48 protein-coding genes, 4 tRNA genes, 1 pseudogene and 1 riboswitch (1 of these 54 running past the window's edge) are annotated in these 57,065 nt (G+C 59.1%); of the genes and pseudogenes, 28 read left to right on the top strand and 25 right to left on the bottom strand.

All coding sequences use genetic code 11. The annotated features are described in order from the left end of the window. Window positions 1-37: 37 nt before the first annotated feature. The 9 genes from ptsP to HMPREF1255_RS05885 all read right to left on the bottom strand — a co-directional run bounded on the left by ptsP (window position 38) and on the right by HMPREF1255_RS05885 (window position 10,837). Window positions 38-2,422, bottom strand: coding sequence for a phosphoenolpyruvate--protein phosphotransferase (gene ptsP, locus HMPREF1255_RS05925; RefSeq protein WP_024111153.1), 2,385 nt, complete (start codon window positions 2,420-2,422; stop codon window positions 38-40). 10 nt (window positions 2,423-2,432) lie between these two features. Next, window positions 2,433-3,044 carry a dihydroxyacetone kinase subunit DhaL gene (dhaL, locus tag HMPREF1255_RS05920; protein ID WP_024111084.1) on the bottom strand — a complete coding sequence of 204 codons (612 nt, stop codon included), beginning with the start codon at window positions 3,042-3,044 and terminating at the stop codon, window positions 2,433-2,435. Between the two features lie 10 nt (window positions 3,045-3,054). Next, window positions 3,055-4,041: a dihydroxyacetone kinase subunit DhaK gene (dhaK, locus tag HMPREF1255_RS05915; RefSeq protein ID WP_016455048.1), complete on the bottom strand. Its 987-nt coding sequence runs from the start codon at window positions 4,039-4,041 to the stop codon at window positions 3,055-3,057. A 233-nt stretch (window positions 4,042-4,274) separates the two neighbouring features. Continuing rightward, window positions 4,275-5,030 (bottom strand): trans-aconitate 2-methyltransferase, encoded by a 756-nt coding sequence (locus HMPREF1255_RS05910; protein ID WP_016455049.1) that lies wholly within the window; start codon window positions 5,028-5,030, stop codon window positions 4,275-4,277. Beyond that, window positions 5,031-5,798, bottom strand: a complete 768-nt coding sequence (locus tag HMPREF1255_RS05905; RefSeq protein ID WP_016455050.1) for an ABC transporter ATP-binding protein — start codon at window positions 5,796-5,798, stop codon at window positions 5,031-5,033. Next, window positions 5,799-6,782, bottom strand: a complete 984-nt coding sequence (locus HMPREF1255_RS05900) for an ABC transporter substrate-binding protein (RefSeq protein WP_024111116.1) — start codon at window positions 6,780-6,782, stop codon at window positions 5,799-5,801. 32 nt (window positions 6,783-6,814) lie between these two features. Then, complete coding sequence (locus HMPREF1255_RS05895; protein ID WP_197016984.1) at window positions 6,815-7,801, bottom strand: iron ABC transporter permease; 987 nt, start codon at window positions 7,799-7,801, stop codon at window positions 6,815-6,817. 101 nt (window positions 7,802-7,902) lie between these two features. Next, window positions 7,903-8,032, bottom strand: a riboswitch (cobalamin riboswitch). Window positions 8,033-8,112: 80 nt separating this feature from the next. Next, a complete protein-coding gene (gene argG, locus HMPREF1255_RS05890; RefSeq protein ID WP_016455053.1) occupies window positions 8,113-9,531 on the bottom strand; it encodes an argininosuccinate synthase in 1,419 nt (472 codons plus the stop codon). A gap of 325 nt (window positions 9,532-9,856) precedes the next feature. After that, the gene (locus HMPREF1255_RS05885) at window positions 9,857-10,837 is read right to left on the bottom strand and encodes an NAD(P)H-quinone oxidoreductase (protein WP_036917255.1); all 981 of its coding nucleotides are present in this window, start codon (window positions 10,835-10,837) and stop codon (window positions 9,857-9,859) included. Window positions 10,838-10,910: 73 nt separating this feature from the next. On the opposite strand from HMPREF1255_RS05885, the gene HMPREF1255_RS05880 reads away from it, so the two are divergent. After that, window positions 10,911-10,993: transfer RNA gene (locus tag HMPREF1255_RS05880), tRNA-Ser, on the top strand. A gap of 31 nt (window positions 10,994-11,024) precedes the next feature. Beyond that, window positions 11,025-11,447, top strand: a complete 423-nt coding sequence (locus HMPREF1255_RS05875; protein ID WP_024111265.1) for a hypothetical protein — start codon at window positions 11,025-11,027, stop codon at window positions 11,445-11,447. A gap of 30 nt (window positions 11,448-11,477) precedes the next feature. On the opposite strand, the gene HMPREF1255_RS05870 is transcribed toward HMPREF1255_RS05875, so the two are convergent. Further along, window positions 11,478-12,065 (bottom strand): LytR C-terminal domain-containing protein, encoded by a 588-nt coding sequence (locus tag HMPREF1255_RS05870; protein ID WP_016455056.1) that lies wholly within the window; start codon window positions 12,063-12,065, stop codon window positions 11,478-11,480. 127 nt (window positions 12,066-12,192) lie between these two features. Here HMPREF1255_RS05870 and HMPREF1255_RS05865 point away from each other — a divergent pair, with 127 nt between their 5' ends. From HMPREF1255_RS05865 to HMPREF1255_RS05855, 3 genes are all read left to right on the top strand, one after another. Beyond that, entirely contained in the window at window positions 12,193-13,518 is a 1,326-nt protein-coding gene (locus tag HMPREF1255_RS05865; RefSeq protein WP_016455057.1) for an LCP family protein, read from the top strand. Between the two features lie 138 nt (window positions 13,519-13,656). After that, a tRNA-Ser gene (locus tag HMPREF1255_RS05860) sits at window positions 13,657-13,746 on the top strand. Window positions 13,747-13,818: 72 nt separating this feature from the next. Continuing rightward, window positions 13,819-13,894, top strand: a tRNA-Arg gene (locus tag HMPREF1255_RS05855). A gap of 98 nt (window positions 13,895-13,992) precedes the next feature. Here HMPREF1255_RS05855 and HMPREF1255_RS05850 read toward each other — a convergent pair. Continuing rightward, entirely contained in the window at window positions 13,993-14,175 is a 183-nt protein-coding gene (locus HMPREF1255_RS05850) for a hypothetical protein (protein ID WP_036917252.1), read from the bottom strand. Window positions 14,176-14,346: 171 nt separating this feature from the next. On the opposite strand from HMPREF1255_RS05850, the gene HMPREF1255_RS05845 reads away from it, so the two are divergent. Together HMPREF1255_RS05845 and HMPREF1255_RS05840 are read left to right on the top strand one after the other, a co-directional pair. Then, window positions 14,347-14,775, top strand: a complete 429-nt coding sequence (locus tag HMPREF1255_RS05845; protein ID WP_155948496.1) for a hypothetical protein — start codon at window positions 14,347-14,349, stop codon at window positions 14,773-14,775. A 51-nt stretch (window positions 14,776-14,826) separates the two neighbouring features. After that, the gene (locus tag HMPREF1255_RS05840) at window positions 14,827-15,960 is read left to right on the top strand and encodes an InlB B-repeat-containing protein (protein WP_024111235.1); all 1,134 of its coding nucleotides are present in this window, start codon (window positions 14,827-14,829) and stop codon (window positions 15,958-15,960) included. Between the two features lie 236 nt (window positions 15,961-16,196). On the opposite strand, the gene HMPREF1255_RS05835 is transcribed toward HMPREF1255_RS05840, so the two are convergent. Continuing rightward, window positions 16,197-17,054, bottom strand: a complete 858-nt coding sequence (locus HMPREF1255_RS05835) for a shikimate dehydrogenase (protein ID WP_024111164.1) — start codon at window positions 17,052-17,054, stop codon at window positions 16,197-16,199. Window positions 17,055-17,077: 23 nt separating this feature from the next. Here HMPREF1255_RS05835 and HMPREF1255_RS05830 point away from each other — a divergent pair, with 23 nt between their 5' ends. Further along, complete coding sequence (locus HMPREF1255_RS05830; protein ID WP_024111126.1) at window positions 17,078-17,995, top strand: 1,4-dihydroxy-2-naphthoyl-CoA synthase; 918 nt, start codon at window positions 17,078-17,080, stop codon at window positions 17,993-17,995. 82 nt (window positions 17,996-18,077) lie between these two features. Here HMPREF1255_RS05830 and upp read toward each other — a convergent pair whose 3' ends face one another. Continuing rightward, window positions 18,078-18,719, bottom strand: coding sequence for a uracil phosphoribosyltransferase (gene upp / locus HMPREF1255_RS05825; RefSeq protein ID WP_016455091.1), 642 nt, complete (start codon window positions 18,717-18,719; stop codon window positions 18,078-18,080). 127 nt (window positions 18,720-18,846) lie between these two features. Between upp and HMPREF1255_RS05820 the strand changes: the two genes are divergently transcribed. From HMPREF1255_RS05820 to HMPREF1255_RS05805, 4 genes are all read left to right on the top strand, one after another. Then, window positions 18,847-19,524 carry a tRNA adenosine deaminase-associated protein gene (locus HMPREF1255_RS05820; protein ID WP_016455092.1) on the top strand — a complete coding sequence of 226 codons (678 nt, stop codon included), beginning with the start codon at window positions 18,847-18,849 and terminating at the stop codon, window positions 19,522-19,524. 17 nt (window positions 19,525-19,541) lie between these two features. After that, window positions 19,542-19,973 carry a nucleoside deaminase gene (locus tag HMPREF1255_RS05815; RefSeq protein ID WP_024111101.1) on the top strand — a complete coding sequence of 144 codons (432 nt, stop codon included), beginning with the start codon at window positions 19,542-19,544 and terminating at the stop codon, window positions 19,971-19,973. Between the two features lie 52 nt (window positions 19,974-20,025). Continuing rightward, a tRNA-Ser gene (locus HMPREF1255_RS05810) sits at window positions 20,026-20,113 on the top strand. 327 nt (window positions 20,114-20,440) lie between these two features. Continuing rightward, window positions 20,441-20,971 carry a Dps family protein gene (locus HMPREF1255_RS05805; protein WP_024111083.1) on the top strand — a complete coding sequence of 177 codons (531 nt, stop codon included), beginning with the start codon at window positions 20,441-20,443 and terminating at the stop codon, window positions 20,969-20,971. A 74-nt stretch (window positions 20,972-21,045) separates the two neighbouring features. Here the strand turns inward: HMPREF1255_RS05805 and HMPREF1255_RS05800 are convergent, their stop codons facing one another. Continuing rightward, window positions 21,046-23,526, bottom strand: coding sequence for an ABC transporter permease (locus HMPREF1255_RS05800; protein ID WP_024111150.1), 2,481 nt, complete (start codon window positions 23,524-23,526; stop codon window positions 21,046-21,048). Continuing rightward, window positions 23,526-24,230 (bottom strand): annotated as a pseudogene (locus tag HMPREF1255_RS05795) (ABC transporter ATP-binding protein); the annotation flags it as partial. The gene HMPREF1255_RS05800 and the pseudogene HMPREF1255_RS05795, both read right to left, overlap by 1 nt. A gap of 159 nt (window positions 24,231-24,389) precedes the next feature. On the opposite strand from HMPREF1255_RS05795, the gene HMPREF1255_RS05790 reads away from it, so the two are divergent. Together HMPREF1255_RS05790 and HMPREF1255_RS05785 are read left to right on the top strand one after the other, a co-directional pair. Then, window positions 24,390-24,683, top strand: a complete 294-nt coding sequence (locus HMPREF1255_RS05790; protein ID WP_016455097.1) for a type II toxin-antitoxin system VapB family antitoxin — start codon at window positions 24,390-24,392, stop codon at window positions 24,681-24,683. A 77-nt stretch (window positions 24,684-24,760) separates the two neighbouring features. Continuing rightward, complete coding sequence (locus HMPREF1255_RS05785) at window positions 24,761-25,270, top strand: LytR C-terminal domain-containing protein (protein ID WP_024111069.1); 510 nt, start codon at window positions 24,761-24,763, stop codon at window positions 25,268-25,270. On the opposite strand, the gene HMPREF1255_RS05780 is transcribed toward HMPREF1255_RS05785, so the two are convergent. After that, window positions 25,267-26,586 carry an aromatic acid exporter family protein gene (locus HMPREF1255_RS05780; protein ID WP_024111146.1) on the bottom strand — a complete coding sequence of 440 codons (1,320 nt, stop codon included), beginning with the start codon at window positions 26,584-26,586 and terminating at the stop codon, window positions 25,267-25,269. The genes HMPREF1255_RS05785 and HMPREF1255_RS05780 overlap by 4 nt on opposite strands. A 96-nt stretch (window positions 26,587-26,682) precedes the next feature. Here HMPREF1255_RS05780 and HMPREF1255_RS05775 point away from each other — a divergent pair, with 96 nt between their 5' ends. The 5 genes from HMPREF1255_RS05775 to HMPREF1255_RS05760 all read left to right on the top strand — a co-directional run bounded on the left by HMPREF1255_RS05775 (window position 26,683) and on the right by HMPREF1255_RS05760 (window position 30,515). Continuing rightward, window positions 26,683-27,081 (top strand): hypothetical protein, encoded by a 399-nt coding sequence (locus HMPREF1255_RS05775; protein WP_024111029.1) that lies wholly within the window; start codon window positions 26,683-26,685, stop codon window positions 27,079-27,081. Window positions 27,082-27,182: 101 nt separating this feature from the next. Continuing rightward, entirely contained in the window at window positions 27,183-28,472 is a 1,290-nt protein-coding gene (locus HMPREF1255_RS05770; RefSeq protein WP_024110989.1) for a serine/threonine-protein kinase, read from the top strand. Window positions 28,473-28,600: 128 nt separating this feature from the next. Next, window positions 28,601-29,935, top strand: coding sequence for an NADP-specific glutamate dehydrogenase (gdhA, locus tag HMPREF1255_RS05765; RefSeq protein ID WP_016455102.1), 1,335 nt, complete (start codon window positions 28,601-28,603; stop codon window positions 29,933-29,935). Between the two features lie 80 nt (window positions 29,936-30,015). Continuing rightward, entirely contained in the window at window positions 30,016-30,273 is a 258-nt protein-coding gene (locus HMPREF1255_RS10060; RefSeq protein ID WP_155948494.1) for a toxin, read from the top strand. Continuing rightward, window positions 30,270-30,515 (top strand): hypothetical protein, encoded by a 246-nt coding sequence (locus HMPREF1255_RS05760; protein ID WP_016455104.1) that lies wholly within the window; start codon window positions 30,270-30,272, stop codon window positions 30,513-30,515. The genes HMPREF1255_RS10060 and HMPREF1255_RS05760 overlap by 4 nt, the downstream gene beginning before the upstream one ends. Before the next feature lie 157 nt (window positions 30,516-30,672). Here the strand turns inward: HMPREF1255_RS05760 and HMPREF1255_RS05755 are convergent, their stop codons facing one another. Both HMPREF1255_RS05755 and HMPREF1255_RS05750 read right to left on the bottom strand, forming a co-directional pair. Beyond that, complete coding sequence (locus HMPREF1255_RS05755) at window positions 30,673-32,625, bottom strand: ABC transporter ATP-binding protein (RefSeq protein WP_024111221.1); 1,953 nt, start codon at window positions 32,623-32,625, stop codon at window positions 30,673-30,675. Further along, window positions 32,622-34,361: an ABC transporter ATP-binding protein gene (locus tag HMPREF1255_RS05750; protein ID WP_024111058.1), complete on the bottom strand. Its 1,740-nt coding sequence runs from the start codon at window positions 34,359-34,361 to the stop codon at window positions 32,622-32,624. The genes HMPREF1255_RS05755 and HMPREF1255_RS05750 overlap by 4 nt, the downstream gene beginning before the upstream one ends. A 131-nt stretch (window positions 34,362-34,492) precedes the next feature. Between HMPREF1255_RS05750 and lysS the strand changes: the two genes are divergently transcribed. The 3 genes from lysS to HMPREF1255_RS05740 all read left to right on the top strand — a co-directional run bounded on the left by lysS (window position 34,493) and on the right by HMPREF1255_RS05740 (window position 36,941). Next, window positions 34,493-35,995 (top strand): lysine--tRNA ligase, encoded by a 1,503-nt coding sequence (gene lysS, locus HMPREF1255_RS05745; protein ID WP_036917240.1) that lies wholly within the window; start codon window positions 34,493-34,495, stop codon window positions 35,993-35,995. Between the two features lie 242 nt (window positions 35,996-36,237). Then, window positions 36,238-36,393 carry a hypothetical protein gene (locus HMPREF1255_RS09950; protein ID WP_016455108.1) on the top strand — a complete coding sequence of 52 codons (156 nt, stop codon included), beginning with the start codon at window positions 36,238-36,240 and terminating at the stop codon, window positions 36,391-36,393. Window positions 36,394-36,395: 2 nt separating this feature from the next. Beyond that, window positions 36,396-36,941, top strand: coding sequence for a PH domain-containing protein (locus HMPREF1255_RS05740; RefSeq protein ID WP_016455109.1), 546 nt, complete (start codon window positions 36,396-36,398; stop codon window positions 36,939-36,941). Between the two features lie 233 nt (window positions 36,942-37,174). Here HMPREF1255_RS05740 and HMPREF1255_RS09425 read toward each other — a convergent pair whose 3' ends face one another. Together HMPREF1255_RS09425 and HMPREF1255_RS05725 are read right to left on the bottom strand one after the other, a co-directional pair. Beyond that, window positions 37,175-38,545 (bottom strand): S1C family serine protease, encoded by a 1,371-nt coding sequence (locus HMPREF1255_RS09425; RefSeq protein ID WP_016455110.1) that lies wholly within the window; start codon window positions 38,543-38,545, stop codon window positions 37,175-37,177. Between the two features lie 651 nt (window positions 38,546-39,196). Further along, a complete protein-coding gene (locus tag HMPREF1255_RS05725; protein ID WP_024111030.1) occupies window positions 39,197-39,784 on the bottom strand; it encodes a TetR/AcrR family transcriptional regulator in 588 nt (195 codons plus the stop codon). 218 nt (window positions 39,785-40,002) lie between these two features. Between HMPREF1255_RS05725 and HMPREF1255_RS05720 the strand changes: the two genes are divergently transcribed. The 5 genes from HMPREF1255_RS05720 to dcd all read left to right on the top strand — a co-directional run bounded on the left by HMPREF1255_RS05720 (window position 40,003) and on the right by dcd (window position 48,300). Then, window positions 40,003-44,481: a 2-hydroxyacyl-CoA dehydratase gene (locus HMPREF1255_RS05720; RefSeq protein ID WP_024111127.1), complete on the top strand. Its 4,479-nt coding sequence runs from the start codon at window positions 40,003-40,005 to the stop codon at window positions 44,479-44,481. A gap of 71 nt (window positions 44,482-44,552) precedes the next feature. Further along, window positions 44,553-45,278: a response regulator transcription factor gene (locus HMPREF1255_RS05715; protein WP_016455114.1), complete on the top strand. Its 726-nt coding sequence runs from the start codon at window positions 44,553-44,555 to the stop codon at window positions 45,276-45,278. Beyond that, complete coding sequence (locus HMPREF1255_RS05710; protein WP_024111215.1) at window positions 45,259-46,713, top strand: cell wall metabolism sensor histidine kinase WalK; 1,455 nt, start codon at window positions 45,259-45,261, stop codon at window positions 46,711-46,713. Before HMPREF1255_RS05715 ends, HMPREF1255_RS05710 begins: the two co-directional genes overlap by 20 nt. An 81-nt stretch (window positions 46,714-46,794) precedes the next feature. Then, entirely contained in the window at window positions 46,795-47,247 is a 453-nt protein-coding gene (locus tag HMPREF1255_RS05705) for a SpaA isopeptide-forming pilin-related protein (RefSeq protein WP_081636623.1), read from the top strand. A gap of 465 nt (window positions 47,248-47,712) precedes the next feature. Beyond that, window positions 47,713-48,300: a dCTP deaminase gene (gene dcd, locus HMPREF1255_RS05700; protein WP_024111137.1), complete on the top strand. Its 588-nt coding sequence runs from the start codon at window positions 47,713-47,715 to the stop codon at window positions 48,298-48,300. 230 nt (window positions 48,301-48,530) lie between these two features. On the opposite strand, the gene HMPREF1255_RS05695 is transcribed toward dcd, so the two are convergent. The 4 genes from HMPREF1255_RS05695 to HMPREF1255_RS05680 all read right to left on the bottom strand — a co-directional run bounded on the left by HMPREF1255_RS05695 (window position 48,531) and on the right by HMPREF1255_RS05680 (window position 55,132). Continuing rightward, complete coding sequence (locus HMPREF1255_RS05695; RefSeq protein ID WP_016455118.1) at window positions 48,531-49,784, bottom strand: ATP-binding protein; 1,254 nt, start codon at window positions 49,782-49,784, stop codon at window positions 48,531-48,533. A gap of 440 nt (window positions 49,785-50,224) precedes the next feature. After that, window positions 50,225-51,364 carry an FHA domain-containing protein gene (locus HMPREF1255_RS05690; protein ID WP_024111017.1) on the bottom strand — a complete coding sequence of 380 codons (1,140 nt, stop codon included), beginning with the start codon at window positions 51,362-51,364 and terminating at the stop codon, window positions 50,225-50,227. Between the two features lie 84 nt (window positions 51,365-51,448). Further along, window positions 51,449-54,052 (bottom strand): pyruvate, phosphate dikinase, encoded by a 2,604-nt coding sequence (ppdK, locus tag HMPREF1255_RS05685; protein ID WP_051395005.1) that lies wholly within the window; start codon window positions 54,050-54,052, stop codon window positions 51,449-51,451. 183 nt (window positions 54,053-54,235) lie between these two features. Next, a complete protein-coding gene (locus HMPREF1255_RS05680) occupies window positions 54,236-55,132 on the bottom strand; it encodes a pyruvate, water dikinase regulatory protein (RefSeq protein ID WP_024111028.1) in 897 nt (298 codons plus the stop codon). A 77-nt stretch (window positions 55,133-55,209) separates the two neighbouring features. Between HMPREF1255_RS05680 and HMPREF1255_RS05675 the strand changes: the two genes are divergently transcribed. Further along, a complete protein-coding gene (locus tag HMPREF1255_RS05675; RefSeq protein WP_024111254.1) occupies window positions 55,210-56,247 on the top strand; it encodes a class I SAM-dependent methyltransferase in 1,038 nt (345 codons plus the stop codon). Between the two features lie 3 nt (window positions 56,248-56,250). On the opposite strand, the gene HMPREF1255_RS05670 is transcribed toward HMPREF1255_RS05675, so the two are convergent. Beyond that, window positions 56,251-57,065 carry the 3' portion of an ATP-binding protein gene (locus HMPREF1255_RS05670; RefSeq protein ID WP_024111076.1) on the bottom strand. 439 nt of this gene lie beyond the right edge of the window, so 815 of the gene's 1,254 nt are visible here — the last part of the coding sequence; the start codon falls outside the window, past its right edge; its stop codon occupies window positions 56,251-56,253.

Below are 57,065 nucleotides of genomic sequence, written 5' to 3'. Positions count from 1 at the left end.
GGGTGTCTAATCTAACAATTGTTCTTGTGGGTTCGGTCTAGGCCTGTAACGCAATCTCAGCTGCAGCCTTGGCTGCATCCGGAGCCGACGTCGCCAGTGCTAGCTGAGCGGCCTTCCGGCAAGACTCAAGGGAATACTTGGCTAGAGCCGTGCCCACCCTGCCGATCGCCTGGGGTGCCATCGATAGCGACGTGACGCCCAACCCAACCAGCACACCCGCCAGAAGCGGATCCGAGGCGGCCTCTCCGCACACACCCACGGACTTGCCTGTTCGTGAGCCAGCCTTGCCGATCATCGCGATTAGCTTCAACACTGCGGGCTGCCAAGGCGTGCCCAGATGAGCCAGCTCGCCGGAGTGTCGGTCGGCGGCCATGGTGTACTGCGTCAGGTCGTTGGTGCCGATTGAGACGAAATCCACCACCTCGAACAGCTCGTCGGCGCACAGCGCGGCAGCCGGCGTTTCGACCATCACGCCGACCGTCTTCAAGCCGTATGAACGAGCGAGCTTGGCGAATTCGTCAGCCTCCTCGACGGTGGCGATCATCGGCGCCATCACCCACGGAGAGTTGCCGGTCTGGGCGGCTGCATTCGCGATCGCCCTCAACTGATCTTCAAGAATCTGCGGCGAACGCCAAGATGTGCGGTAGCCGCGCACGCCCAAAGCGGGGTTCTCCTCGCCAGGAATCGTGACGAAGGGCAGCGGCTTGTCGGAGCCCGCGTCAAGCGTACGAATGACCACCTTCTTGTCCTCGAAACCGCGAAGAACCTGCGCGTATTGGGCCTCCTGCTCGGAGACGCCAGGGGCGTCCGAGCGGTTTAGGAAACAAAATTCCGTCCTGAACAGTCCGGAGCCCTCAGCGTTGTTAGCCAACGCCACTGGCACGTCCTGCGGCCAGCCGATGTTTGCGGCAAGAGTGATAGGGATGCCGTCCGCGGTGGCGCCGGGGCCGGAAAAATCTACAGAAGCGGACGTCTCGGGCGCTGTGCGGGCGCCTTCGGCTTGTTCATCGGTTGGCTCAACCACCAGATCGCCCGTCGAGCCGTCGATGAGGACACGCTGGCCGTCGTGTAGCTCGGCGTAGCCACTGTTCATGACGGCAGGAATGCCGAGAGCGCGAGCAAGAATGGCGGTGTGGGAGGTTGGCCCGCACTCGCCTAGGACAAGGCCTAGGCAGGTTTTCGGGTCGATCTGCGCGGCGTCGGCGGGTGCTAAATCGCGTGCCACCAGGATGAACGGCTTGTCGCTTGTCGGAATTCCGGCTAGCTCCCGTCCCTCCAAACGGGCGACTACGCGCGCCCGGATATCGCGGACGTCACAGGCCCGCTCTGCGAGCTTGCCGCCAGCAGAATCGAAGCGAATGACGACCTCACTGAACGCGTCCCAGACCGCTTGCTCGGCGGTCGCGCCGGAATCGTTGATCAGTTGGGACACGCGAGATCGGACGGCACCGTCACAGACCAACTGGGCGGTTGCCTGCAGGATGTCCTTAGCGGTGGGGTCGGCGGTTTTCGCCTGCTGATTCAGCTGCTCGGCGGTCTGTTCGAGCGAGTCCAACGCCCTCTGCAGCTCGCCCTGGCGTTGGGCTTCGGGAACTTTTTCCCCTTGGGCGGGCGGCTTGTTCGTGACTGCCATCGTCGCGACTGGGCCGACAACCCTTCCTGCGCTGATGCCGGCAGTCTGGGGAGCGTTGGTTTCACTTTCGGACGCAGGCTCGGCGACCTCTCCGAAACCGGATGCTAAAAGTTCGCGCACCCGCTCGACGTCGGCGGCCGCGTCCTCTCCGAAACCCTCGATGGAGATCTCGTCGCCGCCCACTGTGCCGAGCCCGGCAATGGATAGCGGGCTATCCGTGTCGGCGCTGCGTCCCGTGGCGGTGGAGATTTTGATGTAGGAACCCAGATCGTTGACGAGCCTAGCCAGCGCGGCGGCGGGCCGCGCGTGCAGACCCATCAGATTTATTAGCTTCACGCTAGTGCGTGCGTCGGCCTCCTCTGCCTTCTCCGCCGGTTTTTGCTCCGCAGGTTCATCGGCCAACTGCTCGATCTTGCCGTTGAGCGCGGAGCGGGCGGCGGAAACAACCTCGTCCAGACTCTTGCCACCCGAAGCAGCCACCGCTGCGGCGAGCAGGCCCTCAACGAACGGTGCAGCCACCACCCGAACCTCGACGTCGAAAACGAACTCGCACGCCATTTCGGCGGAGAGCACCGCCGAACCTATATCGGAAATTATCACCACGCCCTCGCCGGAATCGGCGGCCCCGATGGATTCGGCGACGGCCATGGCGTCCGTGCCGAACTCGCCGGAGGCAGTGCCGGCTGCCAACTGAATATTCGGCGGGTTCTGGCCCGTCATCTGCAAAGCCAGTTCCTTGGCTGCCTCGGCCAGCTTCGGCGAATGCGAAACGGCGACAATTCCGATCATGGTTCCTCGCTTATGCGGAAGCTAGGGCCGAGACGAGCATCGTGGCGGACGCCGAGCCCGGGTCGATAGTTCCTGCGGAACGCTCGCCCAGGTACGACGCGCGACCCTTGTGCGCAACCATCGGCTCGGTGGCGTCGCGGCCGGCTTGCGCGGCCTCCTTTGCCTTCTTCAGCGCAGAATCTAGGTCGCTTCCGGCATCTAGCGCTTCGGCCGCGGGGAACAAGGCGTCGAGCATGGTCTTGTCGCCCGCCTGCGCCTTACCTCTGGCCACCACGCCCTCGACGCCGGCACGGAATGCCTTAGCGAAACCTGCCAGGTCGAGTTCTTCGGCGTTGCCCCCGGCCGCACCGAAACGCAGGAAAAACGTTCCGTAAAGCGGCCCGGAAGCGCCACCCACGCTAGAGACCAGACCCATCCCAACCGTTTTGCCGAATTCCGCGTAGGTCTTCGGCTCGGCGGCCTCCAGTTTCTCGAGCGCTGCCTTAGTGCCCCTCGCCATGTTGGAGCCGTGATCGCCGTCACCGATTTTTGCGTCCAGATCGGTCAAGTGTTCGCGATTCTTTCCGATCTCCTCGGTGAAGGCCTTGAAAGCAGATACTAGATTTTCAACGCTAAATGCCATCAGATTCTCCTTAACGAACCAGCCCCGGGGTTCTCACCGGTGCGTCCCAGTAGGCCAGCATGTCCTCGTCGGCCCTTAGCAAAGTCAGCGAGCAGCCGGCCATGTCCAGTGACGTGATGTAGTCGCCAACCAGGCTGCGCTCGATCTTCACGCTGCGGGCCTCGAGCGCCTGCTCCATTTCGCCGTAGAGCAAGTAAAGCTCCATCAGCGGGGTGGCGCCCATGCCGTTAACCATCGCTATGACCGGGCCAGAAGTGAAATCGAGATCGTCGCAGATCGCGTCGACGACGGTCTTAGAGATCTCCTTGGCCGACGCCATCTTGACGCGCTCTCGGCCGGGCTCGCCGTGAATACCCACGCCCATTTCGATCTCGTCCTCTGGCAGATCGAACATCGGGTGTCCGACGCTCGGCACGGTGCAGCTGGTCAGCGCGACACCGAACGAACGGCCGTTGGCGACGACGTCCTCGGCCAGCTTCTTAAGCTCCTCCAGTGACTTGCCCTCCTCAGCGGCGGCGCCCACGATCTTCTCCACCAGCACCGTTAGGCCGACGCCTCGGCGTCCTGCCGTGAACGACGAATCCTCAACCGCCACGTCATCGTTGATGACGACGGACTCCACATTGATGTCCTCCATCGCGGCCAGTTCGCCGGCCATCTCGAAGTTCATGACGTCGCCGGTGTAGTTCTTGATGAGCAGCAGCACGCCCTCGCCGGAATCGACGTTCTTGATTGCCTCGGCAACCTGGTCGGGAGTGGGGGAGGTGAAAACTTCGCCGCAGACCGCAGCGTCCAACATGCCCTTGCCGACGAACCCGCCGTGCAGCGGCTCGTGGCCGGAACCGCCACCTGAGACGATGGCAACCTTGCCCTGCTTCTTCTCAGCTCGGTAAACGATGTGGTGTTCCAGGTCTATCTTCAGCTCGGGATGAGCCAGGGCCATCCCCTTCAGAGATTCAGCGACCACAGCGTCCGGATCGTTGATAAATTTCTTCATTTTTCAACCCCTAACTCGGGCAACACTGCCCGTTATTGATCGTATGACCTACGGTATCGGCAAACTCCGACAAAAATGGCCGATTAGGAGCCAAATACGACCGTGGTCTTGGAACTTTTTTACAATTTTGCGCGGGCACAAAAACCGCCCCCGAACTTGCAAAAAAACAGCTCGGGGGCGGCCTTGTCTAGCCACGATTGGCGAGGCGTGAAAACTGCAGCGGGCAGCAAAAATTAGGCGCTGATGCGGCCAAAGATGATGCGGTCGTCAAACCACTGGTAGATCTGTGCGGTCTCCACAAAGCCAGCGGCTTGCAGCGCGCTTAGATGGAAATCCACATTAACCTTGATTGACGGCCTATCGTCGGCCCAGCGCTCGTGCCACAGCTTTGCCTCTTCTTGCCAGTCAGGCATTTCTAGGGCAGTCTTCCACCAGGCATCCCAGGTTAGTGCGCCTTCTGCAAGGAATTCGTTTTGGAAACTATTGCGGATGTCTTCTGCAGTTTTGCGCAGATAAGGCTGAGTGACGGCATCGTAAAACAGATGGTCGCAGTTCATGAATACTGCACCCGGGTTCATCATTTTCCCAAGGCGCAGATAGAGGGCTGCTAGCTGATCGGGATTCAGCCAGTGCAGTGCCGTTGCGCTGATCACACCGTCAAAATCCGTGCCCACCGAGTCAGGCAGATTCGGGGAAGCAATATCTTCGTCGATGAACTGCATCTTGTCGAACTTATTGGTTTCGCGGCCCAACCGCAGCAGCACTGGGTCTCGGTCTACCGCGACGACACTCGAATCGGGAATCGCCTGCATGACAGCAGTGCCCAGGCTGCCTGGCCCGCAAGCCAAGTCCAGCACCTTGATAGGTGCGCCCTTTTCAGCACGAACGTTGCGCAGCACATCGATCATGGTGCGGGTGCGCAGGTCACGGAATTCGATGAATGCTTTCTGCTGGTCGTGCCAGGCTGCTAGTAGTTCTTCGGGACCCACTTAATTTTGCCCTTCTCTTCGAGAAAAAATGAGGTGCGGTAGGCCATAGTGCGTTATGACGTCGACATCGATGCTGTAGACGGGGGTAATTATTTCTTTAGTCAAGACTTCACATGGGGGTCCGCTTGCCACGATCTTCCCATCGCACAGCATCAAAATCTCGTCACAGCACTGCGCGGCCAGATTTAGGTCGTGCAACACGATGATCGTCGTGCAGTCCAGCGATTTCACTAGGTCGAGTAGCTCGAACTGGTAGTGCAAATCCAGGTGGTTGGTTGGCTCGTCTAAGAGAAGATAGTCGGATTTCTGAGCGATTGCTCGCGCAATGGCGACGCGTTGGCGCTCGCCTCCAGAAAGTTGCGTCACCATTCGCTGACTCAACTCGGTGATCGAAACCCTAGAAAGCGCCCTGGCCACGATTTCTTGATCGGCGTTATTGCCGTAGCTCGGCAGCGACGAGCCAGCCAGTCGGCCAAGCATTACGTAGTCGTAAACCGAAAGCGCGAGCGTATCCTCGCGCTCTTGGGCCACCACCGAAATTTTTTCGGCGATCTGGCGACGCTTCATTTTCGCGATGTCGTCGCCGTCCACCTCGACGCGACCACCGGCAAGTTCCAGCGCGCGAAACAGCGAAAACAACATGCTGGACTTGCCCGAGCCGTTTGGCCCGACAATGCCGAGCACCTTGCCTGCCGAGGCGCTCAGGTTGACGCCATCGACGACCACCCGATCGCCCCGACAGACACGGATATCAGTTGCTTTAAGCATTTATTTTTGCAGCCTGTTGGCCAGTTCGACGGCGCCGTCAACCGAAAGGGTGGATGGCGGATCGGTCAGAGCGAATGGCAGGAACACTACCTGACCTTCTTGACTTGCTTTCAGGTCTTCTGAACCCGGGAAACTGGCGAACGTGTTTAACGCTTCATTTTCGTCGGGATTCAGTGACAAGACGACAATGTAATCAGGATTTTTGGCAAGTAGATCCTCCATTGAAATTGGGAATACCCTCTTCGGGCCATCGGCGTAAGCGTTTTCGATGCCATTAGCTTCGAAGATCGGCTGCACCATCGAAGATGAATTGAAAGCCGATAACTTATCTGACCCTGGCGTAACGAAGACAGCGACGGCCTTAGCCCCTTTAACTTCCGAGGAAGGTTTGATTTTTTGGATCTGGGCTTCAGAATTTTTCTTAACTTCCTCAGCCTTTTTCTCTACTTGGAATATCTTTCCCATCTTTTCGATTTCGTTATCTACAAGGCCAAAATCTGCGTGATCTAGCTTGTAATTGGGGCAGTAGGAATCTGGTGAATAGAGCGGGACACCTGCTTCTGCCAAGGCCTTTCTGTCGACAGCTTTGTCGTAGCCAATAACCAGATCGACGTTCATGTCCAGGACGGTTTCAGTTGCTACCGTAGAACCACCGGTACCGAGTTTCCCGGACTCAGCTGATTCGATCTTATCCAGCTTTTTCTTAAGCTCTGGGCGAACGTTTTTAATGCGGTCATCACCAGCGCGGAAAACTACTTTATCTAGCACGCCTAGCTCATCGAGGATCGATGAGTTGACGTCTGAGATCATTAACACGCGCTCGGGAGCCTTGTCTAAGGTCAGGGTTTCGTCGCAGCTTTTGACCTGGATTTTTTCGGGTGCCGACGAACTTTCTGCAGCTTTCTTGTCTGCGGCTGACTGTCCGCAAGAAGCTAGCGGGACGGCTAAGGCCAATGCGGCCAGTGCACAAACGAACTTCTTCATTCGTTTACTCCTTTTCTTTTTGTTGTCGCTGGTTACTTCATTCGCCTAACCAGCAAGACGATGAATGGCACGCCAACCATGCCGGTGATTACCCCGATCGGCATTTCAATCGGGGCGAAAGCTATGCGCGCGAACGTGTCGGCGATAACCAAGAAGAATGCTCCCGCAAGGGCGCAGCCAAGCGTCAAAACTCTGTGCGAAGAGCCGACGATCGAGCGCATCACGTGCGGAATAATTAGGCCGACGAAACCTATCGCGCCCGATGATGCCACAGCGATGCCGATTACGGCAGAGACGGGAATCAGGATCGCCAGCCTCGCCTTGGTTGGCTCGATGCCAACCGATTGGGCCGTGCGATCTCCGCTGGACAGGGCGTCGAGAACTGGGCCGAAAAGCGCCACGACAACTGAGAAAATGAGGGCCGTAACAATCAGTGGAACCGCCTGCGACCAGTTAGCGCGGGCAAGCGAGCCAAGCATCCAGAACATGACGGCTTGAGTTGCCTCCGGCGTGCCCGAAGAGAAGATGATGAAGTTGGTTAGAGCCTGGAAGCCGAAGTTGGCCGCTAGGCCGGCGAGAATCAATCGCAGAGACGATCCGGAATTTCCCGTCACCAGAAGCAGAAACAGCGTTGCCGCCAGCGCGCCCGCGAATGCGGCCAAGCCAACCGACCAAGAAGCGATAGACCCGAACAGAATTATCATTGCAGCAGCGCCCGTCGAGGCACCCGAGCTGACGCCTAACACGTACGGTTCGGCCAGGGGGTTGCGCACCACAGCCTGCATCACGGCACCTGCAATGCCCAGGATCGCACCAATAGCCAAGCCCGAGATGATTCTAGGTAGACGGGTCTTCCAGACGATTGCATCCACGTTCTGGCTCCACGTGATGTCGACGTCCAGACTTGGGATGTGACTTTTGATGACGCCGATGACGTCGCCGACGGACACGGCGGCCGGGCCAATAGCGATCGTAACCAATGGCAAAACGAGGACTGCAGCCAGCAAAGCGAAGAGAATCAGCCGTTGGCGGCGCCTCGTCTTGCCGTAAAGCTCGAGTGTCTTTGCGGTGGCTGTATCGCTCACGAATCTTCTTTCTGTTCAAGCCGTCTTGCGCGGCGTACAAAAATATTCGACAGCCCAGGTTTTCGGACTTGTTCGCTAAGCGACTTCACCGTTGCGCGACAGTTCTGGATACAAACCAGAATTCCCCTGTGGCTAACTACATAGAACCTATCAGCAATATGTGAAAATGGACATCCGTATTAAAAATTGCAAAGAAAATCCCGCAGGCATTAGGCGTCTGCGGGATTTTCTTAGTTTATGTGCCGTTAGTCGTGGCCAGAGTCCATCGCGGCGCGGTCGAGAACCTCGCCCTCGGTGGAATCGATGCCGCGGTTCGCGATCTCGCCTGCGCGTCCAGGCTGCAGCTCGCCGAGCAGATCCTGAGTCGCGCCAGCGGTGATCTGACCCTGCGAAGCGTAGGTTTCCAGCTTGCTGCGCGAATCCGCGATGTCCAGGTTGCGCATGGTGAGCTGGCCGATGCGGTCCGTCGGGCCGAAGGCGGCGTCCTCAACGCGTTCCATCGACAGACGATCCGGGTGATAGCTGAAACCCGGGCCGCGGGTGTCCATGATGGAGTAGTCCCAGCCGCGCCGCAGCCTGATGACCACCTCGCCGGTGACGACTGCAGCAACCCAGCGGGCGATGGAATCGCGCGTCATCAGCGACTGCGGATCCATCCAGCGGCCCTCGTAAAGCTTGCGCCCGAGCTTCTGGCCCTCAGCGTGGTAGTTGGCCAGCGTGTCCTCGTTGTGAATCGCATTAATCAGGCGCTCGTAGGCGATCCACAGCAGCGCCATGCCCGGTGCCTCGTAGATGCCGCGGCTCTTCGCCTCGATGATGCGGTTCTCGATCTGGTCGCTCATGCCCAGGCCATGGCGGCCGCCGATCTCGTTTGCCTTAAGCACCAGGTCAACGCGCGAATCGAAGTGCTCGCCGTTGATGGCAACAGGGAAGCCCTCGACAAACTCGATGGTGACGTCCTCGGTGTCGATCTGGACGTCCGGATCCCAGAATTTGACGCCCATGATCGGTTCGACGTCCTCCAGGGATGCATCCAGCAGCTCGAGGGTCTTGGCCTCGTGGGTCGCGCCCCAAATGTTTGCGTCGGTGGAGTAGGCCTTCTCCTTCGAGTCGCGGTAGGGCAGATCGCGCTTGGTCAGCCAAACGCTCATCTCGTCGCGGCCGCCAAGCTCGGAGACGAAGTCCTCGTCCAGCCAAGGCTTGTAGATGCGCAGCTGCGGGTTAGCGAGTAGGCCGTAGCGGTAGAAACGCTCGATGTCGTTGCCTTTGTAGGTGGAGCCGTCGCCCCAAATGTTTACGTCGTCTTCGGCCATGGCGCGAACCAGCAGCGTTCCGGTGACTGCGCGGCCGATTGGAGTGGTGTTGAAGTACGGGCGGCCGGCGCTGGTGACGTTGAACGCGCCACACTGCAGAGCCATCAGGCCCTGATCGACCAGCGATTCCTTGCAGTCGACCAGGCGCGAAAGCTCGGCGCCGTACTGCAGGGCACGGCCGGGAACCGACTCGATATCTGGCTCGTCGTACTGGCCGATGTCTGCAGTGTAAGTGCAGGGAATTGCGCCCTTTTCACGCATCCAAGCCACTGCTACCGACGTATCGAGGCCACCTGAGAAGGCGATGCCAACGCGCTCGCCTGCGGGCAAAGAAGTTAATACTTTAGACACGCCCGCTAGCTTAACGCGCTAAAGTAATAATTTCCACATTGACCGAATAAACTTTCGATAGTTGCGATAGTGACCAACTCGCCTCGAACGGGGGAGTGCTGATTCGCCGCTTATATAGATGTGGAATTTAATCTCGCAAGTGCGTGACAAAATGTGGTCGCTAAGGCATAAAATTCGGCAGCAGGATGAAATTCGTCTCTCCAGCAAGGGGAAACGCGTTTAGATTGCAAACTTACTAATCCAGCAGCCACGTCTTGTCGCGGTGTGACTAGATGAAAACCGGCCGACGCCCAAACGGACGCCGGCCGGCAACTAATAGAAATAATTATCGAGGCTGGTCGACTGCCAAAACGATCTTGCCCATCAACTGGCCAGAGTCGAGCATCTCGTGAGCCTCAGCCGCATTCTCCATCGGGAAAACGGTAATATCAGGCAACGAGAGAGTCTCATCCTCGTAAAGCGGCCAAATCTTTTCGCGAACAGCCTGGGCGATTTCTGACTTCTGCTCAGTCGGACGGAACCGCAAGCTCGTCGCCGTGATGGTGCCGCGCTTGTTGAGCAGCTTGCCGATGTTTAGCTCACCCTTGACGCCCTTCTGCATGCCGATGATCACCATGCGCCCATCCTGAGCCAGGCAATCGACATTCGGCTGCAGATATTTAGCGCCAATGATGTCCAGGATCACGTCCACGCCCTTGCCGTCGGTCGCGTTCTTGACGCGCTCGGGCCAGTCCGTGTTGTAGTCGATGACGACGTCTGCGCCCAACTCGCGGCAGTAGTCCAGCTTCGCTTCGGACGCCGTCGTGATGACGCGCACGCCCATGTACTTTGCGTACTGGATTGCGAACGCGCCGATGCCGCCTGCGCCGCCGTGCACCAAGAACGTCTCGCCTTTGCGCAGGTGGACGCGCTCCAAGTTGCTCAGCACAGTGGCGGCAACCTCGATCAGGGCCGCAGACTCGACAAGCTCGACGTTGTCCGGCGGTGGAATCAGCTGGCCGGCCGGCGCAACGAAATATTCCGCGTAGGCGCCGCCCGAAAGCAGCGCGACAACCGGGTTACCCGGCGCAAAATTGTCTACGCCCTCACCGACGGACTCGACGACGCCGGAAGCCTCCAAACCCAGCACGTTCGTGACGCCCTTCGGCGGAGGATAGTAACCGCGGCGCTGCAGTGAATCGGCACGGTTGATGCCTGCAGCCACCGTCTTAACTAGCACTTCACCAGGGCCTGGTTTGGGGGTGGCCACCTCCGTCCACTGCAGAGTTTCAGGTCCACCCTCTTGGGTCTGTGTAATTGCATGCATACATCTAGCGTGCCATCCCTTGGAAACTTTGCGTGCGCTAACATAAGATTTACTCGCAACAATCTGTTGTGCTGGCGAGGTCGCATAGTGGACTAGTGCAGCCGCCTTGAAAGCGGCCGAGCGAAAGCTCCGTGGGTTCGAATCCCACCCTCGCCGCGATTCATCCTTAGGCGGACTAGGAGCATTAATGCCCGAAAAATCCACGAAATACGTGTTCGCCCAGCGGCTACCGATCTGGACGTACGCTCTTGCTGGCCTGCTCACCGTGGGTGGCGTGTTGGCTCTGGTCCTTGGCAACTCCGCAGTGTGGACGGTGCTCGGCATCGTCGGAATTGCCCTCGCCGTTCTCCTGTTGTTTCTCCTGATTCTCATCGCCCGCAAGATCCGCCTCGAGGTGACGCTCGACGAACGCGGGTTCGTTGTCAATAACAGCGGCGATATTCGTAAAGGCGGTTGGGACGAGGTGACGAGCGTCTCGTCCACCCCAGATTTCAGCCGAATCGTGATTCGTTGCGGCGCCATCAAGCGCACCTACATCTCCGCTCCTCGCGGCGAATGGAAGACCCTCATGACGGAGCTAGTCGAAGACCTCCGCGGCAGGCTAAATTAGCGGCTTGGCCTGGCGTTTTGTGCGGAATGCCTATCCGATCAGGTAAACAGCAATGTCGGTGTCCCCGATTAGGTAGTTGCCATCTTCGGCGTTCACAACAGCGTCGATTCCAGCAGCTCGGGCGGCCTCTTTGGCTGCTTCCTCGAATTCTTTAGTGCGGTAAATCACCGTCGAGGTTTCCAGCCCTTCCGCGGTTGAATTGTTGGCGATCGGATTGACGAAACCTGCCCGCTGGAGCTTCTCTGCGGTCTCTTTTGCCCATCCGTGACGGCTAGAAGCGTTCAAAACCCAAACTCGAATGTTCGATTTATCGAGAGAGCTATCGGCTGCTTCTTCAGGCGTCGACGTGGCGGATTGGCTTGGCTTAGCGATTGTTGACGGGTTAGCGCTCGGCGTAGCAACAGTTTCGGACGGCGTCGGGGTTGGCGCGCTGGAAGGTGTTGTGTCAGGGCCTTTCGTGTAGCTAACCCAACCCCAGGCAAGTAGCGCGCCCAGCAGCGCGGAGATGAGAACTGCCAGCACCGTGTGCCAGCGTTTGTGAGGACGTCGCTGCGTGCGAACCAGCTGGACTTTTTCCGTCTTGCTGGATTCTTCGGGTAGATATCCTCGTTTGCTCATGCGCTAACAGTAGCCGTTGGCGGCAATACTTATTACAACAGCCACGCCATTGCGCACCCATTTCGAGCCGAGTGAATGGTTGACGTTACATTTACATATTGTTGAATTACTATATAAAGTTTCACCCGTGGGGTTACCAAAAAGAGGGCTAGTAGACGATACAGCAAGCAGGCAGAGCGCTGACCGGCACCCGATACGCAGGTGGCTGCTCAGGATTTTGCTGTGCGTCGTTGCTTTCGTGCTCTCGTTCGCGGTTACCGCTGCTGCGCTGATTTACAGCGACCTTTCTGGACGGGTAAACAACTTCGAAGCCCCGGCGATGGCGGGGCGAACACCCCCAGATTCGTATGACGGGCTACCCATCAATGTGCTCATCATTGGTTCGGATACCCGCGCTGGGCAGCAGAACATTGAGGGATCGGTTGAAGGCGACACCTCGGCTCGTTCAGACACGACCATGGTTGCCCACATTTCAGCGGACCGTAAGAGCGTCAATGTGGTTTCCATTCCCCGCGATCTGATCGTGGACATTCCCTCTTGTGAGCGTAAGGATGGAAGTGTCTCTCAGCCTCAGCGCGCTCAGTTTAACTGGGCCTTTTCTATTGGCGGTGAAGGCGGCGATCTGTCTTCGGCAGTTTATTGCACCTGGAAGACAGTAGAAGAGATGTCGGGAATCCGCATCGACGAATCCGTGGTCGTCGATTTCAATGGGTTTGCCGCGATGATTGACGCGTTGGGCGGCATCAACATGTACGTTCCGTACGCGGTGCACGACTACGAGTATTCCAAACTTTTCCTTGACCCCGGCTGCCAGCATTTCGATGGTGAGAAGGCCCTAGCATATGCCCGAGTTCGTCACGGCGTTGAGGGGTCGGACGGCTCGGACCTTCGTCGTATTGAACGCCAGCAGGCCGTGATGAGTGTGATGTTGCACACTGCGTTGAATAAAAACATTCTCACCTCTGTCAGCGAGCTCTACAGGTTCGTTGGTAACGGGTTGTCATCCCTGACCATCTCGGAGGGGCTGTCTTCTGTTGCTCAGCTCGTTGGACTGGGATGGTCGCTTCAGTCCATTAACCCAGAGAACCTTCGCTTCGTTACGCTGCCAGTTGCACCTGCTCCAGAAGACATCAACCGTGTCGTGCTGGATGGCAATGGGGCCGACGATATTTGGGAATCGTTCAAGAATGATTCTCCGCTTCCCCCAGGCACAGAGGTGCGAGACGGCAACGGCAGTGTTTACGAGATTCCGGACCTTTCAGTCCAGCCGATTCAGCCTAGCGATTCTCCGGCCGCAGAGAGCACTGAGGGCACTGAGCCCGCAGCTGAAGCGCCCGTCGAGCCTGCCCCTACCGAAACCGAGGCTGAAACCGCCCCAGGTCTTCAGAATGGCGAATTGACGCCGGCGGAACTTGCTCGGTTGCAGCGAGAATGCGAGTTAAGCGGCAGGTAGCCTCAGATCTTTGGCAAAGGTTAGGCGCCAGATATTTCTGCCTGGTTTTGCTCTTGCTCTAAGTTGCCATTATTCTAGGTTGGACGTCGCTGACGTAGGGTTTCGGCTTTGAGCCTTATAGGTTCTGAATCGAAGCTTGGAGGTGTCGCCTAGTCGGCCTATGGCGCCCGCCTGCTAAGCGGGTTTGGGGCATAAACCCCATCGCGGGTTCGAATCCCGCCACCTCCGCGGCCGTTGACGGAATCCCGATTTGGGTTTTTCGGCTAAACGGTATTAAAGTAATTTCTCGCATTGAGAGATGCGCCCGTGGCTCAACGGATAGAGCACCTGACTACGGATCAGGAGGTTGGGGGTTCGAATCCCTCCGGGCGCGCCAGTTGCTAAAGGCTCCGGTTAGTCGGGGGCCTTTTTTATTGCTCAAATTGGGGTTAATACCCAAGATGTGCGTATGGGGTCTGCGTGTCGTGGCTTGTTTTATCGTTTGGCCCAACCTTTGCGGATGTGTAGCGAGCCGTCTTGGTAGGCCGGGTCGTGGTTGTTGGCGGCTGGCAGCGGCTTGGGTTGGCTGGTGTTATGGCGGTGATTAGCCAGCCAGGCGATAGGGTCTGCCGGGTCGATAGATTTGTGGTTTAACAGCCATTCGACCGCTGTTTTCATATGGGGCTCGGATAGGCCTCGATGCGCGTTAAGTAGGCGTTGGATCGCGGCGTTGACCTCGCCCTCAAGGCGGCTAGCGGTGGCTTTAATATCAAGCCCAGTGAATTTCGGGTTTAATACCCAAGAAATGTTAAAATTTTCCTAAGAATATCCGCCTACTTGGAGGGAATTGTGAGGGAAAGTACGAAAAGGGTGATCAGCCTCTTGATCGCCCCGTTGGTGTTTTTGGGGACGATGGCCACTGCCGTGATGGCTCCCCAAAGCGCTAGCGCACATGGGCAGGTAAGAATCGAAATTTTACCGGAGATTTTCATAAACGAGCAGACGAAAGCCTTCTTCGATTCGCCGCAGGAATCTATCGGGGCAGACCGTACGCTTAACGTTTATGGCGGAGCGCCGCCGGCTAAGGTTCTTGAGACCTGGAAGAATATTGCTTTCCAGGTTCACGACGGCGACGGGAACCTGGTTGAGACGACCAAGGGAACCGTCGGGGATCGTGTTCGATGGAGCGGGGCAAAGTATTTAGGCCCATACCCGCAGGGCAAGACTTACACCGTAAAGGTGGACAATTCGACTGTTCCAGAGGGTTACCATTCCTAGTTTACCGCTTTAGCTTCAAACTATACACCTGACCAAACTCCAACCGACGTGATGACCGTAGGCTCTGACAACTATTCGGCTACTAACCCGAAGGAAAACGTAAACTCTATAGCTGAAACGCGTTTTCACCTTGATATAGCCAGCGTCGCCTACGCGAAGAACGCGGACGTGGCCAAGGATCTTTTCGTGGTTGAAAACGACAAGGTCACCGGGATAAATACCAAGTACACCGAAGGCACTGACTACATTATAAAGGCAGTTGCTAAAGACGGAACGGTGCCTCAGCCGGCTCAGGAGGAAGTGGCGAAGCTTACCGATGAGGGCTACATGCCGGTGAACTTCTACTTCATGTACAAAGATCAGAAGTCTTCGCTTCAGAACATCCGCGCAAACAAAGGCAACTTTTCGTACCTCAAGTGGTGGGAAGGAGACGATGGGGTCAACACTTTTAAAAAGTTCAAGTCTTCCAGCGTTTTCGTCACCACTTTGAACCAGCGTGTTCCAGAGGTTAAGTTCTACAAGGCCGCTAGGGGGGGCGCTGAGCCCGAGATGCTGGCGCCGATGCAGGTTTATTACGGGCATTCGGCAGCACAAAACTGCCTGAGCGATGGCACGACCTGTCTGCCAAAGGAGCTTCCTGCCGCACCGGCCAAAGCGGGGTACGCGTTTAAGGAATGGAACACCAAGGCTGACGGCTCTGGCGATGTCTTCGACGCTGACACGGTGGTTAAGGGAGATCTGGCGGTATATGCGATTTATGTCCTCAATACCCCACCCGTGCTTGAGGTGAAGGACGCAACGATTACCGCCGGCGAACAGCTGGATCTGCGCTCACTGATAACCAAGGCAGCTGATGAGCAGGACGGAGCAAACCTGGCCGATAAAGTCGTCATAGAGCAAGGAAATTTCGATAGCTCTAAGGCGGGGGCCTTCGAGGTTAAGTACACGCTCACCGACTCTAACGGGGAAAGCGTAACCGCGATCGCAAAGATTACGGTTAAGGAGGCGGCGGAGACAAAGCCAACGAATACGACAAAACCGGCTAAGCAGAAAAAGACCACCGTCAAGAAGAGCAAGCGCAACTTGCCGGAGACCGGTTCTGCTGGAGCCGGGTTGTTGGGGGCTGTGCTTGCCTGTGGGCTAGCCGGTGTCGCTATCTCAAGGCGTGCGAAAAGAAACCGCTAGCCAAGATATATCCGCTTGATATCAACTAAATATGGGGTTGGACGCTTCGTTCTGCGACGTCCAACCCCATATTTGTCTTAGAAATCTTCGGGTTCTTTTTGCAATCGGGGTTTAAGAATTTTGGCCATTAACCCCAAAGTTTTCTCTTTTGTGAATGCTTCAGAGGTGGCATGGGCGACCACGTTTTATCACGCGATTCTTGGGTATAAGTGAATCTCTGTCGAACCTGACGGGCACTATTCCTTGCTTTCCAGAGCTTTGTAGCCGGCGTCGAGCAGCGGCCTGGGGTCTGTGCGTTGGCCCGTCATCAACTCGATCTGGTCTAGCGCCTGGAAGACGAGCAGGTCCATGCCTGAGAGCGTATTCTTGCCTGCTGCCTGGCCGGCCTGCTCTAGGTTCGAGGGGTAGAAGTTGTAGGTCAGTTCAAAGACGTTTTTCGCGGGCGCGACGAGCAGCGCGGCGGCTTCCGCGTCCAGGTTCACTGGCACGGAGTTGACGAGCAGATCGACGGGCTCGGGGCTGGGGGAATCGAAGTCGACGAACGCCAGCTCGATTCCATAGAGGCCTGCGAGCTCGCCCAGGCTCCTTTCCGCGCGTTCGCGGCTGCGGGCGTTGACCTGAACTGATCCCACGCCCAGCCTATGAAAAGCTGCGAGGCTGCTGCGCGCGGTAGCGCCGTTGCCGATCAGTTGGGCGGTCTCGACTCGCTCGACGCCTCGGGCCCCGAGCGCCGAAACCAGCCCGGTGACGTCGGTGTTGTAGACGCGGTTTGGCGAGCCAAAAATCAATGTATTGCCCGCATTTAGGGCCTGCGCTAGCAGATCCACCACGCCGTGGGAAAGCAGTCCGGGTTTGTTGGGAGCAGTGACGCTGAGCCCAACCCAGCGGGCGCCGTCATGATTCTGTGCTTCCAGGTCGGCGATAAAATCGTCTAGCTCGTGCTCGTCGACGTCGAACGCGTCGTAGCGGAAGTCGCGCAGCCCCAGCTGAGCGTATGCCGTGCGGTGTAAAAGTGGCGATAGCGAATGCGCGATCGGATGACCGATCACCGCGCAACGATTGACTTGGCCTTGCCCGGACGCGAAATTTGTCATACCTGCACGCTAGCGTTGTCTGCATGACCCAGACCAATAGCAGCCCGAATAATCCGTTCCACCCAGAGAGGTGGGAGGAAGTTCCTGGCTTCGATTTCACCGACATCACATATCACCGCGCTAAAGACGTGCCTGCCGTGCGCATCGCGTTCGACCGTCCCGAGGTCCGCAACGCGTTTCGTCCGCACACCGTCGACGAGCTGATCACGGCGCTGGAACACGCCCGCTGCAGCGCAGACATCGGCGTTGTGCTGCTCACCGGCAATGGCCCCAGTCCCAAGGACGGCGGTTGGGCGTTTTGCTCCGGTGGCGACCAGCGGGTGCGCGGAAAGTCGGGCTATCAATACGGCGAGAAGGAGCAGCTGACTCCGCAGGAGCGCGCCAAGGCCGGGCGCCTGCATATTCTGGAGGCCCAGCGCATCATCAGATTCATGCCGAAAGTCGTCATCGCCCTGGTCAACGGCTGGGCTGCCGGCGGAGGGCACTCGTTGCACGTAGTCGCTGACATGACGCTCGCCTCTAAGGAGCACGGCTTGTTCAAACAGACCGACGCGGACGTTGCCAGCTTCGATGGTGGCTTCGGTAGCGCATATTTGGCCCGTCAGGTGGGCCAGAAGTTTGCCCGCGAAATCTTCTTCCTCGGCGACACCTACACCGCCGAGGATGCCTGCCGCATGGGCATGGTTAACAAGGTTGTTCCGCACGCAGATCTCGAAGAAGAAGCCCTGGACTGGGCTAAGAAGATCTGCGACAAGTCACCCACGGCCATCAGGATGCTTAAGTACGGCTTTAACCTGCTCGACGACGGCCTGGTCGGCCAGCAACTATTCGCCGGCGAGGCCACCAGGCTGGCATACGGAACTGACGAAGCCGTCGAGGGCCGCGACTCGTTCCTCGAAAAACGCGATCCGGATTGGAGCGCTTACCCCTACTACTACTGATTAATTGGGCTTTTGAGGGCTTAAAAAATCGGGCTAGCCGGCGGCGTGGCCGATAAAACTGCGTCGTCGGCTAGCCCAATTCTTAGTCGACTATGCCGTAGAGGCGGTCGCCGGCGTCACCAAGGCCGGGCACGATGAAGCCGTGCTCGTTCAGGCCTTCGTCAACAGCGGCGACGACCAGTGTGGTCTTGATCTTGAGGTCGTCAACCAGGTGTGAGAACTTCTCGATGCCCTGCGGGGCGGCGAGCAGGCAAAGACAGGTGACGTCGTCCGCGTGGCGGTTGGCAAGGAACTGCACGCAGCCGCCCAGCGAGCCGCCGGTGGCGAGCATCGGGTCGAGTACAAAGCACTGGCGTCCGGCAAGATTGTGCGGCAGACGTTCAGCGTATGTGGTGGGCTCCAGGGTTTCCTCGTCGCGAATCATGCCGACGAAACCAACCTCGGCGGACGGCACCATGCGCGTCATGCCACCAAGCATGCCGAGGCCGGCACGCAAAATCGGCACCACCATGGGCTTCGGGCTGGAAAGCTTGACACCTTTGGTGGTGGTTATAGGGGTTTCAACCTCGGTGGGTTCGATGCGAACCTCGCGGGTTGCTTCGTAGGCAAGAAGCGTCACCAGCTCGTCAACGAGCTGACGGAAAACGGTGCTGTTCGTGTTCTTGTCGCGAAGTACGGTCATTTTATGAGAGACCAACGGATGGTCGAGCACTTTGAGTTCCACGTCTCTAACTCTTGCACAAAGTAGAGGTCCAAGACCTAATTCTTTACTCGAGAGTATTAATAACCTCGGATAGAATTCGCGAACATAATTTGAGAACATAGAAGCCATAGGGCGATAAGGAGTCATGATGGCTGACGTTTTCGATGACGAGAGGGCAGAAGACCTGTCCAACTCTGCAGACGAGAGTAATACCGACGATCTCGACCTGTCCGCTGAGGAAAGCCTTGATGACGACGAGGATCTTGACGGCGGCGTAATCCACGACGACTACGACGACTTCGACGATGACGACGAAGATGATTACGACGACTACGACGATTATGAGGATTACGAGGACGCGACCGTTGCGGACGTAGATTTCGTCGTCGCCCTCTACCGCGAGGACGGCGAACCAACGGTCGTCGAGCTGCCGTTCCCGGCTGCCAACGATCTGGACGAGATGATTTCTCAACTCAGCAGGCTGCCCGGCGACGGCGGGGCCCTGGGCGTGGTTTCCATCGCCGGCGAGTTCTTCGTGCTCTGCCGCGTGCGCGGAAACAAGATTCAGGTGCTGCTCAACGATTCGCTGGCAAGCTGCGACTGGCCGATCGCCCGTGACGTCATGGACTACCTGGGCATCGAGGTGCCCTCCGAGGACGACGATGACGAGGTTATCGGCGATCTTGGCATGCTGGAGGATCAGGGCGTTAGCGAATTCGAGATGGAACAGATCGCCGGCGACGCCGACGAGGATTCCGATCAGCTAGTGCTTCAGATCGTGGACGAGATGCACTTCGGCGCCCAATTCGACAAGGTTGTGAACTGACCCGCTGGGACGACGTAATGGCGTTGGCGCTTTCTGAGGCCAACGCCGCAGTCGCGCACGGCGATGTGCCGGTTGGCGCGGTGATTCTGGATGAAAACGACCGCGTGATTGCGCGCGCCCACAACACCCGCGAAGCGGATTGCGAGATCACTGGGCATGCGGAAATCCGTGCCATGCAAGAGGCGTCGAGGAAGCGGGGCGAATGGCGGCTGCCGGACTGCACGTTGGTCGTCACGCTGGAACCGTGCGCGATGTGCGCGGGCGCCCTCGTCCAGGCTCGGATCGGACGGCTGGTTTTTGGCGCCTTCGATGACAAGGCTGGAGCGGTGGCGTCTCTGTGGGACGTCGTGCGAGACCCTCGGCTGAACCACAACCCACAGGTTGTTTCGGGCGTCATGGCCGAAGCCTGCGCCGGGGTGCTGCGTGATTTCTTCGGCCAGTTGCGCTGAACGAGTCGTCTTCGATTTGGCCGTTACCTCATCTTTTCGTAAACTGTCCCACGGTGACGTGTCTGAGCGGCCGAAAGAGCTCGCCTCGAAAGCGAGTGAGGTGCAAGCCTCCGAGGGTTCAAATCCCTCCGTCACCGCCAATGATCTCGCGACGCAGACCAACGCGTCGCGAGATTTTTCATTTTCTGGGGCCTCCATCAAGTGGTTGCGTCCAAAATTTCTGCCAAACTCAACTCGCTAACCGCGAATCTTCTGCGGTGGAATAAATTGCCACGCTCTGACTAGGGAAAACGCCTTTTGGGTGACTCAGTAACCCGATTAGCGAGTTGAGTTTGGCAGAAAAGTCTTTGCGCAAGAGTGTTTTTTGGGTTAATACCTAAAAAAACCAGATTCTTTGGAATAATTAAAAACACAAAGCGTTACAGCTAGTAACAAGGCAAATGGAACCTACTTTTTAGGAGATAGAAATGACCGCAGTTCTTAACATTCCGCAGCCCGCTGGAGAGACCCTAACCAAGCCGCAGGTATCCCACAACGGCTTCCAGGCTTCCGCTGAGCTCGCCGCAGCTCTCCAGGCCGTTAATGTTGACCTGATCGCGCTGAGCCTTGTTGGCAAGCAGGCCCACTGGAACCTGGTTGGCCCGGGCTTCAAGACCCTGCACGAGGGCCTCGACGACATCATCAACATTGCCCGTGACGGCTCCGACGAGGTCGCCGAGCGTATGCGCGCAGTTTGGGCAACCCCGGATGGTCGTCCTTCCGTCGTAGCGGCCGAGACCACCATCAAGGAGTTCCCGCAGGGCGAGATCTCCGTTGAGGAGGCCGCAAAGCTCACCGTCGAAGCCATCTACGCAACCGTCGCCACCATGCGCCGCGTTCACGACACCGTTGACGAAGAGGACCCGGTTTCCGTAGGCATCATCGAGGACCTGACCGCTCAGCTCGAGCAGCAGGCCTGGTTCGTCGGCGCAGACCTGCGCACCCCGCAGACCCGCTAATCTCCGCGAGCCAAAAGCTATAGCTAAAAGAGGGAGGAACCGCTTGGCGGTTCCTCCCTCTTTGTGTGTATTTACTATTCTTCGGCCAGCGCCTGCGTCGGGCTGGCCTGCACCGCGCGTCTGCCCGGCAGGATCGACGCCAACCCAGCGGCCAACAGGGTGATGGCGAGCATGGCTAGCGTCTGCGGCAGGTCGATTGCGAACGAGCTCGACATCGTTTGATTGGTTTCGTGCTGGATCTGGGTTAGCAAAGAGTTGATTCCCAGCCAGCCGAAGAACATGCCGAAGACCACGGCCACCAGGGCCGCGGCGAACGCAACCAGCAGCGCCTCGATCAGGAGCATCAGTCGAACCGAGGAGCGCTGCATGCCTAGCGCGCGCAGCAGGGCCGTCTCGCGGTTTCGCTCAATGACCGACAGCGTCAACGTGTTACCGACACCGATCAACGCGATGATCACCGCGACGGCAAGGAGTGCCGTGACGACGAGCAAGATGTTGTCTAGCACCTTCCGCAAGATCATCGCCTGGAATGCGCTGCCGGAAACATCTAGCTTGTCGGGAGATGCCTGCACGATGGTTCCGATGGGGTCTAACGTCTGGGCGACGTCGTCGCGGTTATCCAGCTTCAGCCACACCGACATCGGCTGGCTTTCGCCGAGCTTGGCCAGATTCGACTCGCTAATAATCACTTGGTCGTAGCGTTGCGGATACTTCGATTCCTCGGTTTTCAGCGTCACAGAACCGCTCGGCCCAGTCAGCGTGATTTCTTTTTCGGCGTGGCTATCGTTCATCAATGCCACGTCGTCGCCGATCTTCTCGGGCGCCTCATGCACGGTCTGAACGGCTTTGCTATTCCAGCCGAGCGCGATGAAATGTTGGTACTGCCCGCTGTTTACAGCCACTCCGTTCAGCGTCGTCTGCGAACGGACATTTGGCAGGGTAGACAGTTCGTTCTGCACGCTCTCGGAGAGCGGCTTCGGGCCCGTGAGCGAGCCGTCCTGCGGGTTGTGCATGTAACCGGTTGAGACGGACAGGTCGACGGGGTTGTTCTCGTCGATCGCCTTGGACATGGTCTTCTCCGCGGTGGCAGTGCCAACCTGAAGCGTGACGATCAGACCGATGGCCAACATGAGCGCCGTGGCGGTCGTCGAAGCGCGCGCCGGATTGCGAAGCGTGTTCTCAACAGCCAGGTTGCCGGCCGGACGGCCCCGAAGCGGCACGCCCAGCACCCTGATCAGCGCCGGAATGTATAGCTGCGAACCGGCGAGAACGGCGATCGTCAGCAGCATCGCGCCGGCGATAGCCAGGGGCAGGGCCTGAGACTCGATGGTCATCGAGCCCACGATCAGACCGATAGCTGCCAGCGCGAATAGCCCACAAACCACAGCTCGGGCGCGCTTCTTGCGCTTCTCAGCCTCGTGCGTGGCTACTGGCCGCAGTGCCTCCAGCGGACGAACCTTGGACGTGCGCAGCACCGGGACCATCGCTGCGATCAGCGTTATGGCCACGCCCACGATCAGTTCGACGCAAACCTCGCCCCAGGGAACCGAAATGCCCCACGCCAGCGTGCCCGTCAACTGCGAGCCGATGATTGCGATGAGCACACCAAGGCCGATGCCCAGCGCGGAGCCGATGAAACCCAACAGGAGTGCTTCGGTCAGATAGCGCGCCCGAACTTGGTTGCTGGTTGCGCCGACTGCGCGCAGCAGGCCGATCTGGCGACGACGCTGCGCGAGCAGAATCGTGAATGTGTTGGCGATTATGATCATGCCAACCAACAAGGCGATGCCCGCGAACACGAGCAGCACGTTGCGCATCGCGTCGAAATCGCTGGAAAGCCCGGTCAGGGCGTCCTCCTGGTACTGCTCGGAGGTCCGAGCCAGCGGGTCTTCATTGCCGGATTCGTTGGCAAAAGGCTTTAGGCGGTCGTTGAGTTGCGTGGCAACAGATTCGGGATCGGAGCCTTCCGAGACGCTTACCAACAGCGTGTTTCCGAACGAATAGTCCGCCGGGGCAAGGTAGGCCGGCTTGAAGAACATGCTGGGCTTGTCGTCCGTTATTCCCGTGAGCTTCAGCTTCATGTCACCGGCGGTGAGCTCGTCGCCCACTTTTGTGTCAAGGTCGTCAGCCAAGGAAGGCGAAATTACAATCTCGGTGTCGTCCTTTGGCCACTGGCCCTCGCGCAGGGAAGCCCAACGGAAGTTCTCGCTGGGCAGGTTGTATGCGCTAGACATCTGCACCTTGCGGCTTGGGCTCTTCAGCGGCAAGAACTGATTATGGACAGCTGAAAACTCGTCGACGCCCTCGGTGTTCTGCAGGGTTTTCAGAACGTCTTCCTCGGTGGCGGTCTCATTGGGCGTTAAAGAGACGACCAAATCTGCGGAACTGCTGGGCAGGGCGAGCTGCTTACCCATGACCTCACGCTGGGTCTGCAAGAACACGCTGACCGCCGCCATGAAACCGACGCTGATGGCGATCGCGATAATCGTCGCGATAACCCTGGACGGGTGGAAGCGCACCTCTCGCGCCGCTGCCGCAAAATTGTGGCGAAGCATCAGCCCTCCAGCCCGGTCAGCTCGTCGCTTAGCGTCTGAATCGAGGGCGTGACGAGATCCTTGGTGATCTTGCCGTCGCGCAGAATCAGCGTGCGGTCGCCATATGCCGCGGCGGACGGATCGTGCGTGACCATGATGATGGTCTGGCCTAGCTCGTCGACACACTTGCGCATGTAGTCGAGCAAACTGCGCGAGGCCTTGGAATCGAGGGCTCCGGTAGGCTCGTCGGCGAAGATCACCTCAGGACGGGTGATGAGCGCGCGGGCGATTGCGACGCGCTGTTGCTGACCGCCGGAAAGCTCGCTGGGGCGGTGCGAAAGCCTGTTCGCGATGCCCAGCGACTCGGCCAGCTGGCCAAGCCAGGCGCGGTCTATCTTCTTGCCAGCCAACTCCAGCGGCAAGACGATGTTCTTCTCCGCGTTCAGGGTGGGCAACAGGTTGAAGGACTGGAAGATGAAGCCGAACTTATCGCGGCGAAGCAGCGTCAGCTTCTTGTCGGGCAGCTTGGTCAGGTCCTCCTCGCCCAGCAGAACCTGGCCGGAGGTTACCGCGTCGAGCCCCGCCATGCAGTGCATGAGCGTCGACTTGCCGGAACCAGAGGGGCCCATGATCGAGTTGAACGTGCCTCTGTCGAAACTCACATCGACGTGATCGAGCGCCACGACGTCGGAGCTACCGGTGGAATATATCTTCGTTAGATCAACCGCGCGGATAACTGGAAGTTGCGCGCGCTTGGCAGTGCTGGCCATCGTTAGCCTTTCTTTTCGGGTGCGAAACCCAATATATGTGTCGATTAAACGTGGAAAAATAGTCCCTGCCGCTAAACGTCAATATCTGTCGGCATTATTGACTATCATTCACTTGTGATCTTTAAACGAGTCGGCGACGGGCGCCCATATCCCGATCACGGTTACCGAAACCGCGATTGGGCAAAGATCGCGCCCGAACAGGTGCGGCTCGATCAGCTCGTCACCACGAAAAGCACCCTCCAACTGGACACTCTGCTAGAGGAAGAATCGACGTTCTACGGCGACCTTTTCGCGCACGTTGTGGAGTGGCGCGGCGAGCTCTACCTGGAGGACGGGTTGCACCGCGCGCTGCGCGCCGCGCTTCAGCAGCGTCCCACCGTCCACGCCCGGGTGCTTAACTTAGATTAAATTTAGAATTCTTTACTGGTTGTATTCGACCTCCTGCATTATCCTCTAAGAATTGAGTCCGAGCACAGGAGAGCAAAGTGACCAGATGGCGCAAAATCGCCTCGCCAATCATCTTTTTGGTGGTTGCTACATTGCTTTTTTTTGGCGTGCGCTGGGGCTATAAACAGTTGACCCGGCCGTTCGGCCAGGAAGCCCCACCGTGCGTGGAACAAAGTTCCAGCACGCTCGACAGCTCGCAGGTGTGGGTTCGGGTGATGAACACCGGCAAATCCAATGGGTTGGCCGGCGAGGTCACCGACCAGTTCAAGCAAGCCGGCTTCAACACATTCCCTGCCCGTAACTCCTCAGAGGAGGAATCCGGCACCGTGGTGGTCGGCGGAAGCGCAGACTCTCCCGAGGTCAAACTAGTGCAGGGGTTTCTGATTGACGCCGAGGCCCGCGGCGATGGACGCAAAGATGGCACCGTGACCGTGCTGTTGGACGACAATTACCCAGGGTTTAATGCCGAGTCGCCTCGCTCGATCGAGGCTCCAGGCGGCAAGATTTGCGTCGCAGCCCCGCAGGAAACTCCGACGCCGAAGCCCTAGTCGTCCTCGCCTTTTTGAAGCTCGTCGGCGGTCAGCTTCTTGAAATAGCGACGATCCTCTGAGCCGATCGCGGGCAATTCATCAGTTCCCCAGATCTCGGATCGGCGGTCCCAATCTTCAACCTCAGGCAGACCCTCCGGCTCGTCCGGATTGTTACCGGCGAGGGTGCTGCGCGCCTGCGCGTTGGATAGTCCGGTCAGTTGCAGCGTGTCCACCACGATCGCCCGCAGCAGGGAAGTCAGGGTTGCCGATCGCCAGTCGTCGTTGTGGCCGACTTCTTCTGGGGCCAGCTCACCCGCGATTGCCACCGCCGCGTTCCGGGCTTTCGTCGGACGCTCCCAGTTGCCGATTCCTGCTGCAACCTGGTCGATAATCGTCGCAACCTGCAGCACGTACGGAGAAACAGTCTTGATTTCGCCGCGCTCGATAACCATTCCGCGTGCCTGACGCTCGAAAATCAGCGCAGTTATTTCGAGTCGATCCGTCATCTCTAGGATGCGTTCGAGCTCGGTCAGCTTCGTCAATGAGCGCCGTCGGGCAACCGGATTCAGGCGGCTGGTCTCTCGAGCTGAAGCCAGCGCCGCCTCGCCATCAGTGACCGCCTCGCGGGTGGCGCTCAAGTAGCCCTTCGCGCTGTGCACCATGACGACGCTGCCCTCGGCCATGCCGTGCCCGAGAGCCCGAAGCGCGCGGGAGACGTCGTTCAGCGCGAGCACCGCATAACGCCTAGGCCGGCTTTCGGTGTTGATCGGCAGAATCAAGGTCGCGAAGAGCGCCACCACGGCACCTGTCAGGGCATCCATCCAGCGCCCGAACACCCCGCTCGACGCCGACACCATTCCGCCGGTGATCATCGACGCCATCACGATCGACTGAATGCCCATCTGGAAGGCCGTCAGCTCGGAGCGATCGATCATGCGGCCCAGCAGCGGCATGACGGACATCAACAAGAAAAGCTGCCACCAGTCGAAGCCCCAATTGACCGCGACCAGCCCGCCGACCGCGACGCCCAGGCTCGCCCCGACGCCCAGCTCAACCACCTTGCGGATATTTCGGTTGCGGCTCATGCCCAAGCAAAGGAATGTGGCAATCGGCGCGAACACCGGGTTCGGCTCACCCATCAGATACTTGCAGATCGTCCACGAGACGGCGGCGAAAGCTGCGGCGATGATCGTCGGTACGAACGCGCCCTTGACGCGGGCGCGCCCGGCACGAAGCTGCGAAATGAAATAGGTGCGGTATTTACGCACGAGCCTGCGGATCCGCTTCGGCACGTGACTGCGCCAACCGACCTCATCGATCTCGGCGTGTTTCATTTCGCCTCCTAAATTCGTCCCATCAATCCTAAACGCGTCTTCGGCTAACTTTCGCTAAAGGCTCGGGTAGCCCCGTATATGGCTGATAATTGAGCCATGAACAACTCGCCCGCATTGGCAATGATGAGCATCGGCTCCATCGTCACCGGAGTCGCTATGGTGGCAGCTCGGCTGCGCGTGCCCGACAACACGATCGGGCAGACCGCCTTCACGCTGCTTTTCGCGGTGGTCTTCGTCGTGCTGATCCATGCGCTAGTGGTGGGCGCCAGAAACAACAAACTCGACGCATACGGCTTCGGCCCGCGCGTCAGCAACATGATCGTAATCGGGTGCATGATCGTGGCGATCGTCATGTGGGCGTTATTCGCGTTCATGGTGTTGCTGATGATCAAAACGGGCGCCTCCGCCATCTTCAATGCGCTTTCCGTCGCCGGTTTAGCGACGTGTGCGACGGGGGCAACTTGGCTGCTAAGAGGGATGGTAAATAAGCGTTAAACAAACGCTATTGCTTCCCTACAAAAAGCAACGTAACTTTTAGGGCACACCAATGCGTTTCCGGTTATGAACTTTCCAGAGAACTCGGCAAGAATAGAGACATGTCGCAAACCTTGATCGCAGAGCGTTATCGCCTGGACGCCATGATCGGCAAAGGTTCCGTGGGGGAAGTGTGGCAAGCCCAAGACATTCTTTTACAGCGAACCGTCGCTGTTAAGGTCGTCGACCTCGACACAAACACCGACGAAACCGTGCCGGAGCGGTTCAGGCGTGAAGGCATAGCCATCGCTGGACTAGACCACCCCAACATCGTCAAGGTTTACGACACCGGCACCTCGAACAACAAGGCGTACCTCGTCATGGACCTGCTTTCGGGTCCTAACCTGGCCACCCTCGTCCGCGAGAGCGGCCCGCTGGAATACGGGGTCGGATTGCGCATCCTTGCAGCCGTCGCAGACGCGCTGCAGTCGGCCCACGATATGGGCATCACCCACCGCGACATCAAGCCCGCAAACATCGTGATGAACGCCCACCGCGACGTGGACGGCACCGTGCCCGACCTCTACGCCCACCCCGAGCGTGGGCGCCCCATCATCGTCGACTTCGGCATCGCGCGGGTGATGAACGAGAACGAGGCGCAGCTTACTGGCACGGCGACGGCCATCGGAACCGCTGCCTACATGTCGCCCGAGCAGGCCATGAACAAGAAGGTAGAGAGCGCGTCCGACGTCTACTCGCTGGGCTGCGTCGCCTACTTTCTGTTCTGCGGGCGCCCGCCTTTCCTTGGCGATTCTTCGGTGGCTGTGGCGCACGCACAGGTTTACGACGAACCGCTGCCGCTCATCGATCTTCGCCCCGACGCCCCGCCTGCGCTCGACGCTTTGATGCCCAGAATGCTGGATAAGCGCGCCGGCCAGCGTCCGTCGGCTGCTGAGGTCTCCGAAGAAATGCGCCGCATCGCGGAAGATCCGAACGTTGCACCCGTCTACAAGCGCACTCCGAAGACGCACGGAGAGCCGTCGAGACTGGCGAAGCTGACCCCAAAGGTGCTGCTCATAGCGCTCATCGCGTGCCTGCTGGGGCTTTTGGCGTATGCCTGGGTTCGGCCGGGCGAGGTCTCGGTTCCGGGGCCGACGGTGACGCTGACGCAGACGCACACCCAAACCGCGCAAGCGCCAGAACCCGTCGAGGAAGAGCCTGCGCAGCAGGAATACGTCCCCGTTCAGCCACAACAGCAGTGGCCAGCGCAGCCCGCCCAGCAGCCTGCCTACACGGAAGAACCGCAGCAGAACGGTGGGGAAAATCAGCAGAACCCGGCACCTGCAAACACCAATCAGGCTCAGCAGCCGGGATCGGAAGAAACCGGCGGCGCCGAGGAGAATCAAAGCTAGCTATCCAAGTTTTGGACCAGGGTTTTCAGGAATTATCGGCTGCAATAAAATTACCGCGGCACGAAACCTCGTGCCGCGATAGTCGCTGGACTAAAGGCTAGACGACAGTTCGATATAAGGAGCGATTAATGAAAGCCCATCTTTCCGAGGTCTATGACCAAATCATCGCCCGCAACCCGGGTGAAGCGGAATTCCACCAGGCTGTTAAAGAAGTCTTCGAATCGCTAGAACCTGTTCTCGACCGCAACCCGCAGTACACCGAGGCCGCCGTCCTCGAACGTATTTGCGAGCCTGAGCGGCAGATCATCTTCCGCGTGCCGTGGGTAGACGACGCCGGCCACGTACAGATCAACCGTGGCTTCCGTGTGCAGTTCAACTCCGCGCTTGGCCCCTACAAGGGCGGCCTGCGCTTCCACTCTTCCGTATACCTGGGCATCATCAAGTTCCTGGGTTTCGAGCAGATCTTCAAGAACTCCCTGACCGGCCTGCCGATGGGCGGTGCCAAGGGTGGCTCAGACTTCGACCCGCACGGGCGCTCGGAGGGCGAGGTCATGCGGTTCTGCCAGGCGTTCATGACCGAGCTCGCTCGTCACATCGGCCCTCAGGTCGACGTTCCCGCCGGTGACATCGGCGTCGGCGGTCGAGAAATCGGCTACCTGTTCGGCCAGTACCGCCGAATCACCAACCACTACGACGCCGGAGTGCTCACCGGCAAGGGCCTGACGTGGGGCGGTTCGCTCGCCCGCACCGAGGCCACCGGCTATGGCCTGGTCATGTTCACCGAACGTATGCTCGCCAACCGCGGAATGAGCCTGGACGGCATGAAGGTGCTCGTCTCCGGCTCCGGAAACGTGGCCATTTACGCAATCGAGAAGGCCCAGGAAAAGGGCGCTAAGGTGCTCACCTGTTCCGACTCCAGCGGCTACGTCTACGACGAAAAAGGCATCGACCTCGAGGTGCTGAAGCAGGTGAAGGAGGTCGAGCGCGGACGCGTCAGCGACTATGCCGCTCGCACCGGCGCCAAGTTCTTCCCCGGTGAGCGTCCTTGGGGCGTCGAGGCCGACCTCGCGCTGCCTTGCGCAACCCAGAACGAGATCGAGATTGCCGACGCTAAGAAGCTGATCGCAAACGGTGTTAAGGCAGTCTGCGAGGGCGCCAACATGCCCACCACTCCGGACGCCATCGAGGCGATCACCGAGGCTGGCCTGGTTTACGTGCCCGGCAAGGCGTCGAACGCAGGCGGCGTCGCAACTAGCGGTCTTGAGATGCAGCAGAACGCCAGCCGCGATTCCTGGAGCTTCGAGTACACCGAGTCCAAGCTGGCCGACATCATGGCTAACATCCACGACACTTGTGCTGAAACCGCCGAGGAATACGGCCACCCGGGCAACTACATGCTCGGCGCCAACATCGCCGGCTTCGTGAAGGTCGCCGACGCGGTCATCGCCCAGGGCCTGATTTAAAAACACAAAAAATATGCGCGGCTGGGGATAACTCCCCGGCCGCACTTTTTTGTCGCCTACGGTTTTCCCGGAGGCGAGAAATGCGAATTTATCGATCGGCCTTCAAGCATGGAGTCACTGAAGCAAATATTGAAGCAGCAGTAGCCAGCTCGCATAGACGTTTTCGTATCGGAGAAGACCCTGTGCGCTGGCTGTATCTGGGCTCAGATACAGCAGGACATTTTCTGGAAATCACCGCGATTATGGGTGATGATGGAGGAGAAACTGTGATCCATGCAATGAAAGCCAGAAAACAATATTTAGACCCAACTAGTGCCAGGAGGAGGAAACGAAAATGACTGAAAAGATTTCTGAACAGGCTTCTGGCTTTAGTGCTCAAGACGTTGAGCGATTTGTGAGCGAGGCTGAGGCTGGATACGACCTCATCTCATGCGAATGGGAGACAAACCCACATTTGAATTTTCTTCATCTGGTGCCAGAAGATCTAGTTTCCGCGATTAGCCGTCGAGCAGAGTTGGACAATGTCAGCGACGAGGAAGTCGTACGCAAGGCGTTAGAGAATTATCTTCGAGCTGGTTAGCCCTCCCGCACTCGCCAGATAAGCGGAGAGTGTGGGACAAAACGTGGTTGCTTACTTCGGGATTTGCGCAATCCGTCGCAATTAATCGCTCTGACTAAGTGTTTTGTATTATTCGTTGTTGAAGTGCCTGGCAGCGACCGAGTTTTGTCACGGCCTTCTAGGCTTCCTCGTCGGCAAACTGGGCCTGGTAGAGCCGCCAGTAGGCGCCCTCTTTGGCGATCAGTTCGTCGTGGCTGCCCTTTTCGACGATGGAGCCGTTCTCCATCACCAGGATGACGTCCGCGTCACGAATCGTGCTCAGCCTGTGTGCGATGACGAAGCTCGTACGGCCGCCGCGCAGTCTGGCCATGGCCTTTTGAACCAAAACCTCGGTGCGGGTATCGACGGAACTGGTGGCCTCGTCGAGGATCAGCACGTCAGGGTCGCTGATGAACGCGCGGGCGATGGTCACCAGCTGCTTCTCGCCGGCAGACACGTTGTTGCCCTCGGAGTCGATGATGGTGTCCATGCCGTCGGGCAGGGTAGCGGCGAAGCGGTCGACGTACGCGGCATCCGCAGCCGACTCCACGTCGGCCTTGCTAGCGTTCTTCTTGCCGTACGCAATGTTGTCGGCAATCTTGCCGCCGAACAGCCACGTGTCCTGAAGCACCATGCCGATGCGGCTGCGCAACTGCTCGCGCGGAATGGAAGAAATGTCGACGCCGTCCAGCAGGATCTTTCCCGACTGCGGTTCGTAGAAACGCTCCAGCAGATTCACCAGTGTGGTCTTTCCTGCACCCGTCGGCCCCACAATAGCTACCGTCTGGCCTGGATCGACGCTCAGGTTCAAGCCCTCGATGAGAGGCTTTTCAGGATCGTAGCTGAAGTGGACATCGACGAACTCGACCTTGCCACAGACGCGGTTTGGCAGGTCGCTAGTGCCGTCCGGGGCTTCCTCGTCGGCGTCCAGAACCTCGAAGACCCGCTCGGCGCTGGCAACGCAGCTTTGCAGCAGGTTAGCCATAGAAGCCACCTGCGTGATCGGCTGGGTGAACATGCGCGAATACTGCATGAACGCCTGCACGTTACCCAACGGCATCTGACCGGCTGCCACCTGCAGCCCGCCAACCACGGCCAGCAGCACGTAGTTGATGTTGCCGATCAGGAAGTTCACCGGCTGGATGAGACCGGAGATGAACTGGGCCCAGAGCGATGCCTTGCACAAGTCGTCATTGGTTTCTGCAAACCGTTTGGCGGCCTGCTCTCGGCGTCCGAAGACGGTGATGATCGAGTGACCGGTGTAGCTTTCCTCGACGTGCGCGTTGAGCTCGCCGGTTGCGTCCCACATGCGCACGAACTGGCGCTGCGCGCGCTTGCCGATGAATGCCGACGCGACGCCCGCCACCGGCACGACGCAGATGGTGATCAGTGCTAGCTTCCAACTGACCACGAACATCATCGCGGTGACGCCGACCAGGCGCAGCACTGCGCCGATCAACTGGCCTAGTGTCTGCTGAAGAGATTGCGAGATGTTGTCGATGTCGTTGGTCATTCGGCTGAGCAACTCGCCGTGGGGCTGCTTGTCGTAGAACGACAGCGGCAGCCTGTCCATCTTTCGGTGCAGCCTGTCTCGCATGCCGAAGATCATGCGCTGAATCGCCCTGTTCAGCAGGTAATGCTGAATGAACGAGAGCACACCCGAAAAAACGTAGAGGCAGAGCGCGAATAGCAGAATCTTGCCCAGCACGCTGAAGTCGATGCCTGCGCCCGGGGTGAAGTTTATGCCGCCGAGCATGTCCGCGAGTTGATCGTTTCCGCTTGCCTGCGCTGCCTCTATGACCTGTTCGCGGGTGACGCCTTCGGGCATGTTTTTCCCGATCACGCCAGAAAAGATCGTGTCGGTTGCCCAACCAAGCACCCTGGGGGCAAACACGCTCAGCGCAACGGAGATTGCGCCCGCCACCAACACGATGATCAGCAGGGTGCGCTCCTCGCGCAGATTCTTCAGCAGCCTGCGCAGCGACGGCCCGAAGGAGATCGCCTTCTCGGGAGCCGCCATGCCGTGACGTCCGCCCGCTCGTCGTCCCGAATGCCTATTTCTGGCCGGAGCCTTGGCTTTTTCTTCGCTCATGCTGACACCTGCTCCTGGGATTCGACGATTTCGCGGTATGTCCTGCAGCTATCCAGCAGCTCCTCGTGGGTGCCGATGCCGTCGATGCGCCCATTCTCGAGCACTACAATCTGGTCAGCGTGGCTGATCGACGACACCCGCTGGGCGACTATCAGCACGCCGGCGTCCGTAGTGGCGTGCGAAAGCTGCGACCTCAGCCGGGCCTCCGTGCTGGCGTCCAACGCGCTGAAGGCGTCGTCGAAGATGTGTAGATCGGGCTTCTTGATCAGCGCGCGGGCGATTGCCAGCCTCTGACGCTGGCCACCGGAGACGTTGGTGCCGCCCTGAGAAATCTTCGCGTTCAACCCGCTGTCCTCGCCGCTGCCGAGCTGCTCGACGAAGTCCGCCTGGGCAACCTTTAGCGCTGCGCGCATCTCGTCCTCGCTTGCGTCAGGTTTGCCAACCTTAAGGTTGGAAGCCACCGTGCCGCTGAACAGGTATGCCTTCTGCGGCACAAGACCGATCTTCGCCCACAGCTTGTCCGGGTCGTAGTTGACGACGTCCACGCCATCAACCAGCACCCGTCCATCGGTAGCGTTGAACAGCCGGGGAATCAGGTTGACCAGAGTCGACTTGCCTGCGCCCGTGGAGCCGATGATCGCCGTCGTCTGGCCGCGCTTGATAGCGAAAGAAATATCCTCGAGGACTGGCTGGCTAGCCCCCGGATAGCAGAACTCCACGCTATCCAGACGGAGGATTTCTTCGCCCGGAGAGTTCGAAGTGACCGGATCGGTGCGCCACGTGACACTCGAATCCGTCTTGAAAACTTCCATGATTCGCTTGGCGCAGACCGCAGCGCGCGGTGCCATCAGCACCATCATCGTGGCCATCATGACGCTCATCAGTATCTGCATCAAATAGGTCAGGAAGGCGATCAGCTTGCCGACCTCCATCTCGCCCGCGTCGATTCGCGAGCCGCCCAACCACATCACGCCGACCTGGCTGACGTCCAAAATGAGCATCACCAGAGGAAACAGCACTGAGAATAGCGTGCCGATGCTCAGCCCGAGTTTCATCAGGCGGTCGTTGGCGTGGGTAAAACGCGCCTGCTCCTGCTCTTCTTGAGTGAAAGCGCGAACCACCCTGATGCCCGTGATCTGCTCGCGAGTCACTCGGTTGATCTCGTCGACGGCGAACTGCTGACGCTGAAAAAGTGGCGTCATGCGCAAAACGATGACGCTCACCGAGATGGCCAGCGCGGCCACCGCAATCAGAATTGTCCAACTCAGCACGACGTCCTGGCGAAGCGCCATGAACACGCCGCCCACCATGGTCAGCGGCGCCGAAATCATCAGTGAACAAGTCATGAACACCAGCGTTTGCACCTGCAGAACGTCGTTTGTGTTGCGCGTGATCAGGCTCGCCGTGCCCAAATCGTTGATCTCGCGAGCCGAAAATTTCAGCGCGTGATTGAACAGTGCAGAACGGACGTCACGGCCGAACTTCATCGCCGCATTCGCGGCCAAAAACACTGCCGCGCACTGCGCCAGCACCTGCACACCGGCGACCGCGAGCATCTGAGCTCCGCGGTGAACGATGTAATCGGTGTCGGCCCGAGCCACGCCCTGATCGATGATCTGCCCGTTCATCGTGGGTAGCAACAGGCTGGCGCAGACAGCAACAAGCTGCAGCGCCGCTACGCCAGCCACATAACCCAGGTAGGGCCGGATGTACCTATTAATTAGCTTTATCAGCACGTAAATCGCCTAAGTGCTAGAAGAATTGACGCTTAAGAGCTTAGTTCGTGCCACTGACAATCCTAAGCATGGGTAAGCTAACTGAATTTCGATTTTCGCCCATCCCCTAATAGCCGGGTAATCTATTGGGCGTGAGTGAACACGAGTTTTCTGAACAAGAGCAGATTAGGCACGAAAAGCGCGAGCGCATCATCGCAGCCGGCGGCCAGGCATACCCCGTCGACCTGCGACGCACCCACACGCTCTCCCAAATCCGAAAGGCGTGGGACGACAAACTCGAAAATGGCGAAGAGGTGCGCGACGAGGTCGTCGAAATCGGTGGCCGCGTAATTTTCGTTCGTAACACCGGCAAACTGTGTTTCACCGCTCTTCAGGACGGCTTCACCCACGAAAACAACGGCGAGCGGCTGCAAGTGATGCTCTCCCTGGCCAACGTCGGTCAGGAAGCGCTAGATCAGTGGAAGGCCGACGTCGACCTGGGTGACTTCGTCTGGGTGCGCGGCTTCATCACCCGCTCCAAGCGCGGCGAGCTTTCCGTCATGGCCACCGAGTGGAAGATGGCGTCCAAAGCGCTGCGCCCGCTGCCCACCATGCACAAGGAACTCAGCGAGGAATCCCGCGTCCGCCAGCGCTACAGCGATCTGATCATGCGCCCCGAAGCCCGCGAGATGGTGCGCAAGCGCGCAGCCGTCACCAAGGCCGTTCGCGACACTCTCGACGCCCAGGGCTTCATCGAGATCGAAACCCCAACCCTGCAGCTCATCCACGGCGGTGCCGCGGCGAGGCCATTCAACACCCACCTGAACGCCTTCGACATCGACATGACGCTGCGCATCGCTCTTGAGCTTTACCTGAAGCGCACCATGGTTGGCGGCACCGACCGCGTCTACGAGATCGGCCGCGTCTTCCGCAACGAGGGTATTGATTCGACGCACTCCGCCGAGTTCACGATGCTCGAGGCGTACATGAGCTGGGGCGACCAGTTCACTATCGCCGACGTCATCAAGAACGTCATCATGAACGCCGCCGAGGCCATCGACATGTTCGAGATCGAGCGTCCGGACGGCCAGGTCATCGACCTGCGTGGTGAGTGGAAGTGGCTGCCGCTATACGACGGCCTGTCCGAGAAGATTGGCGAGGAGATCACCGTCGAGACGCCGCGCGAGAAGCTCGTAGCGATGCTTAACAAGTTCGAGATCGAGTTCGACCCGGCCCTCTGCGACGGCAAACTAGCCATGGAACTCTTCGAGGAACTCGTTGAGCCCGAACTCATCCAGCCGACCTTCGTCTGCGACTACCCGGCCATCGCGCAGCCGCTGGCCCGTCCGCACCGCAGCAAGCCCGGCCTGATCGAGGCCTGGGACCTGATGATTGGTGGTGTCGAGCGCGGCACCGGCTTCAGCGAGCTCATCGACCCGGTCATCCAGCGCGAGGTGCTCACCGAGCAGTCCCTCAAGGCGGCTGCCGGCGACCCCGAGGCCATGCAGCTCGACGAGGACTTCCTCGAGGCACTCGAGCAGGGTTGCCCGCCCATGGGCGGCCTCGGCCTGGGCATGGACCGTCTGCTGATGCTGTTCACCAACGCTGGTATCCGGGAAACGATCCTCTATCCGTTACTTCGCCCCCAGGGCTAAGAACCGAAACTTAAAACGCCGGGTTCGCCCGGCGTTTTTAAGTTTTCTTTGGGGATATCTTTGGTGATCGTGTCTGAGGCGTTCGTCGCTATCGGGCCTTTTTAGGAATCGGCTCGTGTCGAAATGGTCCAGGAACAGGCGCCAGCGTCGGCGCGTCTAAAGTTTCAGGCCCCGATTTTTGCAACACTTGTGTACAGGTGCGTCCAGCGCGCCCAAATTCTCCTACTTCCTCAGGAGGCAAAATGAGTAAACACATCCGCAACCTGTTTTTGATATTGGTCGTCGGGTTCCTGCTGTTCTACCTATTTACGAACCCGCAGGGTGCGGCGGACGCCGTGCGAACCGTCGTCGGCTGGGGTGAATCTGTCATCGAATTCTTCGCGAGCCTAGCCAAGTAGCTGTGGCTTCGTTTCTTGACCCCGACGTCGAGCAGTATCTGCTGCTAGACGAGGGTGAAATACTCGTCGACGAGATCGGTCGGCACTGGGTGACACGGGTCATCCCCGTGCTGACGATCCTGGCCGGAGCAGCCTTCTTCGGCCTCATCCCCTCGTTCGCTAATATCTGGCTGGTGCCGTTCGTCATCAGCTTCGCGTTGGTATGCCGAGGCGCCTGGAAGCTTGCGCAGGAGCAGGTGGACCGCTTCGTCGTCACCAACATGCGGGTTTTTCGTGTCAACGGCGTTTTCAATCGCCATCTGGCCATCGTGCCCATCGCGAGGATCCTAGACATTTCCGTCTCCCGCCCCTTTCTGGGGCTGATTTTGGGCTACGGTCACTTCATTTTTGAATCGGCCGCCCAAGAGCAGGGCCTGAGAAACATTAAATTCGTGCCGCACATCCTCGTTCACGACAAAACCATTCAGACAATCATCGCCAGGTCCGGGGTGCGCGCCCGTGCTGAACTCACGAGTGACGATCTTGACGACCTCAACGATGGAACTTGAGCTTGGTCTAGCGCCGCAAAAAATCTGCCAAACTCAACGCGCTAATTCCGCCGCAATGTTGCAAAAAAGCAAACCCCCTAGTCAGGGGGTTTTAGTTTTCCTAGTTGTCGCTGAATCCGGATTAGCGCGTTGAGTTTGGCAGAAAATTCTCGAAGCAAAATAAAAAGCCGGGAAAGAAGGTGCCCCGCAGAAGAAGGGGGAATTGCTGCGGGGCACCGATTGGGGGTTAACGACTAATTGACGTCGCTAACACCAAGCGTAACAGTATAGCTTTTTTGCGTAAAATCTGACATACGAGTTTCGCCCTGTTCGCTTTGATGGGAACCAGAATTGGTCAGAACCTGCACCTCGATCTTCTGCTCGGGTCCGTACTGTTCGAGAATCTGAGTCAATGCGCTCGCTGATGAAACCTTCTTGCCATTAACGCCAACAATAATGTCTCCGGACTGAATTCCCGCGTCTGCCGCTGGGCCACTAGCTTGTGCGACGAGCGCCCCGACGGTGTTGTATCCGTCAGACGCATCCCGAACCATCACGCCTAGCTGAGCGCGCGGGCCGATCTTGATGGTGCCGGAGGCCTGCTTGTTAACGATTTGCTTGGCCAGATCGAGCGCGTAGTTAATCGGGATCACAAAACTTGTTGATTCGGTGGATTCGCCATTATCTGAGGCAGCCGCAGAAGTAACGCCGATCACTTCGTTCTTTTTGTTGAAGGTGGGGCCGCCCGAATCGCCCGGCACTGCGGCCGTCGTAGTGCGGATCATGCCCAGGAGGGTCTGCTGCGAACCACCGGTCTGGTCGCCGACGTTGATGCGCTGACCAACGGCAGAAACTTCGCCGGGGCTCGCCACAAGTTTGCCGCCGCCTGAAGCGTTGCCGACCGTCGTCACCTCTTCGCCGACGCTGACGCCGTCGCCATTCATTGTGACGGTGTCCAGGCCTTCCGCGTCAATCTTCAGCACCGCAACATCGGAGACCGCATCGCGGCCAAGCAGTGTGGCCGAGTAGCTCTTGCCTGTGGATGCGATCGTCACGCGAATGTGGTCGGAGCCTTTGACCACGTGGTAGTTGGTGAGGATCTGGCCGTCGCTGGTGATCACCATTCCGGTGCCGGAGCCGCCGCCCGAAGGACCTGTGGTGTCGATGATGGCAACGCCCTTGCTCTGTTTTTTAGTGGGGGCGGTGTATTGCTGCTCGCCCAGCTGGGTGTTGCCCGGCACGTACTGCTGCTGAGACTCGATCTGGCGCTCGAAACCGCCGTTCAGCGCCTGGACACCCGCAAAGATCAGGCCGCCCTGCAGAGCCAGCGCTGCGACGACCGCGGCTGCGATGCCGACGATTCGCTTCTTGCTGCGCGGCTTCTGCTGCACCGGCTGAGCCTGGTTAGGCGCGTAGAAGTTCTGCTGCGCCCAAGGACGCGGGCTCTGCTGATTGGCCCCAGGCTGGGTGAAGCCCGGCTGGCCAAAATTTTGCTGCGCGCTCTGACCCGACTGGCCATTATTCTGTTGGCCGTGCCGGACGCCATTCACGTCCTGGTCGAAGTCAGCGCGGAAATCGATGCGCGTCGGCTCCTGGTCGAAATATCCGTTGTTGTTTTCGCTCATGCCTAAACCTAACCAAACGAATCTTAGTCGAATATTTGTTTGCCCTGTGCGCAACCTGTGAACGATTTTTAAAACTATTGATCATCAACGGGAACGAAAATGTCCGTAGTCGAACTTTTCTGCACCAGCTAATAATTCTCTAGTTATCGGGAACCAAAAGATTCGACTACGAACTTTTTGGGTCCCGTTGTTTTTCGACGACGTGATCGGTTTGGGTGTTCGCGTCTGGTGGTGGGCCTTGGTGCTCTTGGTTGGTGCTTGGTCTGGACATTCTTGGTTGGCGGTTGCCTGGTTGCTTTTTGACGGTTGTGGGATTCGGGTCTTTGCGTCACTGGCAACGTGTCTCCGCTTCGCTGTCATCGCAAGCGATGAGAGCTGAGCGAAGACACGGCGACTCGCTCGACAACCCAACCCAGGCCAGCAGCCGACCAGAAGCAGCCAGGCCGTCAGGCGACCTTAAGTATCCAGGCCAGCAGCCGACCTTGAGCAGCCATGCCGCCAGGCGACCAGAAGCAATCAGGTCAACCACTAACGGAGAACGTCCAGGCCGAACCACCACGTCTCCAGAAACAGCGGGCATCAATTGGCTCGGCTATGAGCCATTTGGTCACGTACTCAGTGAGTGGGTGCTTCGGGGTGCGGGGCCTCGGGTTAGACGGTGGCGTCGGTTTGGCGGGTCACCTCGAGGCTCAGCTGGGCGTAGCGCAGGTACTCGTCCTCGTCGAAGTTACTGATTAGGCGTCGCTGAGTGATGAAGCCGAGGACGAGGCCGACGTAAAGCTGGCTGCGGCCCTCCATCATGGCCTCGGGGATGCCGTTTTGGGTTGCCCACGAAATCATGGTGTCCTCGAGCGCGTCACGCAGGGGTTTGAACTCTGCCTGGAGAAGCCTGCCGAGCTCGTCATCGGTTGCTGCGCCCGCGCCTAACTGCAGCAGCAGGTCGCCGAGTTCGGGAGCTGCCTGAACCGCGCGGATCGAAAATTCGATCAGCTGCATGGGGGAGCGGGCTTCGTCGCGGAATTCCGAGAGTGCTTGAAGTGGCCAGCTGATCGCCTGCCGGGCAACCTCCGTGACGATCGAGTTCTTGCTGCCGAAGTGGTGATAGATGGCACCGGCAGACACTCCGGAACCCTTGATGAGCTGAGACATCGTCATGCCGTTGACGCCGTGCGCGCAGATCAAGTCGGCAGCTGTGTCGATGATGACAAGCTGCTTGTTGGCTTTGGCTGTGTTCGGCATTTCCTTCATGCTAGCGAATGCGCGTCGAATTGCCCGAAGCGGGCGTGCTGTTGGCGGGCCGGCGTCCCCACCGTTCTCGTTTTTACGCCTGTTTAAGATGAGAAGGTTGCCTTCCGTCCCTATGGCCAAAGCGTGGAGTTTGAGTAGAATGAATCAAAACAGAACGATCATTCTATTTTTGCTCGTGATGCTGCCACGGAAATCGGGAGGCTTCCGCAGTGAGCTTGACTCAGAACGCTTCATCCGTCCGGGTGGACGAAACTTTTGATTCCCGCGCCCGCACGCTCTCGCTGGGTCTCGACGTGGGCTCCACCACCGTCAAGGCCGTGGTTTTGGACGGCAAGGAGATCCTGTTCTCCGACTACCGCCGCCACAACGCAGACGTTCGTGGTGAGCTGGCCAAGCTGCTTTCCGATGTCGAAAAGGAATTCCCGGGCGACGCGGTCAAGGTGGCCATGACGGGCTCCGGGGGCCTGGGCGTGGCGAAGGCGATGGGCATCCAATTCTCCCAGGAGGTCATCACCGCCACCGAGGCGATCGAGCAGCTCAACCCGGACGTTGACGTCATCATCGAGCTGGGTGGCGAGGACGCCAAGATCACCTACCTGCACCCGACCCCCGAGCAGCGAATGAACGGCACCTGCGCCGGCGGCACCGGCGCCTTCATCGACCAGATGGCGACGCTGCTGAAGGTCAGCACTGGTGAGATGAACGAACTGGCCGCCGGTTACAAGAACCTCTACCCGATCGCGTCGCGCTGCGGCGTGTTCGCCAAGACAGACGTCCAGCCGTTGCTGAACCAGGGTGCCGCGCACGAGGACATCGCCGCAAGCATTTTCCAGGCCGTGGCCACCCAGACCGTCTCGGGCCTGGCGTGCGGCCGCCCGATTCGCGGCACCGTCATCTTCTTGGGCGGCCCGCTGCACTTCCTGCCCGAGCTGCGCGCAGCTTTCAAGCGCGCGCTGGGAGACAACGTCGATCGGTTCGTGACCCCGGAAAACGGCCAGCTTTACGTGGCGATCGGTGCCGCGCTTCTGGCCGAGGGCCCCGCGCTGAGCCTAGGCCACTTGGCCAAGGAACTGCAGAGCGCAAACGACGTCTCGATGGCCACCAACACCATGCGCCCGTTGTTCATCGATCAGAACGAGCGAGACGAGTTCGATGCCCGCCACTCCAAGGCTCGCGTCGATTTCGCCACCATGGACGACGTCACCGGCCCGCTTTGGCTGGGCATCGACGCTGGTTCGACAACTATTAAGTCGGTGCTGCTGGATTCGCGAGACCGCATCGTCCACCAGACCTACGGCTCCAACGAGGGCGACCCCACCTCGGCGGCCGTCAAGATCGCCAAGGATGTCTACGCGGCGCTCCCCGAGGGTGCCTACATCGGGCGGGCTTGCGTCACCGGCTACGGTGAGGATCTGGTCAAGGCCGCGCTGCACGCCGATGAGGGCGTCATCGAGACGATGGCCCACTACCGCGCCGCCAAGCACCTGAATCCAGATGTCACCAGCGTTGTCGATATCGGCGGCCAGGACATGAAGTACCTGCGCATCCGCAATAACGCGGTTGATTCGATCTCCGTGAACGAGGCCTGCAGCTCCGGCTGCGGTTCGTTCTTGCAGACGTTCGCCGAGACGATGGGCACTGACGTCATTAACTTCGCCAAGGTTGGCACCCAGTCTAAGGCCCCGGTGGATCTTGGTTCGCGCTGCACGGTGTTCATGAATTCATCGGTGAAGCAGGCCCAGAAGGAAGGCGCCGAGATCGGCGACATTTCCGCGGGCCTCAGCTACTCGGTTGTGCGCAATGCTCTATATAAGGTGATGAAGCTGCGCGACACCGCCGAGCTGGGCGACCAGGTTGTTGTGCAGGGCGGCACGTTCCTGAACGATGCTGTGCTTCGCGCGTTCGAGCTGCTGACCGGCGTCGAGGTGACCCGCCCGAACATAGCCGGCCTGATGGGCGCCTACGGTGCCGCGCTGACCGCGAAGATGCATTACGGCGAGGGCGAACACTCCGACATGGACACCCGCGACCTGGACAACTTCGAGGTCACTGCTAGCCAGCGCACCTGCAAGCTGTGCCAGAACCACTGCAAGCTCACCATCACCAACTTCGACGACGGTTCCCGTCACGTCTCCGGTAACCGCTGCGAGCGCGGCGCGAGCCTGGAGGCACGTCCGAAGAAGTCGCAGGTGCCTAACCTGTACGACTACAAATACAAGCGCATCTTCGGCTACCGCCGCTTGACCGACAAGAAGGCGACGCGCGGCGCGATCGGCGTCCCGCGCGCGCTGGGCATGTACGAGAACTATCCGTTGTGGTTCACGATCCTCACCAATCTGGGTTTCAAGGTGATGCTTTCGGGCCGCAGCAGCCACGACCTTTTCCAGACCGGGATGGAGTCGATCCCGTCCGAGAACGTCTGTTACCCGGCGAAACTGGCGCACGGCCACGTCGAATGGCTGCTTGACAAGGGCGTCGACACCATCTTTATGCCTTGCGTTAGCTACGAGCGCAGGCAATTCTCGGATGCGGACAACAACTACAACTGCCCGATCGTGGCTTTCTACCCGCAGGTGTTGGCCAAGAACATGGAGCACCTGCAGCGCGAAGGTGTGCGGTTCATGACGCCGTTCGTCAACCTGGACAACCCGGAGAAACTGCCCGAGCGACTGGTGGAGATCTTCGGGGATTGGGACGTCAGCCTGCCCGAGGCCAAGGCGGCAGTCGCCGCCGGCTACGAGGAGATGGGCAACGTGTACGCCGATATCAAGGCGGAGGGCGACCGCGCGTTACAGTACGCCCGCGAGCATGATTTGCGCGTCATCGTGCTGGCCGGACGCCCGTACCACATCGATCCGGAGATCAACCACGGCATTCCTGAGGTCATTCAGACCCTCGGCATGGTGGTGGTCAGCGAGGACGCGTTGACTTCCGGCCTGGCCGAGTCGACGCTGCCCAGGCCACTGCGCGTGCGCGACCAGTGGGTCTACCACACCAGGCTCTACGAATCGGCGAATATCGTCTCTGCCGAGCCGGACATGTCGCTGGTTCAGCTCAACAGCTTCGGTTGCGGCCTGGATGCTGTCACTACCGACCAGGTTCAGGAGATTCTCGAAGCCGCCGGCGATGTGTACACGGTTCTGAAGATCGACGAGGTTTCGAACCTCGGTGCCGCCCGCATTCGCCTGCGTTCGCTGAAGGCCGCGCTTGCCGAGCGCACCCCGTCGAGCGCGGAAATCGACACCACAGGACAGGATTCCCAGCCGATCTTCGGCATTGCAGAGCGCGAGACCCACACGGTTTACGTGCCGCAGATGGCCCCGATCCACTTCAGAATGATTGCTCCGGTGATGAGCCGCAGCGGCCTGAACGTGGAGGTGCTCGAACACGCCAGCCGCGAGGACATCGAAGTTGGTTTGAAGTACGTCAACAACGACGCCTGTTACCCGGCCATCATGGTCATCGGCCAGCTAGTTAATAAATTCCTCACCGGCGGCGCCGACCCCGACAAGTCGACGGTGGCGATCACCCAGACCGGCGGCATGTGCCGCGCGACCAACTATGTCGGAATGTTGCGAAAGGCGCTCAAGGACGCCGGCTACCCGCAGGTGCCGGTGCTAGCCATCAGCGCCCAGGGCATCGAGCAGAACCCGGGCTTCAAGATCACCCTGCCGATGATGCATCGCGGTCTGCAGGCCTTGACGCTGGGCGACCTGCTGCAGAACGTGCTGCTGCGTGTGCGCCCCTACGAACGTGAGGAGGGCTCGGCGATGGCGCTGTATCGTCGCTGGGACGACATCACCCGCGAGTTTTTCGCCAACTCCGGCTATTCGAAGACGCTGGGCAGGCGGGTCGGCTACAACTGGATGATCAAAAACATCGTCCGCGAATTCGACGAGTTGCCGCTGCTTAGCATCGAGCGCAAGCCCCGCGTCGGCGTGGTTGGCGAGATTCTGGTGAAGTTTCAGCCGGACGCCAACAACGACGCCGTGCGCGTCATTGAGGATGAGGGTTGCGAGGCTGTCCTGCCGGGCTTGAGCGCATTCTTCCTGCAGTCCATGGCCACCGGCGAATTCCAGCGCGACAACTTCGGTCTGGGCACCACAAAGAGCCGTCTGAGCAAGAAGTTCGGCATCTGGCTGATCGAACAGTACGAGAAGCCGATGCGTGCCGCGCTGGCCGCCACCAACGGCAAGTTCGACGTCCCCGGAACTATCGAGGAGCTTGCAGAGAAGGCACAGCGCGTCATCAGCCTGGGCACGCAGGCCGGCGAGGGCTGGCTGCTTGTTGGCGAGATCGTAGAGCTGATCGAGCATGGCACACCCAACGTCATCTGCGCGCAGCCGTTTGCTTGCCTGCCGAATCACGTTATCGGGCGCGGCATGTTCAAGGAGCTGCGCGCCCAGTATCCGCAGGCCAACCTGGTTTCGATCGACTACGATCCGGGCGCCAGCGAGGTCAACCAGCTGAACCGCATCAAGCTGATGATCGCAACCGCGCACAAGGCCGCCGGCACCAAGGCGACGCTAGCCGACTGGTCTGACGGCGACGAGTTCACCGCGGTGGATCCGCAGCCGACGGCAAGCGGGGTCTCGAATCGTGCTGCTGCCGCCATGCGCTCGCTAGGCATCACGGTTGTGGGGCAGAAATCGGAGGGCTGCTGCTCGAGCGACTGCGGATGTAGCTAAACACAGCTTCTTCACAGTTTTCTCATAGTCTTTTGCATGAATATGGCCTTAGGCTTGGAGCGGAGGCACAGATGGAAGCTGGTAAAGAAAGACAGATAAGCCGGGCCGACGGCACCCCGATCCGCGTGTTAGCGGTTGACGATGAGCCGTCGATCACTGAGTTGCTAGGTATGGCGTTGCGCTATGAGGGCTGGGAAGTTTTCACCGCCTCGCGTGGGCGTCAGGCAGTCGAGGTCGCTAAGTTGCACAAGCCGGACGTCGCGATTCTCGACGTCATGTTGCCCGATATTGATGGTTTCGAGGTCATGCGTCGCATTCGCGCGGACCAGCCGAACATTCCGGTGATTTTCCTGACTGCTAAGGACGCGGTCCGCGACCGAATCAGCGGCCTGACCGCCGGTGGTGACGACTACGTCACCAAGCCGTTCAGCGTGGAAGAGCTGGTGGCCAGGCTTCGGGCGCTGCTGCGTCGTTCGGGAACGGCCACCCAGGAAAGTAACTCGCAGTTGGTGGTTGGCGATCTGGTGCTCGATGAGGATTCCCACGAGGTGACGCGCGACGGCGACGAGATCCACCTGACCAACACCGAGTTCGAACTTCTTCGTTACCTAATGCGTAACCCACGTAGGGTGCTGAGCAAGGCTCAGATCCTCGATCGAGTCTGGAATTACGATTTCGGTGGCCAGGCCAACGTCGTCGAGCTTTACATCAGTTACTTGCGTAAGAAGATCGACGCCGGCCGCGAGCCGATGATTCACACTGTGCGTGGCGCCGGATATGTCGTTAAACCCGCCTAACCTGAGCAAGGCTTCGCTGCGTTCCCGCCTCACCAGGCAGGTGGGTATCATCGTGGCGCTAGTGGCTTTGTTGTTGTCGATGATTTCGGTTGGTGTTATCCGGCAGCTTCTGATTTCCAACATTGATAGCCAAATTAGCTACGTTTTTGGAAATCCTGACGAGCCAGTTGTGCTTGATGAATTGCGAGTTGGTGGCTTGCCAGGTGGGTCTTTCATCGTGATTGCTAAGGACGGTGAGATTCACGCGCAAATCGTCACTGATTCCGGTTTTGGTGTGCCGAACGCGGAGCAGTTCAAAAAGGTGCTCCGTGTGGAGTGCGACGGCCGGCCCCGCAACATTAACGTCGGCCATCTTGGGCCTTATCGGGCGCAGTGTTCCGCCGCGACTGGCCCGCAGGTGTATGTGGCTATTCCGCTGTCGTCGGTAAATGGGCTTGTGGCGAACATCTTCCTGGCCGAGCTGGTGCTGTGCCTTCTTGCTGTGGTTGCTGCCGTTTTAGTCGTGAACCGGGTGATCGGCCGTGCCCTGTCTCCGCTTGGCCGGCTGGCGGCGACGGCCACGCAGGTCTCGCAGATGCCGCTGGGCAGCGGCGAGGTTTCGCTGAAGGTGCGAGTGCCGGCCACCTCCGACGGCAACGAGATCGACCGCGTTGGCTACGCGTTCAACAGAATGCTCGATCACGTCGAAAATTCGTTGCAGTCGCGGCAGGAGTCCGAATCTAGCGTGCGGCGGTTCGTTTCGGATGCCAGCCACGAGTTGCGCAACCCGTTGGCGTCGATCCGGGGTTACGCCGAACTCTTAAATAGGCGTAGCGCCGAGCTGGATGATGGCTCCGCTAGAGCCGTCGATCGCATCGATTTCGAGTCGCGGCGCATGAGCCGTCTGGTTGAGGACATGCTGCTGCTGGCCAGGCTCGACGAGGGACGTGGCATCGACGTCGAAGACGTGGACGTGGTGGAGATCGCGCTTAATGCGGTGTCTGATGCCCAGGTTTCAGATAGGCAGCACCGTTGGCTGTTGGATCTGCCCGACCCGGAGGCGGGCGATGTGGTTGTGCGCGGCGACAAGTTCCGGCTGCAGCAGGTGGTGGCTAATTTGCTGGGTAATGCTCGCAAGCACACGGGCGCCGGCACATCGGTGATGACGAAGGTGGCGGTTGATAACGGCTGGGCGGTAATAACCATCGCCGACGACGGGCCCGGCATCGACCCCGAGCTTTTGCCGCACATCTTCGAGCGCTTTACCCGCGCGGACTCGTCAAGGGCGCATAACGCCGAGGGTTCGACGGGTCTTGGGCTGTCTATTGTGGCCTCGCTGGTGGAGGCGCACGGCGGCAAGGTGGCTGTCAGGAGCACGCTTGGTAAGGGTGCCGAATTCGAGATTCGACTGCCGCTTGCGGGTAATCAGGTTCAAACCGAACCGCAATCCCGCTGAAGGTTGGCGTCCGCGTCCCGAATGCGGTCAAGATTCAAAAGTCCCTGATCGATTCCGCTGGTGAACCGTTGACGGCGACGCCTGCAAGATCGACACCGACTGGCGCTGAAGGGTGCCACCTTCGGCCTGTACAGCCCGGATAAGGCCGACGCGTTGCCTGAGGCCGACGTCAAGGCGCTAGGCGATGATGTCCCTGCGACCACCGAGTACAACGGAACCTCCTACTACCTGTTTAAGACTGCCGTCTCGGATAAGGACGGCGCGGTATCCTTCGATGGCTTGAACAAGGACAAGTATTTCGTCGCTGAGCTGAAGGCCCCGGACGGCTACAACGCCACCTGGAGCGGCTGGGAGTTCACGAAACCCGCAGCCGGGCAGCAGCCCGATGCGACGACGGTCAAGAACTACGGCGGCTATATTCTGCCTAAGAGCGGCGGCATTGGCACCGCGATTTTCACCGTGGTCGGTTTGCTGCTGGCTGGCAGCTCAGCCCTGGCCATCGTTTATCGGGGTAGGTATCGTCACGACAACTAAGAACGACGCTAGCGGCCGCGCTCAAGGAAACTTGGCGTGGCCGTTTAGCCTTTTCTTTAGTCTTGAACATCTGGTTGCATAAAAATAGCGCCATTCCAATGGAGCGGCACCATTAGTTAAGGCTTAAGCCTTATTTCTTGCGACGCAACAGCGCGATTCCACCAGCTATAAACAACGCGGCAAAACCTACGGCTGCGAAGCCGGCCTCAGCGCTGGCGATCATCGACTTCGGGTCGAAATCATCGCCAACGAAAATAGTTTCATCCTTAGTCCCGATGTCAGGAGAAACGCTCTGTCAAGCGGCGGCCAGCCTAACAAGGTGGCGTAATTGGTCGGTTGAGTCTGCCAAGCGTTCAGGCTGATCAATAGGGGTTAAATCTTAAAAATCACACATAACTATGCAGCTTTGGTCGAGAAAACGGCACACTATTCGGTCTACGCGGCTCGGTTCGCTAGATTTAGATCATGCTGTTGTCAGACCGCGACATTAACGCTCAGATTTCCTCCGGCCGCGTGCGCCTCGACCCGTGGGACCCGGAAACGGTTCAGCCCTCCAGCATCGACGTGCGCCTGGACCGCTATTTCCGCATCTTCGAGAACCACCGCTACCCGGTGATCGATCCTGCCGCTGAACAAAACGAACTGACCCGCATGGTCACTCCTAACGGCGACGACCCGTTCGTTCTGCACCCCGGAGAGTTCGTGCTGGGCGCAACCTACGAGTATGTGACGCTGCCCGACGACGTCGCAGCCCGTCTCGAAGGCAAATCGTCACTCGGACGTCTCGGCCTGTTGACGCACTCCACCGCGGGCTTCATCGACCCCGGCTTCAACGGACACATCACGCTAGAGCTGTCCAACATGTCGACGCTGCCGCTCAAGCTGTACCCCGGCATGAAGATCGGCCAACTCTGCTTCTTCCAACTCAGTTCTCCCGCCGAGCAACCGTACGGTTCCGCGTCTACCGGCTCCCACTATCAGGGCCAGCGCGGCCCGACGGCCAGCCGCTCGTACCAGAACTTCTACCGCACCGACATCCCCCTGGCCGAGTAGTTTTCGCAACCACTCGTCCTAAGGATTAGCGGGAACCTAAAGGCTCGATGTCGAACCTTTTGGTTCCCGCTAATTTGTTTTTAGTTATCTGGGACCAAAAAGCTTGACGTCGGACTTTTTGGTTCTCGCTGTTTTTCGGCTACCTCCCGAAGTGCCCCTCGTTCAGCGAATCTTGATCTCGGTTTGATGATTCGGTTGCACAGTGGAATGGGGGAGTAGCCGAATTAGACCTAAAGCCCTAATAAACCTATAGGTGCTACCTGCACCCCGTCCGGGCGAGTGAGGCTGTAGGCGTCCGACGCCGTCAACACAAGCCGGAAACTGGGTGACGGCATGCGCTCAGTGTCTAAGCGAGAAGCTAATTTGTTTAGAGACTTAGCGCCCTCACTAATCAAAGTTTCGCCGCCTAGTTTGGCCTCAATGAGTCCGTAGCGTCCATCTCGCAAAACGACAACAGCGTCGCACTCAAGCCCAGAGCTGTCACGGAAATGGTAAACCTGACCATCCAGTCCGGCGGCCAAGGCGCGTAAATCTCGGATGCACAAGGATTCAAACAACAATCCAAAAGTATTTAGGTCATTAAGCAAACTGCCGACTCCCGCCCCGAGCGCCGCTGCGGCTAACGAAGGGTCGATGAAATGTTTGACTGGAGAGGTTCGGATGGCAGTCTTGGAACGCAGATTCGGATTCCAAGCTGGCAATTCTTCTACCACAAATAGCTGTTGAAGTGCGGATAGGTAATCTCTAGCCGTCGTTTCGGAAATATCTGCGTCTTTGGCAAGCTTAATCAGCGGAGTGGCGGTGGCGACACTACGCGCGTAGCTGCGTAGGAATGCCCGAACCTTGGCAGGGTTTCGGGTGCCTTCACCGCTAGTTGGCATGTCTTGTTCTACTAAAGAGTCCATGTAGTTTGTTGCTTGCTGACGCCCAACGTCTTGTTCGGCGCGTGCCGCACTGGGCCAGCCGCCTCTGCACAACAGTCCAGCGATGTCTTCTAGTGAATAGTCGTTGCGGAGCACTGGCATCGTACTGCCATCGAATAGATCCCGTAACGAAACCACGTCTTTCGGGCACTCAGATTCATACAGGCTCATCGTTCGCATACGCATTCGGGAAATGCGACCCGTCCCTGAGTGCAGAAGCTGCGTAATATCAACGGGTGTTGTCGAGCCCGTCAAAATAAATTGCCCCGTGTTTTGGCGTTGGTCAACCTCAAAGCGGACGGCATCCCATAATTTTGGTGCCACCTGCCATTCATCGATGAGTCGTGGAGTGCGACCAGCCAGTAATGCGCCCGGATTCAGCTCAGATACGAGACGGTTTTGTTCCAGGTCACGCGGGTTTGCCAAATACAGTACGCTGCCCGAATGCCGCAGAGCCGTAGTGGTTTTACCGCACCATTTCGGACCCTCAATAAGCACAGCCCCACTAGCCCGCAATTGAGCCAGTAATACGTCGTCATAAACCCTCTTTAGGTACTCCACGTGCTAACTCTATAGCTCTATTGGTGGATTTGTCGGATTTTAACTGGTGGATTTGTGGGGTTTCTACTGGTGGATTTGTGAAGATCTAGCTAATCGGCGGATCTGGGAAAGAGGTCTAACCGACTAGAGCCTGCGTAAGAAGTTCCCTAGCAATTTCGCTAATGGTTGTTCCTTCCTTGCGTGCTTTTTCTGAGATGGCTTTCTTCAGGCCAACCGCAATCCATAGTGGTGGATCGTTCTCGCCGTGTCGTTGTCGTGAACGGATGGCGTTTTGCTATGCGTAAGCAACTTCTTCGGCGCTGGGACCATGTTGCAAGGCGTGCTCGTGAACTCTGACCATTCTGCTCCCAGCAGGGATGTTTACTTATTTGTAAACCTAGTCATATACCAAAATTAATTATAGAAAGCAGGGGAGTTATCAAGCTGGAGAAATTAACTGATTACTGGGTGAGCACGTCTAGAACCTGGCCGTCACCCAGGTCGATCCTCGTGCCCTCCTGGACGAAGGTGGCGCTGCCTGGGGTCAGCGAATAACGGTTACCGTCGGGCATCGTGATGATCGTGCCGTTGGTGGAATGCTCGTCAGTGACCTCGATGCCGCCGGTCGCCGGCCGGATGCTCAGGTGGGTTCGGCTGATGTCCTGGTTGGGGCTCTGCACTCGAATGATCTGGGGGTCATCGTCGCCGTGCGGCGCCCTGCCCACCAAAGTCAGCCTCTCAATGACGTGAAGCACCCCGTCGGGGGCACGCAGCACAAACTTCTTCTCGCGCGGTTTCGCGGGAGCCGGCATGACGGGCTCGGGCGCGTCGACGGGAGCCTCCTCGTAGAACGGCTCTGGGTCTTCGGGCAGATCCTCGAGAAGATCGTCGGAGACGGCAGGGATCTCCTCGACAACCTGTTCAACCTGGATCGGCTCCGGCTGCGGATCGCGCGGTTCTGGCTGCACGGGTTGTGCAATCTTAGGGGTCTGCTTAGACGCGTCCGCACCCCAGCCCGCACCCAGCGACGGGTTCGGCTGCCAGGCTGCCTGGAAAAGTTTGTCCACCTCGTTGAAGGTGCCCAACGGAGACGTCTCGACGGCATCCTGCCCGGGAGCATATGGCGCCATGAGGTCCAAAACCTCGGTTTTTTCAACGCCGACGGGTGCGGCTTGAGTAACCCCGACGCCGAAAGAAGAAACCAACGCGGCGCCCGCAACCAGCGGCATCTCGAAGCCGGTTTCGGAGTCGAGCTTTACCGCTATCTGCGGCTCGTGTAACGAACTTTCGAACCACTGGCCGACGGCACCGGAGGCGACGACGTGGCCGCTAACGGCATCGATGACGTTGATCTCGCCGCGCAGCATGATGTGCACCTGTTCGTCGTCCCACGTCAAAACGGCCTGACGCTCGAAGCCATCGAGGCCGAGCGTGGAAAGGGTCTGCATGAGTTCCGAAAGGCTTTGCTGTCCGACGGCGTGCCAGATCTGCTCGGTAGCCGCGCCCGTCGCTACGCCGGGAGGCAGCAGGACGGCTGCACACGGGCCACAAACCAGCAGCCAATCGCCGCGGGTATACCTGAGGTTTCTCTTGGCAAGCAAAGTAGTCCTTTCGTCACTAGATAGTTTGCAGCATAGTTGAGGGGCCGCGCCCCAAAGACGCGGCCCCTCGCTAATTTAGTCGGGTTACTTTTCGTTATCCATCGCGGCCTTCGCTGCAGCGAAGCGGGCGATCGGCACGCGGTACGGCGAGCAGCTGACGTAGTTCAGGCCGGCGGTCTGGAAGAACTCGATGGAGTCCGGGTCGCCGCCGTGCTCACCACAGACACCGCACTTCAGTTTTGCGTTGGTGCTGCGTCCGTTGCTTACGCCTAGGCGAACCAGCTGGCCAACACCGTCGATGTCGATCGACTCGAACGGGTTACGCGGCAGCACGTGGTCTACGACGTAGTCGCTCAGGAAGCCGTTCTCGGCGTCGTCGCGGCTGATGCCCAGCGTGGTCTGCGTCAGATCGTTGGTGCCGAAGCTGAAGAAGTCGGCGTGCTCGGCGATGCGGTCGGCAAGCAGCGCAGCGCGCGGCAGCTCGATCATGGTGCCGATCTTGTACTCCAACTCCTTGCCGGCTGCTGCCAGCTCGTCCTTGACGGTGGAATCGACGATCGCGTGCTGACGCTTGATCTCCTCCTCCAGGCCGACCAGTGGGATCATGATCTCGACGCCAACCGTCTCGCCCTCGCGCTCGAGCACGGCCAGCGCTGCGCGGATGATTGCGCGAGTCTGCATCTCCGGGATCTCCGGGTACAGCATCGCCAGGCGGCAACCGCGGGTGCCGAGCATCGGGTTCTGCTCGTGTAGCTTCTTGACCTGGGCCAGGGTGGCTCGTGCCTTGCCGAGTTCCTCCTCGTCGGCGCCCTTGAGCTCAAGCTCCTGAACCTTCAACGACTGCTCGGTGAAGTCGGGCAGGAACTCGTGGAGCGGCGGATCGAGCAGGCGGACGGTGACCGGCAGGCCCTTCATCGCCGTGAAGATGCCCTCGAAGTCGGCCTGCTGCATCGGCAGGATCTTCTCCAGGGCGGTTGCGCGCTGTTCGGCGTTCTCGGCCAGGATCATCTCGCGGACGGCTGGCAGACGGTCGGAGGCCATGAACATGTGCTCGGTGCGGCACAGGCCGATGCCCTCGGCGCCCAGCTCGCGGGCACGGGTGGCGTCTGCAGCGTTGTCGGCGTTGGCGCGAACACCCATGGTGCGCACCTCGTCGGCCCATTCGACGACGCGCTCGAAGTCCTCGTTGATCTGCGGCGGAATCAGCTTCAGCGCCTCGTCGAAGACCTCGCCGGTGGAGCCGTTCAGAGTGAAGACGTCGCCCTCTTTATAGACCTTATCGTTGATGGTCAGGGTCTTGGCTTCGGGATTGATCTTTATGGTGGTGGCGCCGGAAACGCAAGGCTTACCGAAGCCGCGGGCGACGACGGCCGCGTGGCTCGTCATGCCGCCGTGGGCGGTCAGCACGCCCTGCGCCTCGAGGACGCCATGGATGTCGTCAGGCGTGGTTTCGTAGCGAACCAGAATGACGTTCTGGCCCTTTTCGCCGAGCTCTGCGGCGGTGTCTGCGTCGAAGACCAGGCCGCCAACTGCAGCGCCCGGAGATGCCGGCAGGCCCTTGGTGACGGGCTTGGCGGTGTGGGCCGGGTCGATGGCCGGGTGTAGCAGCTGGTCGAGCTGAGCCGGCTCGATGCGACGCAGGGCCTCGTCCTTGTCGATGACGCCCTCCTCAACCAGGTCGCCGGCGATCTTCAACGCGGCGGCCGCGGTGCGCTTGCCGTTTCGGGTCTGCAGCATGTAGAGCTTGCCGTTCTCGACGGTGAACTCCATATCCTGCATGTCCTTGTAGTGCAGCTCCATGTTCTTCATGGTCTCGAGCAGCTGGTCGTACGCCTCGGGCAGCACGTCGCGCATCTCCGAGACATGGCGCGGGGTACGAATACCGGCAACGACGTCCTCACCCTGCGCGTTGACAAGGAACTCGCCGTAGACGCCCTTCTCACCGGTGGATGGGTTGCGAGTGAAGCAGACGCCGGTTGCGGAAGTGTCGCCGCGGTTGCCGAACACCATCTGCATGACGTTGACTGCCGTGCCCAGGTCGCGAGAGATGTTGTTGGCCTTGCGGTAGACGTCTGCGCGCGGGTTGCCCCAAGAACGGAATACCGCGTCGACTGCGCGCATCAACTGCTCGTTCGGGTCGTTAGTCCAGTCGCCGCCGAGTTGCTCGTTGCTGATCTCCTTGAATTCGGCAACCAGCTTCTTGAGGTCTTCGGCGTCCAAATCGGTGTCGCTTTCGACGCCCTTGTCGGACTTCATGGCGCTCAGCGCGTCCTCGTAGTAGTGGGCAGGCACGCCCTCGACGACCTCGCCGTACATCTGAATGAAGCGGCGGTAGCAGTCCCAAGCGAAGCGCTCATTGCCGGATTCCGTGGCGATGGTCTGCACAGTGTCGTCGTTGATGCCCAGGTTCAAGATCGTGTCCATCATGCCCGGCATCGAGACGACAGCACCGGAACGCACAGAAACCAGCAGCGGCTTGGAGGGGTCGCCGAGTTTGCGTCCGACGCGCTCCTCGAACTCCGCCAGGGCGGTGGAGATCTGGTCGCGAAGATCGGCCGGCCAGTTGCCGTCGTTGTTCATAGATTCGACGCAGGCCTCGGTGGTGACGGTAAAGCCGTCAGGAACCGGCACGCCCAGACGCATCATTTCGGCCAGGTTTGCGCCCTTGCCGCCAAGTAGCGAACGCATCGTCGCGTTGCCCTCTGAAAGTGCGTAGATGTACTTAGTCACTGTGCATTCTCCTTTGAATTGCTGCACTAAATTTTGGGTCGATATTTAGTTATCGCGTTGTTTCGAACTGCAACTAGCTTAGGCGAAATGGCCTTAACTGGCTATAGCAAATTCATTTGGTATTACTTTCGTTTTACCGCGCTAAGGTTTGATCTTCAACGTCTGGGTGGGCGGGCGTCGCAGCGCGGTGCCGGCCTTGTTTGCTCGGTTATCGACGATGTCGACGATGCGTGCGGCGGCGTCTTCGATTGCCAGGCCGGTGGTGTCGACGATCGGGCAGCCCAGCGAGCGCTGGATGCGGCCGACCTCGTCGAGCTCGTCATAGATCTTGGCCAGATCGGCGTAACCGCCGTCCTTGGTGCCGTAGCCGCCCAGGCCTTTGACGCGCCTGCTGCGGATTTCGAGCAGCCGCTCGGCGTCGATTGTTAGCCCGACGATGCGCCAACGGTCGATTTCGCGAAGTTGCGCAGGCGGCTCGATACCGGGCACCAGGGGAACGTTGACCGTCTTGTAGCCCACGTAGCCCAGGTAGAGGCTGAGCGGGGTTTTTCCGGAACGCGACGCGCCCACGAGCACGATATCGGCCTCGGCGATTGCCGACGGCATCACGCCGTCGTCGTTGCGGACGGCGAATTCCATGGCAGAAATCCGGTCGAAGTAGTCTGCTTCGGCGAACACCGGACGCATCGGGACGCCGTCAGCCGTGCGGCCGGTTGCGTTGGCCATTGCGGCGAGTGTGTCGCCGAGCAGGTCGGCATGCTGCAACTGGTTCTCTTCGCACAGCTGCTTGATCAGCGCGCGCATCTCGGGGTTCACGAACGTATATAGAACAACGATCGGCAGATCCGGATTCGTTTCGCTGGATTTCGCGATCTCACGGAACGCGGCGATGGCCTTTTCTGCGTCCTTGATCCGGGGATGACTGATGATGTCGATAGTGAGCTTCGGGAACTGTGCCTTCGCGGCGCGAGCGATTCGGGCGGCAGATTCACCAGACGAGTCGGCGATGACGTGGATGTTTAATCTGTTTTCTGGCATTTTCCAAGGCTAGCCAAACTCGCGGGCGCTGGGAACGGTTTTGCTGTAACGTGCCGCGCATCTGAGACAATTGGCACATGGATCCAGTCGACAAAATCATCGTCAGCAATTCGCCCGAGGCCACCCACAACATCTTGGTGATCGATGCTCCCGAGCTAGTACCCGCTGCTGCGGAGCGGGCGGGCAAGGTAATCGTTTTTTGTGATGATATTCGCGACGCCGACCGGGCCCGAGAACTCGCAGCTCCGGGTGTGCGGGTAGTCGACGGTCTGGACGACCTGAACGCCGATTCGCTAGCAGATGTCGACCTTGCCTGGCTGCGCTTGCCGAAGGCCCTCGGTGCTCTGGACCAATACGCGCAACGGATCTCCGCGTACGCCAGCGACGAAGTGATGGTGATCGCCGGCGGCCGCGACCGGCACATGAACAGGTCCATGAACGAGGTGCTCAACAGCCACTTTGGTGGCGTGAGCGCGACTCTCGGGCGGCAGAAGTCGCGTGCGCTGCGCGCTATCACGCCGTTCCGTAGCCAAATTGACTGGCCTCGCTACAAACGGCACTCCGAGGTGAACGTGGCCGGACGCAAAAAGGCGCTGACACTGTGGGCCAACGGCGCCACCTTTGCAACCAACAAGGTAGACAACGGCACCCGACTGATGCTCGGACGCCTGGGTCAGATCGCCGACGCCGACACCTATCTGGATCTTGGCTGCGGCAACGGAATTTTGGCCACGAGCCTGGCCAAGATGCACCCCGATTCACAGATTTTAGCCATGGACGCTAGTTGGGCGGGCGTTGACGCAACCCGGCGCACCGCGTCAACGGCAAAGGCACGCGTCGACGTGCGCTGGGCCGCCGACCTGAGCGGCTTCGAGGATAGCTCCATCGACGTCATCGTCACCAACCCGCCCTTCCACAAGGGCATCGCGAAGGAGTCCGAGCCCACCCTCGAACTGTTCAAACAGGCTGCCAGAGTGCTCGGCGAGGGCGGCGAATTCTGGTGCGTGTTCAACTCTCACCTGCCCTGGAAAGCTGCGCTGACCAAGCGCATTGGCCCCACCGCCGTGATGGAGCAGAACACCGGTTACACCCTCACCAGGTCAGTTAAGCAGTGATTCTCACACACCTAGTGCGGCAAGAGGGAATGTGATTGTTCCGTCCTCTAAGGTCATAACAGGGCCCTCCATCGTGACGATTGCCTTGAAAGACAACTCGCCAGTCTTGGTTGCGTCGATGGTGGAGACCGCAGACGTGAGCGATTTCTGAGCATCAGGAATCTGGCGCTGTCCGATTTTTACTTCAATCGCGCCCCAACGACCGTCTGGAAGCTGAACGATTGCGTCAACTTCGCGTCCACTCGAATCCCTGTAATGGAACACTCTGGCTTGCAATGCCTCTCCGAAGACGCGCAGATGCTGAACTACCTGAGATTCAAAGAAAAAGCCAGCAGAATTTAAGTCTTTAACAAGGGAATCAGCTGACCCTCCAAGGGCTGCGATCGCGATAGCGGGATCGGCGAAATGATATTTAGGCGATGTTCGAACTACCGCTCTCGAGCGCAGATGCGGTGCCCAGGCATTTTGTTCTTCCAAGATAAATAATCGTTTAAGAGAATTTAGATATGCGCGGGCGGTCTCGGGCTTAACATTCTCGGAGCCGCTCATATCGGAAGCAATCGTTTTCATAGTCACTTCCGTGGCTGTGTTACGTGCGAGTGAGCGAATGGCGGCCCGCATTCGGTCGGGGTTGCGGGTAGGCTCTCCATCAAGCCGATCTAAATCGCTTTGAACTACATCGTCGAGATAATCGCGAAGGTGAGCTTGAGCTTGCGAGCTGCTCAGGTTTCGATCGGATGGCCAACCTCCGTGCGCCAGCTGCTCTAAGCCCTCGGTCAACGAAAGGGGCGAGGATAATTTTGGCTCCACACCATCTC

The sequence above is a fragment of the Propionimicrobium sp. BV2F7 genome (genome assembly GCF_000510445.1).
GTDB lineage: Bacteria > Actinomycetota > Actinomycetes > Propionibacteriales > Propionibacteriaceae > Propionimicrobium > Propionimicrobium lymphophilum.
The sequence above is the reverse complement of the archived record's forward strand: the minus strand, read 5'-3'. Positions and strand labels throughout refer to the sequence as shown.

What these genes read in the sequence shown, in the direction of transcription:
- HMPREF1255_RS05760 (WP_016455104.1), top strand. Translation starts at nt 30,270, where the DNA reads ATGACTGAAAAGATTTCTGAACAGGCTTCTGGCTTTAGTGCTCAAGAC.
- HMPREF1255_RS05905 (WP_016455050.1), bottom strand. Translation starts at nt 5,798, where the DNA reads ATGCTTAAAGCAACTGATATCCGTGTCTGTCGGGGCGATCGGGTGGTC.
- HMPREF1255_RS05715 (WP_016455114.1), top strand. Translation starts at nt 44,553, where the DNA reads ATGGAAGCTGGTAAAGAAAGACAGATAAGCCGGGCCGACGGCACCCCG.
- HMPREF1255_RS10060 (WP_155948494.1), top strand. Translation starts at nt 30,016, where the DNA reads ATGCGAATTTATCGATCGGCCTTCAAGCATGGAGTCACTGAAGCAAAT.
- HMPREF1255_RS05875 (WP_024111265.1), top strand. Translation starts at nt 11,025, where the DNA reads ATGCCCGAAAAATCCACGAAATACGTGTTCGCCCAGCGGCTACCGATC.
- HMPREF1255_RS05870 (WP_016455056.1), bottom strand. Translation starts at nt 12,065, where the DNA reads ATGAGCAAACGAGGATATCTACCCGAAGAATCCAGCAAGACGGAAAAA.
- HMPREF1255_RS05850 (WP_036917252.1), bottom strand. Translation starts at nt 14,175, where the DNA reads ATGAAAACAGCGGTCGAATGGCTGTTAAACCACAAATCTATCGACCCG.
- HMPREF1255_RS05680 (WP_024111028.1), bottom strand. Translation starts at nt 55,132, where the DNA reads ATGCCAGAAAACAGATTAAACATCCACGTCATCGCCGACTCGTCTGGT.
- HMPREF1255_RS05840 (WP_024111235.1), top strand. Translation starts at nt 14,827, where the DNA reads ATGACCGTAGGCTCTGACAACTATTCGGCTACTAACCCGAAGGAAAAC.
- HMPREF1255_RS05835 (WP_024111164.1), bottom strand. Translation starts at nt 17,054, where the DNA reads ATGACAAATTTCGCGTCCGGGCAAGGCCAAGTCAATCGTTGCGCGGTG.
- HMPREF1255_RS05900 (WP_024111116.1), bottom strand. Translation starts at nt 6,782, where the DNA reads ATGAAGAAGTTCGTTTGTGCACTGGCCGCATTGGCCTTAGCCGTCCCG.
- dhaL (WP_024111084.1), bottom strand. Translation starts at nt 3,044, where the DNA reads ATGGCATTTAGCGTTGAAAATCTAGTATCTGCTTTCAAGGCCTTCACC.
- gdhA (WP_016455102.1), top strand. Translation starts at nt 28,601, where the DNA reads ATGAAAGCCCATCTTTCCGAGGTCTATGACCAAATCATCGCCCGCAAC.
- HMPREF1255_RS05780 (WP_024111146.1), bottom strand. Translation starts at nt 26,586, where the DNA reads ATGAAACACGCCGAGATCGATGAGGTCGGTTGGCGCAGTCACGTGCCG.
- HMPREF1255_RS05830 (WP_024111126.1), top strand. Translation starts at nt 17,078, where the DNA reads ATGACCCAGACCAATAGCAGCCCGAATAATCCGTTCCACCCAGAGAGG.
- HMPREF1255_RS05675 (WP_024111254.1), top strand. Translation starts at nt 55,210, where the DNA reads ATGGATCCAGTCGACAAAATCATCGTCAGCAATTCGCCCGAGGCCACC.
- HMPREF1255_RS09425 (WP_016455110.1), bottom strand. Translation starts at nt 38,545, where the DNA reads ATGAGCGAAAACAACAACGGATATTTCGACCAGGAGCCGACGCGCATC.
- HMPREF1255_RS09950 (WP_016455108.1), top strand. Translation starts at nt 36,238, where the DNA reads ATGAGTAAACACATCCGCAACCTGTTTTTGATATTGGTCGTCGGGTTC.
- HMPREF1255_RS05725 (WP_024111030.1), bottom strand. Translation starts at nt 39,784, where the DNA reads ATGCCGAACACAGCCAAAGCCAACAAGCAGCTTGTCATCATCGACACA.
- HMPREF1255_RS05755 (WP_024111221.1), bottom strand. Translation starts at nt 32,625, where the DNA reads ATGAGCGAAGAAAAAGCCAAGGCTCCGGCCAGAAATAGGCATTCGGGA.
- HMPREF1255_RS05820 (WP_016455092.1), top strand. Translation starts at nt 18,847, where the DNA reads ATGGCTGACGTTTTCGATGACGAGAGGGCAGAAGACCTGTCCAACTCT.
- HMPREF1255_RS05770 (WP_024110989.1), top strand. Translation starts at nt 27,183, where the DNA reads ATGTCGCAAACCTTGATCGCAGAGCGTTATCGCCTGGACGCCATGATC.
- HMPREF1255_RS05815 (WP_024111101.1), top strand. Translation starts at nt 19,542, where the DNA reads ATGGCGTTGGCGCTTTCTGAGGCCAACGCCGCAGTCGCGCACGGCGAT.
- ptsP (WP_024111153.1), bottom strand. Translation starts at nt 2,422, where the DNA reads ATGATCGGAATTGTCGCCGTTTCGCATTCGCCGAAGCTGGCCGAGGCA.
- ppdK (WP_051395005.1), bottom strand. Translation starts at nt 54,052, where the DNA reads ATGCGTTCGCTACTTGGCGGCAAGGGCGCAAACCTGGCCGAAATGATG.
- HMPREF1255_RS05775 (WP_024111029.1), top strand. Translation starts at nt 26,683, where the DNA reads ATGAACAACTCGCCCGCATTGGCAATGATGAGCATCGGCTCCATCGTC.
- dcd (WP_024111137.1), top strand. Translation starts at nt 47,713, where the DNA reads ATGCTGTTGTCAGACCGCGACATTAACGCTCAGATTTCCTCCGGCCGC.
- HMPREF1255_RS05805 (WP_024111083.1), top strand. Translation starts at nt 20,441, where the DNA reads ATGACCGCAGTTCTTAACATTCCGCAGCCCGCTGGAGAGACCCTAACC.
- HMPREF1255_RS05885 (WP_036917255.1), bottom strand. Translation starts at nt 10,837, where the DNA reads ATGCATGCAATTACACAGACCCAAGAGGGTGGACCTGAAACTCTGCAG.
- dhaK (WP_016455048.1), bottom strand. Translation starts at nt 4,041, where the DNA reads ATGAAGAAATTTATCAACGATCCGGACGCTGTGGTCGCTGAATCTCTG.
- HMPREF1255_RS05710 (WP_024111215.1), top strand. Translation starts at nt 45,259, where the DNA reads ATGTCGTTAAACCCGCCTAACCTGAGCAAGGCTTCGCTGCGTTCCCGC.
- HMPREF1255_RS05800 (WP_024111150.1), bottom strand. Translation starts at nt 23,526, where the DNA reads ATGCTTCGCCACAATTTTGCGGCAGCGGCGCGAGAGGTGCGCTTCCAC.